The organism is Mammaliicoccus sp. A-M4, from assembly GCF_022386955.1.
Lineage (GTDB): Bacteria > Bacillota > Bacilli > Staphylococcales > Staphylococcaceae > Mammaliicoccus > Mammaliicoccus lentus.
Genome location: NZ_JAJNHH010000009.1, coordinates 57,672 through 115,342, shown reverse-complemented (window position 1 = coordinate 115,342; position 57,671 = coordinate 57,672). Strand labels below are relative to the sequence as shown.

Genomic DNA, 57,671 nt, shown 5'->3' with positions numbered 1-57,671 from the left:
CTTTAAAACTAAAATCGCAAATGAAGCGGATGAAGAAGTAAAAGTAGAAGTACTATCAGGTGGAAATGTTATAGCTCAAACAACTTTAACAGTAGAATAAATGAACATGATATTTTCTTGTTTATACACTTTACAAAAACTAAATATTCCAATCCATTTGGATTGGAATATTTAGTTTATTACTGGGTATTTAAATAATAAGATTAGCTATTTAACTTCGGAAGAATAATTTTATTATTAAATTCCGCACAATTTTATAGTTACTTATTTTTCTTTCTTGAAAAATTTATTATTTTATTTTAAAATGCTAATTAGTTGATGATAGCGGTTTCATCAATTAAAATAGAATTGTAACTACATTTAGGGAGGCGTTTTAATATGGCTTTTGAATATCCAACTGCAACAAATGCAAAGTATAAAGTAAAAGATAAATATCAGAATTTTATCGGTGGTAAATGGGTTGACCCCAAAAATGGTGAATTTTTCGACAATGGTTCACCGGTAACTGGGGAAGTATACGCAAAAATACCTCGTTCTACTAAAGAAGATGTTGATGAAGCAGTAAAAGCAGCGCATAAAGCTCAAGTAGAGTGGGCTAAAAAATCTCCTACAGAACATTCTCAATTATTATTAGATATCGCAGATCGAATAGAAGAAAATATAGAAGAACTTGCTGTAATCGAAACATTTGATAATGGTAAACCAATTAGAGAGTGTTTAGCAGCAGATTTACCTTTAGTGGTTGACCACTTCAGATATTTCGCTGGAGTTATAAGAGCAGAAGAAGGTGGCATCTCACAAATAGATAACGATACAGTAGCTTATCATTTTAAAGAACCGATTGGTGTTGTAGGTCAAATCATTCCTTGGAACTTCCCATTGTTAATGGCTACTTGGAAATTAGCGCCTGCAATCGTAACTGGTAACACTGTTGTATTAAAACCAGCAGAACAAACTCCGGTGTCTATTTTACACCTTATTGAAAAAATCCAAGACTTATTACCTGAAGGTTTAATTAACGTAGTAAACGGATTCGGTGCAGAAGCAGGACAAGCATTAGCTACACATGAAGATATTAATAAAGTAGCATTCACAGGTGAAACGACTACAGGACGTATCATCATGCAAAATGCAAGTCAAAACTTAATTCCAGTAACACTAGAATTAGGTGGTAAATCACCGAACATCTTCTTTAAAGATATAATGGATGAAGAAGATGATTTCTTAGACAAAGCTGTTGAAGGTTTAGTAATGTTCGCACTTAACCAAGGTGAAGTATGTACATGTCCTTCAAGAGCGTTAGTACATGAAGATATTTACGATAAATTTATCGAAAAATGTGTTAAACGTGTAAACGAAATTAAAACAGGTAACCCTCTTGATCCGGAAACAATGCTTGGTGCACAAACTTCTCAAGAGCAAGCTGAAAAAATTAAAAGTTATTTAGATATCGGTAAACAAGAAGGTGCTGAAATCTTAGTAGGCGGTAATGTACGTAAAGAATCTGGTGACTTAGAAAATGGTTATTACATCGAACCAACTATTTTCAAAGGAACACAAGATATGAGAATTTTCCAAGAAGAAATATTTGGACCTGTATTATCATTAGCAACATTTAAAGACGATGAAGAAGCTTTAGAAATGGCAAATGATACTTTATACGGTTTAGGTGCAGGTATTTGGACTAGAAACCAAAATAAAGCATATATATTCGGTAGAGGTATCCAAGCAGGTCGTGTATGGGTAAATAACTACCATACTTATCCAGCTCACGCAGCGTTTGGCGGATACAAAATGAGTGGTATTGGCCGTGAAAATCACAAAATGATGTTAGATCATTACCAACAAACTAAAAACTTACTTGTAAGTTATAGTGAGAAACCAGCGGGACTGTTCTAAATGAAAGAACAAGTTACTGCAACTGAAACAGCCAAATCACTCATTAGAGATTTAAAAAAGACACATGGTGAAAACTTGATTTTTCATCAATCAGGTGGATGTTGTGATGGTAGCTCTCCGATGCTTTTTGTTGAAGGCACACTAATCATTGGAGATGTTGATGTTAAACTAGGTGAAATCGAAGGCGTTCCATTCTATATGAATAAAAAACAATATGAATACTGGAAACATACTAATCTAGAATTAGATGTTGTTGATGGAAGAGGCGGTATGTTCAGTATTGAAGGCCCAACTGGAAAAAGATTTCACATTAGAAGTTCAGTAAGATCATAATTTGTAAGAGGATGTGCTAAAATAATAGTACATCCTTTTTTTATTATTATGAAGGTTGGGTGATTGAAATGAGTACATATATTGAAACAAAGCGCTTAATATTAAGAGATTGGGAAGAAAAAGATATCGAAATATTTCAGAGCATGAATGCAAGTCCTGAAGTGAGAAGATATTTTCCAGATATATTAAGCTATCAAGCAACAAAAAATATAGTTAACCAAATGCAAGAAGTTATCACAAAACAAAAAATTGGTTTGTTTGCTGTGGAATTAAAAGCTACTAATAGCTTTATAGGTATGGTAGGCATTAATTATATACCTGAAAATAGTGATCTCAATTTATCACAACTACCTTTTTATGAAATAGGTTGGAGATTAGATAAAACAGTTTGGGGCAATGGACTTGCAACTGAAGCAGCTGAAGCCGTGTTGGGTTATGCTAAAGAGCAAGGCATTGAAGAAGTTTATAGCTTTACATCAGAAATTAATAAGCCTTCTAGAAGAGTGATGGAAAAATTAGAAATGAATCATATTGAGAATTTTTTGCATCCTAAAGTTGTTGACGATGAAAAATTAGCAACACATGTTTTATATCATAAGATTTTATAAGGAGTGGATTTTATGATCGTGATCAGTGCATGTTTAGTTGGTGAAAAAGTAAGATATGATGGCAAACATAAGTTGGATTTATTTTATAAGCAATTAATAGATGAAGGAAAAGCGATTAGTGTTTGTCCAGAAATACTAGGTGGTTTACAAATACCGAGAGAACCAGCTGAAATTATTGATGGAGATGGTTTTGACATTTGGAATGATAAAGCTAAAGTTATAACGATATCTGGCCAAGATGTTACGCACCAATTTAAAGAAGGTGCTAAGAGAACGTTGTCTATTATTAGAGACTTAAAAGCCAATACTGTCATCTTAAAAAGTGACAGCCCTTCATGTGGAGCTTCGATTATATATGATGGAACATTTTCAGGTACAAAAAAAGAAGGCGTCGGTGTAACGACAGCCCTTCTAACATTAAATAATATTAAAGTTTTTGATGAAACAACCTTTTTATCTATTTCTGATAATCTCGAAGTTTAACAGGTTCGGCTACTTGCAAGGCATCAAATAATTCAGGAACTTCATCTTTGATAATAGCTAAATTTTTATAATTTTCGCTAACAAATCCTGTAGAAATTAAGTGCTCAATCATACTTTGCATTGGTTTGAAAAATTGTTTAGTATTTAAAGCACCAATAGGTTTGTGGTGTAAGCCAATTTGAGCCCATGTATATATTTCAAAGAATTCTTCTAAGGAACCAGCTCCGCCTGGTAACATGATAAATGCATCGGCCATATCAGACATCATTTGTTTTCTTTCGTGCATGGAATCTACAACATGATACTCTGTTAAGTTCTCATGTGCTATTTCACGCTCTCCGAGGAATTTAGGCATAACACCTATAGCAATACCATTATGGTCGATTACACCATTTGCTACAGCTCCCATCATCCCAATAGATCCAGCTCCATAAATTAATTCATAATGATTTTCTGCTAAATATTTACCTAATGCATAAGCTTGTTCTGTATAAATAGGGTCATTACCCTTACTAGCGCCACAAAAAACAGCTATTCTTTTCATAAGTTATTGCTCCTTTCAGCTATGTATTATAATTATAATAAAGCGTTTACTTTATTGACAAGGGAGGATTTAGAATGAATGTATTTCTAATGGTCGTTTTAATTGTACTAATTTCTACTGTTGCAAAAATTATTAAAGATCATGAATCTAAAAAAGTAAAACTAGAAAAAATTAAATCAGAACGTGTAAAAGATGAACTGGAACTAGAAAAAACGAAGCACGAAAATTATTTATTAGAAACTGAAAAAATGCGCATTGAACTTGAACAGATGAAAGAAAAAGATAAAGTTAATTTAGATAGATCTAAAAAGCAGTTATTAGATTAAGACAACGTCAAGTATCGGCGTTGTCACTATTTATTAAATCTATTAGAAAATCTGAAAATACTTTATGATCTTCTTGAGTTAACTTTTTTGGACCTTTTGTACGGCCACCTTGTTGTCTTATTTGGGCAGAAATATGTCTTTGCGTTAACAATTGTTCCATATTATTTGTAGTATATTCATAACCTTTATGATGAATAACATGTTTCGCTTTGTTCAAAATAAGGCTTGCTAGACCGTAGTCTTGAGTAACAACAATATCTTCAGAAGTCGTTAATTTAACAATTTTAAAATCAGCACTATCGACACCGTGATCAACATAAATTGTAGAAACATGTTCTGGGTAATCAGCTAGTGAAAAGTGATTTACACTTCTTATAATAAGAACAGAGATGCTTGTTGAGTCAGTTATACGGATTATATCATCCGTAACTGGGCAAGCATCTCCATCTATAATAATTCGATTAATCATTTTGAACGACGATTGCGTTTTTGATTTTTTAAATGTTCTTCACGGTGTTTATCGTATGGGAATTTACTAATGTGTTCTGACATTAATGATTTATGTTGATTGTATAATGCATGTTTAGGAGCTGGTTTTTTCTCTCCGCGAACACGTTCATCGATAAGTTCTTGAATGTTTTGTGTTGATTGGTTATTATATTTTTCCAGTTCATTAATACGTTTTTGTTGATTTTCTTTTTGTCGATCCATCTCTTCTTTCAAACGATAAGCTTTATTTCTTTCTAACTTTTCTTTTAGTGGAGCTATTTCGCTTTTTTGTTTATCTGCAATCTCAGAACCTTTTTCACGAATAGCAGTTTCTTCTTTTTGTTGTTTATCGTATTTTTTAATTTCTTTAATACGAGCTTTTTTATTCTCTACTTCTTTCTTTTCTTCTTCTTTCTCGCGAGACTCTATATTTTTTTGAAGTTTTTTGTCTAATTTTGAAACATCTTTTTCGTTTTCTTTTTCTAATTTCTCGCCTTTTTTAGCCATTTTTTCTTCTTCTTTTTGATAATGTTTAAGCTCTTCTATTCGCGCTTTTTGGTTTTCTTTTTGAGCTTTTTCTTCTTCTTTATGGCGATTTTCTATATTTTTTTGAAGTTTTTTATCTAGCTTATCAATCTCTTTTTGTAATTCCTTTTGTTCTTTTTCTTCCTCTTTAAAAGGTTGTTTCATTTGTTTGTTGTATTCATATAAACGTTTCTTTTGAACGACATATGATTTTACAGGTTCTGATTTTTCAGCGATTTTATCTTTTGTTTGGATAGATTTATCTTTCACTTTATGTGATACATCTAAAGTTTTTCCTGTGATATTTTTAACATCTGGATGTTCATTGAATTTTTTTCGCTCTGTTATAAGTGGTACGATTATTAACGGCAATGTATTAACAAGTAATTTTACTTTATCATTCATGTATAATTCCTCCATATCAATTCTAATTATATATCTTATTTAATTACCCTTTAATAGCTTATTCAAACTGTAAAAAGCGTTTATTATCCTATGTTTTGGCCAATTCCAAAACCGAAATATGCAATTGCTATAATTATAACAAGAATAATTCTATAAATGGCAAATGGTATTAATTTTACACGGTTTATTAATTTTAAGAATAACTTTATAGAAATAAAACCAAATATAAATGAAGCGATAAATCCTACAATATAAAAAGGTATTTGATCTAATGTTATATAATTTAAGTTTCCAAGTAATGCTTTACCGCTTGCTGCAAACATAATAGGTACTGCCATTATAAAAGTAAAATTAGATGCAGCTTTATGATCTAATTTTAAGAACACACCGGTTGAAATAGTTGAACCAGAACGACTGAAACCTGGCCATAGCGCGATAGCTTGTGACAAACCAATAACGAAAGCTTTTGGATAATTCATACCATCAACTGTATGTGGATTCATGACACGTTTTGAATAGATATCTGCGCCAATCATATAGACTGCTCCAAGTAACAATCCGATTAATACAGTAGGGACACTAAATAAATGTTTTTCAATAAAATCATCAAATAATAAGCCTAAAATACCTGCAGGAACGAGTCCGACTATTATATGAGAAAGTTTAAGATGATGTTTCTTTTTCTCATTTTGTTTAACGTGCAACATCTCAATATAACGGCTTCTAAAAATCCAAGCAGCAGCAAGGATAGAACCTAACTGTACTACAACTTTAAAAGTGAAAGCTGATTCGCTACCTAGGAATGCTTTTGATTTTAACCACATATCATCAATTAAAATTTGATGCCCTGTCGATGAAACAGGAGCAAATTCTGTTAAACCTTCTACAATACCTAGAATGATTGCTTTAATTAATTCGATTATAAACATGTTCGATCTCCTCTAGAAAACTTTATGATATGCAGTTGATATCACTTTAAGATTATTGTACCAAATAATGCTTTATAATATGCATATAAAGAATAATACATTTTGGTTTATTTTTTTAATAAAGGCGTTATAATGGAAAAAGGTGGTGACATTGTGAAAGAATTAACAAAGTATAGTGCTCAGTATAAACCGTTGCAAATATTGATGTTTTTAGCATCATTTTTACTCAGTTTATCAGTCGTATTTCAAAATATATATTTAGGTAAAATTATAAATCAAATGCTTGTTGTTAAAGAAGGTTACCAACAACTTTACCAATGGGTATTTATTTTATTAGCTGTACTGTTATTACGGGCTACTTTTAATTATTTAAATCAATTAACAGGGCAGAAACTCTCTTTTAATGTTAAAAAAGATGTTAGAAATCAATTAATTAATAAAGATACAAAGAGATCGAAATTAACGATATTAACAGAAGCAGTGGAGGGTATTCATCCTTTTTACGAATCTTATTTACCACAAGTCTTTAAATCAACCCTCATTCCTGTTGCAATCGTTATAACATTATTATTTATTCATTGGCCAGCTGCTCTCATTATGATGATAACAGCACCATTTATTCCGTTATTTTATATTGTTTTTGGACTAAGAACACGTGATAAAGCTAAAGATCAAATGCAATCTTTAGATCAATTTGCAAAAGAATTCATTGATTTAACGAAAGGTCTTGTTTCTTTAAAATTATTTAATAGAACAGATCAAACAGTGAACAAAATTCATAAATCTAGTACATCATTTAGAGATTTAACGATGGAAATATTAAAAAGCGCTTTTCTATCAGGTTTGATGCTAGAATTTATTTCTATGTTAGGGATTGGTATTGTTGCTTTAGAAGTTGGATTAAGATTAATTGTATTTCATGATGTTTCATTCTTAGTTGCAGTCATTACTTTATTATTAGCACCTGAATTTTACAATGCTATTAAAGATTTAGGACAAGCTTTCCATACAGGTAAGCAAAGTGAAGGCTATATTGAAATAATAGAAGATATAAATAAAGAAGAGAATGAAATCTATAAACCAATAACGATTAATCCAGATATGAGTCAAGAAGACATCATAACAATAAATGATGTTTATTTTTCATACCCTGAACGTGAAGATTTTGCGTTTAGCCATTTAAATTTAAACATTAAAGAAAATATGCATACTGCAATTGTAGGGCAGAGTGGTGCTGGTAAATCTACTTTAGTGAAATTAATCATGAATGAACTCTCTCCCATTAAAGGACAAGTTCAGTATAAAAAAGATATTAAAATTGGCTATCTATCCCAAAGACCTTACATTTTCAGTGCATCTTTAGAAGATAATGTCACAATGTTCCAAAATTACGATAAACAACAAATTGAAGATGTATTACAAAGAGTTGGTCTTATAGAGAAAGTTAGCCAGTTATCAAAAGGTATTGAAACGAAAATTGGTGACGGTTATGAAATGCTTTCAGGTGGGGAAATGAGACGTGTAGAATTAGCAAGATTACTATTATTAAATCCTGAAGTGGTTATATTTGATGAACCAACAACTGGATTAGATATTAAGACAGAACAAGTTATCGTTAACACTGTGAATCAATTTTCTAAAGAAAAAACAATCATTACGATTGCACATAGACAAGAAGTATTAAAATATGCCGACAATTTCATTAAAGTTAACAATGGAGATGTTCAAGTAACAAATAGCCCACTGAAAGGTGGTCAGTTCACATGAAAAAATTAACTATCAAATTTGATAAAGATTTTTATTTATCAATTATTATAGGTGTTTTAGGTATGCTCACTGCTTTAGGTATGTTTGCGTTGAGTGGTTATATGATTTCAAAAAGTGCTTTAGGAACACCGCTATACGCTTTGATGATTTTAATTGTTTCTATTAAATTATTTGGATTTGTAAGAGCTATTACGAGATATTTTGAAAGGTTATATTCTCATCGATCTACATTTACGATGTTAAGAAATATACGTGTTGAACTCTTCAATTATTTAATTCCAATTGTCCCTAATGTGTTTAGAAGATATCGTTCAAGTGACTTACTAACACAAATGGTAAATAATGTCGAAAGATTACAGAACATTCTATTACGCGTTTATTATCCCCCAATCGTAATTATATTAACGACTATCGCAACAATTTTAGTCATGATAAATTGGAGTGTTTATGTTGGTATTATTATTGGAATTTCAATGATGATGTCTGTTATCGTCATACCTTATTTATCTACAAAACGTGCAAACATTTTAGCAGAAGATGTTCAACGAAGTGAAGAAGAATATGTGGCAGAATACTATGATTTTGAAAATGGTAAAGCGGAATTAAATAGATTCCAACAATATAACAGTTTTAAAGATAAAGTTTTTAATCAACAAAATATTTACGAAAATAAAAAATATAAAGAGCAGAAATTTTTAAGTACGTATGATTTTATGCTCAATATATGCGCTATGATAAGTATTTGGTGTATTACTATCTTATGTATATGGCAAATTCAAGATGGCGCGTTAAATGCAGTGTTTTTTGCAAGTATACTCATGATTGTCATTACATTATTTGAGCAAGCTATTCCAATGACAAACGTAGCTTTTTACAAAGCAGATACTACTAGAAGTCTTAAAAATATCGAAGAAGTTATAAATCAAAATTTTGAAAATCGAGAAACATATGAAATAAGCAATAACGCTTTATACTATGCTGAAAAATTGAATTTTAAATACGATTTTCAAGAAAGAAAAACGTTAAAAAATGTTCAGTTTAAAATTAACGAAGGTGAGCATGTTGCTATTATAGGTCCATCAGGCTCAGGTAAGTCTACATTATTAAGTTTGTTAATGGGCTTATATAGTTCTAACGAAGGTTTATTGGCGTATAAAGGTAAAGCTTTGCCTCATGTTGAACATGAAAAATACGTAGACGAAATAAATACAATGTTACAACACAATCATTATTTTGAAGGAACGGTCAGAGAGAATTTATTAATAGAAGAAACTGATGAGAATATGAAAAATGCATTAATGAAAGTGAGATTAGAACATTTGAAATTAGATGACAATCTCACAGAAAATGCAGAAAATATATCAGGAGGAGAAAGACAACGTCTATCAATAGCTCGATTACTATTACGAAATGCGAACATTTGGCTTATGGATGAACCAACTGCTTCTCTTGATGAAGAAAATGAAAAAATCATTATGAACAATTTATTAAGTACTGACGATACAATAGTAATCGTGACACACAATTTGAAGTACCTTGAAGATTTCGACCATATAATAGTTATGAATGAAGGAGAAATTCTAGAACAAGGTGATTATCAAACATTGCTACAAGAGCAGGGCTATTTATATGACGTAGTGGACTTTAATAAAGCGTATTGATATGTTAAAAAAATGTCTGTTTAAGCTACTAGGTTACAATTACTTTATATAAACTATCTTAGTTAAAAGGGGGATAAGTATGATTGTATTACTAACTGGTTTAGGTACATTAGTTGCAAGTTTAGTTTTAAAGGTTTCTAATCCAAAGAATATTAATAAAACATATGGATACCGTACAAAAAGATCTATGAAAAATAAAACACAATGGAATTTTGCTCAAAAATATTCCGCCAAAATGTTAATGATCATAGGGACACTCAATATTTTGATAGGGATTGTCTTAATGTTTATAACTTATAGTAAAGAATATTATTTATTTTTTGAATTAGGTTGGGCAGTTCTGACTTATCTCCCAGTTTTTATACTAACTGAGAGGAAGCTAATACAACTTGAGCGTTCCTTAAATTAACGGTAAGGCATTCAGGTATTTAAGGCGAAATCACTCTTTTTGTATTGGCAGTAGCTGACTGTTATGAAAATGCGCTTATAACAAGCTTTTTCATACCTAGTCACCTTTGCCGGGGTGGGACAGAAATCTCTTTTTAATAAAATGAGATTTCTGTCCCGCTCCCTTTTTAACTAAATAAGATATCGAATGTTGCAAGACAAGGTGCACGTGCAACATAAAGTCCTCGAAAGTTGCAAGACGAGGTGCACGTGCAACATAAAGCCTCCTTGTTGCCAAGACTACTGAGAAAAGTCAATAAGACTACCGTTATTGACACGTTTGATAAGAAAAGACAATAAGGCTACCGTTATTGACACGTTTGATAAGAAAAGGCAATAAGGAACTCAAAATTTACAAGACAAGAGCCGCATGCGATATAAGTGTCCAGTCTATTACTACTAACACAAAAATGAGTTCGGGACATTAACTATTGTCCCGAACTCTTAATTATTATTTTTCTTGATTAATTTTATCTATGTTTTTAATCATTTTTTGTAAAAGTATGTTTAATTGTTCTGTTTCTTCATCAGTTAATTGAGATACGTCTTGTATTAAATGAGAAGCTTGGTATAACTTTTCTTTCATTTCTAGACTTTTATCTGTTAAGTGGACAAAAACTTCACGTTGATCTAAATCCGATCTTTTACGTTTAATTAAATGGAGGTTTTCCATTCTTTTTAATAAAGGAGATACTGTACCTGTATCAAGTGCTAGACCTGTTACAAGTTTTTTGACATTGACCGGTGCTGTTTCCCACAAAATTGTTAGTACTAAATACTGTGGGTATGTAATGTTATATTCTTTGAAAATTTTATTAGAATAATAACGATTGACTTGTCTTTGTGCATTATACAAATTAAAACACAATTGATTCTGGATATTTAAATTATCCGGCATAATCTTTCCCCCAAACTACAAATGAAATAGCTTTTTATTTCCGAACTTCTAATCTATTATATAATGAATAATTTTAGTTTGTAAATATTTTTAATAATGATTCCGATTATCTATAGAAATAATAATGTTGTTTACTTTAAAACGCTTAAGACTTTGTAGTTTATATTGGAATATCATATAATGACAGAAAGGTGGTAGAAACATGAGTAGTGGCAAAAATATAAAAGATAAAATGAATATTACAGTGCTGACGGGCTTTTTAGGAAGCGGAAAAACAACTTTACTACAAAGGTTAATAATAGAAGCGAAAGAAGCAGGTAAAAGAGTTGCAATTGTTATGAATGAATTTGGTTCTTTTGATGTTGATAGCCAGCTTTTAGGTGAAGGTATTTCAAGTAAAAGCTTATTAAACGGCTGTATATGCTGTTCTTTAAAAGATGATATGGAGGTTGTACTTCATAACTTATACCATAGTGAGAAACCAGATTTAGTTATTATAGAAGCTACTGGGATAGCGCACCCGGTAGAAATAGTTGATGCATGTCAAAATCCTACTATTGTAGATAAAGTACATATGCCTTTTATTATTGGTGTTATGGATGGTAAAAGATACATAGAAAGAGATCGCTATTCTAATCAAACTAAACATTTAATGGAAGAACAAATGGCAAATGCACATGTAATAGTAGTTAACAAATCTGATGAACTGTCTAATGAAGAAAAAGGAATGCTTGAGGATCATTTAAACGAAATAAAACATCAACCAGATGTCTATTTTACAAATTACTCTAAAATAGACCAAATAATTGAACGTGATGATGCAATAATTAATATAGAAGGTAAACATAGTCATCATCATGGTATTCAATCCATTAATTATACGTTTGATGGACCTATAAAGATGGAACTTTTAATTCGTTTCTTACAACAGTTACCTGATTCTATATTGAGAATAAAAGGATTTGTAAAATTCCAAGAAGAACCAGATCAGACTTATTTATTCCAGTATGCGTTCGGAGTGCCTCAGTATGAACCAGAAATGATGAACATGCCGTTAACAATTGTTATTATAGGGGAAACAATAGATAAAGCATATTTACGTAATAAATTAGACATGTTGAACTTTACTTAGGAGATGATGGGATGGAGCGTATTCGAATAAATAAACACGTCAGTTATTCTAGAATCATTCATGGATTTTGGAGATTAAATGAATGGGGTTATAGTAACCAACAATTAAATGATTATATGCACGATATAGTTGATCGCGGTATTACAACAATGGATCATGCAGATATATATGGCAATTACACATGTGAAAGTTTATTCGGTGATGCTTTAGCGCTTACGCCGAACTTAAGAGAAAAATTAGAAATTGTAACAAAATGCGGAATAATTCTACCTAATCAAAGTAACCCTGAATTTAATGGGCATCGCTATGACCAAAGTTATGAACATATCATTCAATCTGTTGATCGTTCGTTGACGAATTTAAGAACGGATTATATCGATACGTTGCTTATTCATAGACCATCTCCACTGATGGATCCTGATGAAGTGACTAAAGCTGTCATGCACCTTGTAGAACAAGGGAAAATAAAAGCTTTTGGTGTTTCGAATTTTAAATGTAACCAATATGAACTATTGAATGAAAGCCTCAAAAAAGAAATGTCACATATTTCGGTTAACCAAGTTGAAGTATCGCCATATGAATTAGAAAATATTGAAGATTGTACACTGAATAGAATGTTACAACATGACGTAAAAGTTATGGCTTGGAGTCCATTGGCTGGTGGAGCGATTTTTAATGAAGATGATCCAAAAGCAAAACGTATATTAGATACAATTCAGCCAATAGCTGCTAAATACAACGTTAGTATAAGCACGATTATATACAGTTGGTTATTACGTTTACCATCAAAAGTTATGCCTATTGTTGGTTCAAGTAAAATTGAAAGAGTAGACGAAGCGGTTAAAGCAACTAAAACATCGTTAACAGACCAAGAATGGTTTGATATATATGTAGCGTCGCGTGGAGAAGATATATTATAGAAAAAAGCACTAAATCGTTAATGAAATTCAACGGTTTAGTGCTTTTTTCTATGTCACATAGATGTCTTTATGATTCTAAATCAAGTCGATTTAGCACGATTTCTCCTAATGATTTACTTGCAACAGCCATGCAATCTTCATTCACTTCGAATTTAGGATGATGATTCATATAAGGTGTATCTGTATTTTCAGGTTTACTACCAACAATATAGAAAGTACCAGGAATCTTTTGTAAATAATAAGCAAAGTCTTCTGACCCTGATGCTTGTGGTATTTCTATCAAGTGATTGAAATAATCGCCTTTACTTTTCTCAAGAATATCTACCATTTTATCCGTTTGTTCTTCATGGTTATAGAGTACTGGATAGCCATAATGATAGTCTAAATTACATTCAACATCGAAACCTAAAGCGATACTATCTGATATTTTCTTGATCTCTTCGTACATTTTTTCTTCATAATCAGGATTTAAATATCTTGCTGTTCCTTTAATCGTGACACTATCTTGAATCACGTTATATCCACCTGGAGCTTCAAAGGCACCAATTGTAATAACGCCCATTTCAAGAGGATCAATTCTTCTTGATACAACTGTTTGGATTGTATTTACAAAGTTTGTGCCAGCTACTAAAGCATCGTGTGTTTTGTGTGGGCTTGCAGCATGTCCACCAAGTCCATTAATAGTTAATTTAAATGTTGAGCTACCTGAAAAAGCTTTTCCTTTATGATAGCCAATAAAGTCAGGGTTAGCTACAGGAACGATATGAATACCATAAATCTCATCAATATCATCTAAGGCTCCAGATTCAACGATAGCTTTAGCGCCACCTGGAGGTTTTTCTTCAGCGTGCTGGTGAATGATTTTAATTGTTCCTGGTAATTCTTCTTTTAATTCTATTAGTGCATCAGCTAGCCCCATTAGATAAGCAGTATGCACATCATGACCACATGCATGCATTACACCTTCATTTGTAGACTTAAATGGTACATCTGCTTCTTCTGTAATTGGTAATGCATCAAAATCAGCTCTTAATCCGATTGTGCGACCTTCTTTTCCACCGTTAATTTCTACAATAATTCCATGTTCATCTTTAACAGGTTGTGATATTTTAACATTTTTATCTTGATAAAATGATTTGATATACTCTGCTGTATTTTCTTCTTCAAATGATAATTCAGGATATTGATGTAGATGTCTTCTAATCTCTATCATTTCGTTTTCTCTTTCTTCAATCAATTTAAATAATTTTTCTTTTAAATCATTCATATTTTGCCTCCTTAAATATACTAAAAAAGTATAACAATAATCTTTTTTTTGCATGAAATATTTGCACTTATAAATACCAAAAAAATTTTATGATTGTTTTTGAATGTTTTTGGTTGAATGTGATTGACTTTTTAATGAAAACGTTTTATCATATCAATGAACAGGGGTGATGTGATGTTAACTGAAGAAAGGCATCAACTCATAATTGAGACGATTAAACAACGGGAAACAGTATCTTTACAAGATTTAATTCAATTAACGCAATCAAGTACTTCAACTATTAGAAGAGATTTATCGCTACTTGAACAAAATGGCTTTTTAAAAAGAGTACATGGTGGCGCGACGCAAATAACGAAACGACATGAAGAAAGAGATATGTCAGATAAAGAAACGCGTTATCAAAATGAAAAGAGAGAAATAGCGAAAGTTGCAGCTAGACAAATTTCAGAGGGCGATACGATTTATTTAGATGCAGGGACAACAACTTTAGAAATGATACCTTATATTAATCAGCAAGATATAGTTGTCGTAACTAACGGTTTAACGCATGTAAAACCATTATTAGAAAAAGGTATAAAAGTTTATATGACAGGCGGAGAAATTAAATCTACAACATTAGCGAATATAGGTGTAAATGCCGTTAAATCTTTACAGAAATATCGATTCGATAAAGCTTTTATGGGCATGAATAGTATAGATTTAAAGTATGGCTTAACTACACCTGATCCAGATGAATCAAAAATGAAAGAAACAGCAATTCATCTTGCTTCACACATTTATGTGCTATTAGATCATTCTAAGTTTAATGAAGTATCATTTGCAGAAGTGGAAATTGATAAAGGTTTTGAAATATTAACTTCTGAAAAAGCAATTAATGAAATAGAGAATATTACACTTTATAAAGAAAAGTATGAAATTAGTGGAGGTTTAAAATGATTTATACAGTAACATTTAATCCGTCTATAGACTATGTTATGTTTACAAATCAATTTGAAGTAGGTGGATTAAATAGAGCACATGAAACAAATAAGTTTCCTGGAGGAAAAGGTATTAACGTTTCAAGAGTGTTGAATACTTTAAAAGTTGAAAATACAGCAACAGGTTTTGTTGGAGGATTTCCTGGAGAATTTATTAAAGATAAATTAGAACAGTCCAATATTTTAACTGATTTTATTGAAGTAGAAGAAGATACAAGAATTAACGTGAAGTTAAAAACTGGTTCTGAGACTGAAATTAATGGTCCAGGTCCAAATATCGAACCACAACATTACGAATCATTTTTAAATAAAATGAAACAAACAACTTCGTCTGATACAGTCATAATCGCTGGAAGTGTACCAAGTACATTAAAGAAACCGGTATATAAAGAAGTTGCAGAAATATTAAAAGAAACCGGTGCTACGCTAATTGTTGATGCAGAGAAAGATTTAATGAAATCTATACTTTCTTTTGAACCGAAATTTGTGAAGCCAAATAAAACAGAATTAGAAGAAATTTTTGATAAAGAAATTAATACAGATCAAGAAGTAATTGATTGTGCTAAACAGTTAATAGAAGAAGGCGCTCAATCGGTCATCGTTTCACTAGGTGGTGAAGGTGCAATCTATGTGGATTCGAACATTCAACTTAAGGCAATTGTGCCTAACGGAGAAGTAGTTAACACTGTAGGTTCGGGTGACAGTACAGTGGCAGGTATGGTTGCTGGATTAACAACTGGTAAGGATATTGAAGAAGCATTCAAATTAGCTGTAAGTTGTGGAACAGCTACAGCTTTCAATGCAGATTTAGCTGAACATGAAGATATAGAAAGAATTCTATCTAAAGTAACGATTAAGCATTTGTAAAATAGGGAGGTTAATATTATGAGGATTACAGAACTCTTAACTAAGGAAACAATAGCAATGGATTTATCAGCAACGACTAAAGATCAAGTAATAGATGAACTTGTATCTCAATTAGATAAAGCTGGTAAATTAAGTGATGAAAAAACATTTAAAGAAGCAATTCATACAAGAGAGTCACAAAGCACAACTGGAATTGGTGAAGGTATTGCTATACCACATGCTAAAACAGATGCTGTTCAATCAGCAGCAATTGCATTTGGTAAATCGATTGAAGGCGTTGATTATCAATCGTTAGATATGCAACCAGCGCATTTATTCTTTATGATTGCTGCACCAGCTGGCGGAGCTCAAACTCACTTGGATGCGTTAGCTAAACTTTCGGGTATTTTAATGGATGAAGCAGTACGAGAAGAACTGTTACAAGCTAATAGTGAAGAAGAAATTTTAAACATTATTAACAAGCATGATGATGAAGCGACAGATGATGAGTCTAACGAGGAATCAGAAGCAACTCCGATTCAATCTGAAAACGTTGAAGAAGAAGGATTAATTTTAGCAGTTACAGCTTGTCCAACAGGTATCGCGCATACTTATATGGCAGCTGACTCATTGAAAAATCAGGCTAAAAAAATGGGTGTACCAATTAAAGTAGAAACAAATGGTTCAGGCGGAATTAAAAACCATCTAACTGATGAAGACATTGAAAAAGCAACAGGAATCATTGTCGCTGCAGACGTACATGTTGAAACTGATCGTTTCGATGGTAAAAATGTTGTGCAAGTACCTGTAGCAGATGGTATAAAAAGACCAGAAGAATTAATCAATATGGCTCAAGATACTAGTCGTAAACCATTTGTAGCTAAAGGTGGCAAACAAAGCTCATCAACTTCGAATGAAAAACAAAGTGTATCTAAAACAATTTATAAACATTTAATGAACGGTGTTTCAAATATGTTACCACTTGTTATATCTGGTGGTATCTTAATGGCAATCGTGTTCTTATTTGGAGAAAACTCATTTGATGCTAAAAGTTCACAATATAATGAATTTGCAGCAAACTTATGGCAGATTGGTAGTGAAAGTGCCTTTAAACTAATTGTACCAATCTTAGCTGGTTTCATTGCACGTAGTATTGCAGATAAACCAGGTTTCGCGTCTGGTCTTGTCGGTGGTATGTTAGCAGTGGCAGGTGGTTCAGGATTCCTAGGTGGTATTATAGCAGGTTTCTTAGCGGGTTATTTAACTGAAGGTATTAAATATGTTTCTAGAAACTTACCTCAAATGTTTGAAGGTTTGAAACCGACATTAATATATCCAATTCTCTCAGTTTCCATTACTGGTTTACTAATGGTTTATGTGATTAACCCACCTACAGCGTGGTTAAATAATTTATTATTAAATGGATTAAATGATTTATCAGGTTCGAATATTGTATTACTAGGTTTAGTAATCGGTGCTATGATGGCAATTGACATGGGTGGTCCATTCAATAAAGCTGCATATGTATTTGCTACAGCAGCATTAACAGAAGGTAACGCAGCAGCTATTACAGCAGCAATGGTCGGTGGTATGATACCTCCAATCGCAATTGCTACAGCAATGTTACTGTTCAAAAATAAATTTACAAAAACTCAAAAAGGTTCTATTTTACCAAACTATGTTATGGGACTTTCCTTTATAACAGAAGGTGCCATCCCGTTTGCAGCAGCGGATCCACTACGTGTCATTCCATCAATGATGGTAGGTTCAGGAATTGGTGGTGCGATAGCTTTAGGTTTAGGTTCTAGCATTCAAGCACCACATGGTGGTATATTTGTAATATTAGCTACAGACTTTGGCCATGTATTACAAACTTTATTAGCAGTAATAATAGGTGCTTTAGTAAGTGCTATTATATACGGATTGCTTAAACCTAAATTAACACAAGATCAAATTGATATAGCTGAAGAAATAGAATAAAAAATTAAAAATTTATATAAAAAAACCGACATTGTAAAATTACGTTGTCGGTTTTTTATTGAAATCATTGATAAAATTTTATATGATGAATAAAAATATTGTAAGATTTCACAATATGGAAATTAAGAGGAAAGATGTAAAACATGTTATATTATAAGACGATTATAAAATCTGAAGAAGCAGAATGGGTTACCTTGTTACACGGGGCTGGAGGTAGCTCTTCTATTTGGTTTAAACAAATGAGATATTATAGAAAGCACTTTAATGTTTTACTTGTTGATTTAAGAGGTCACGGCAAATCTGCAAATAAAGAATGGAAGAAAAATGATTCATTCGAACATTTAGCTAAAGAAGTCATAGACGTACTCGATCACTTAAAAATTAAAAAGACGCATATTATTGGGATGAGTTTAGGAACAATTGTTGGGCAAACAATGGCAGATTCGTATCCTGAAAGAATTACAACGTTAGTTTTAGGTGGCGCAATTATTAATGTTAATTTAAGAACTAAATTCTTATTAGCTATTGGTAGGACTATTATGAACTTTGTTCCTTATATGTTACTTTATAAATTATTTGCTTATATCATTATGCCTAGAAAAGAACATGAAGAGTCTCGATTGAGGTTTATAAACGAAGCTAAAAAAGTTTCACAAAAACAATTTATAAAATGGGTTAAGCTAACCAAATTAGTGAATCCATACTTAGCGCATTTGCAAGTGGCTACAAAGAATATCCCGACTTTATTTATTATGGGAGATGAAGATTATTTGTTTATGCCACCTGTAGAACGGTTAGTAAAAGACTATGAGAACTTTTATTTAGAAGTTATCGAACAAGCAGGGCATGTATGCAATATAGATAAGCCAGAAGAATTTAATAAAATTAGTTCACAGTTTATAATGAAACACAACGAACTATCTTTTTAATGGAAAATGTATGCGTAAAATAATATATGCATACATTTCTTCTTATTCATTTTAATTAGTAGTAAAATGTGTTAGACTTAACTCAATATGCTATAGTCGGGAGAGGTGACGCAAAATGGGGAGGATTTAGTTTTACACTTAAATTCAAGCATGTTTTCTTTAAAAATAGAACTAAAAAGGTGGCCCAAGCGTCACCGCAAAATATTTGGAGGTGAATCCCTAGAAATAGGGAACTAATTGGAAATTTCGACCATAATAAACTTTATTGTATTCTTTATATTAATTGCATTTACAATGGTATTCGTAGGTTCTGAATTCGCGCTTGTTAAAATACGTATGACGAGAATAGAACAACTTATATCTGAAGGAAGTAAGTCTGCTAAAATTGTATATAAAATGGTAAAAGAATTGGATTACTATTTATCTGCTTGTCAGCTTGGTATTACTGTGACTTCACTAGGATTAGGTTGGATTGGTGAACCAACATTTGAAGTTCTTATACATCCTGCATTAGACTTCTTTAATTTACCAGATGCACTTACTACTACATTTTCTATCGTTATCAGTTTTCTAATTGTTACATTTATTCACGTAGTAGTTGGTGAACTTGCACCTAAGACTGTTGCTATTCAACAAGCGGAAAAACTATCATTATTTTTTGCTAGACCGCTTTATTATTTCGGTATCGTTATGAAACCATTAATTTGGTCTATGAACGGAACAGCTAGAATACTTGTACGTACTATTGGTATTCAACCTACAAATGAAGAACAAGCAATGTCTGAAGAAGAATTAAAGCTTATCATGACTCAAAGCTATCAAAGTGGTGAAATTAACCATACAGAATTAGCTTATATGCAAAACATTTTCTCATTCGACGAAAGATTAGCAAAAGATATCATGGTACCTAGAACACAAATGGTTACATTAACTGAACCATTTAATATTGAAGAACTGCTCGAAATTATTAATGAACATCATTATACACGTTATCCAATTTCTGAAGACGGCGATAAAGACCACATAAAAGGCTTTATCAATGTAAAAGAATTTTTAACAGAGTATGCTTCAGGCAACAAAATTAAAATTAATGCCTACATTCATAATTTACCACTGATTCATGAAGTTACAAGAATCAGTGATGCATTAGTGAAAATGCAAAAAGATCATGTTCATATGGCATTAGTTATAGATGAATATGGTGGTACTGCTGGTATTATTACAATGGAAGATATACTAGAAGAGATTGTCGGAGAAATTAGAGATGAATTCGATGACGATGAAATAAATGATATTATCAAAACTGGTGAAGATACTTACCAAATAAATGGGCGTGTCACACTTTCTGAATTAGAAGACAAATTTGGAATTGATTTTGAAGATTCAGATGATATAGATACAATTGGTGGTTGGCTACAAGCTCACAATCCTGAAATAGAGAAAGATGACTATGTCGATACAGAATATGACAAATGGGTTGTCATAGATGTAGAAAATCATCAAATTAGAACTGTAGCACTCCATAAAGAATTTATAAAAGAAAGAAAAAATCTCTTTGACGAAGATGAAGAAGACGAGGATTAAGACGTGAATAAAACAACTTTAACATCACTTTTTAGATTTACAGGCTATTTAGAAGGCGGTTCGTTGTTATTATTAATATTAATAGCGATGCCAATTAAATATATGTTAGATATTCCAACTGTAGTCTCTGTTATAGGTATGTTACATGGCGTTTTATTTTCTTTATATCTCATTATGATTTTAATAATGACGACCATAGTGCGCATTCATATAAAATGGCCAATAGTAGCTTTAATTTCAGCATTTATTCCTTTTGGTACTTTTATATTTGATCGCTTCTTTATTAACAGTAAGACTTACGATAATATAATAAAATAATTTTTAAAAGAGTCTGGGACATAATTAACTGTTCCAGACTCTTTTTTGTATTCTATTTTCTTTAATCTTTTTCTTCGTGTAGAATAATAATATAAGATGGATTAAGAGAGGAACCATAGGTATGAGAATTAATAAATTTTTAAGTGAAGCTGGTGTCTGTTCACGTCGTGGAGCAGATAAATGGATAGATGATAAACGTGTAAAGATAAATGATGAGTTAGCAACTTTAGGCTCACAAGTGGAAGATTCTGATGTCGTAAAAGTTGATAATAAAGTTATAACGATTGATAAAGGTTATGTATATATTGCTTTGAATAAACCGAGAGGCATTACTTCAACTACAGAAAAGCATATTAAAGGCAATGTAGTAGATTATGTGAACCACCCAGAAAGAATATTTCATATCGGTAGATTAGATAAAGATTCAGAAGGCTTATTGTTACTTACCAGTGATGGCGATATTGTAAATGAAATATTGCGTAGTGAAAACCATCATGAAAAAGAATATGTCGTGACAGTTGATAAACCTATCACGAAAGAATTTATTAAAAATATGTCTAATGGTGTTGTTATATTAAATCAAAAGACATTGCCGGCGAAATTAGAACAACTCAATGATAAAACTTTTAAAATTATTTTAACGCAAGGTTTAAATCGTCAAATTAGAAGAATGTGTGAAACATTAGGCTATAACGTTAAGAAGTTAAAACGTATACGTATAATGAACATTAAGTTAGATGGTATCAAATATGGAGAGTGGCGAGATTTAACAGCTGAGGAATTTAATACACTTACTCAAACACTTTCATATGAGCCGAAAAGAGAGCGTATGAAATCTAAATAAAGGGGATTTTAAAATGGTCAAGTTAAATAACAATGTAGAGATTCCAGAATTAGGATTAGGCATTTACAAAATAGAAGATCAAGATGTTGAAAGGGTAGTTCAAACGGCAGTAGATGCAGGATACCGTGCAATAGATACAGCTTGGTTCTATAAGAATGAAAAAGCGTTAGGAAAAGCATTGAAAAATTTAAATGTACCACGTGAAGAATTATTTATTACAACAAAGCTGTGGAATGATTTTCAAGGATATGATAGAACAATAAAAGCATTTGAACAATCAATGGAAAGTTTAGATTTAACATATTTAGATATGTATTTAATTCATTGGCCATGTCCAGAAGATGAATTATTTATAGAAACTTATAAAGCATTAGAACAACTATATAAAGATGGCAAAATTAAAGCTATTGGTGTATGTAATTTTAAAGAACATCATTTAGATGCTTTATTAGCAGAAACAGAAATAGTGCCAGCTGTTAATCAAATTGAGTTTCATCCTTTATTCAATCAAGATGCATTGCAAGCTTATTGCGAAAGTAAAGGTATAAAAGTTATGGCTTGGAGTCCACTTATGAGAGGTGGAGAATGGTTAAACAATGAAACGCTGAAAAGTATTGCCCAACAGTACGATAAAACCGTTGCTCAAGTTATTATTAAATGGCATTTACAACAAGGTAGACTTGTTATACCAAAATCCCAAAATAATAATAGAATAAAAGAGAATTTTGATGTCTTTGATTTTGAATTAAATGCTCAAGACATTCAAAAAATAGACGATTTGAATATTAATGAAAGACAATTTAGAGATCCAGACGAAGTAAAAATAGGCGATATGTAATAAATTAACCTTCACAAATTTGTTTGAAATAAGATGTATTTTATATATATCTTTTAGTAGAATGAATATGTGGAGGTGTTTTTATGTTTAAATTTAAAAAACCTAATCAACACGGTGTGTGGTCAATGATTGTACTTCCAATTGCTTTTGGTATTGCTGTTGGAGGATTCTCGTTTTTACATTTACTACTATATTTAGGTGTTTTAGCAGTTTATTTTATGAGTGATCAAGTATTTTTCTATTTAAAAAAGAGGAAAAAGCAGAAAGGGTATTTGTATACTGCGGGCATTTTCTTTATTGTTGTACTTATTTCGTTTATTCCTATCGTGATTTTACGACCTGAAACTTTTTACATATTTTTACTTATGATACCATTGTCACTAGTTAATGCTTATTTTGCTAAAAAGAAAAACGAAAGAGCATTTACAAATGATTTAATAGCTGTAATAATATTTTGTCTATTTGGTATAATTAGTACGTTGTTAAATCAATCATTATTAGATGTAAACAAATGGTTTACTGTGTTTATTATTAGTTTTCTATATTTCTTTGGTACCATTTTATATGTTAAGACGATGATTAGAGAGAAAAAATCTCAAAAGTATAAATGGAGCTCATGGCTTTATCATGCGTTTATTGTATTAATTGGATTATTAATACATCCAATTATCATGGTTATGTATATACCAAGTTTAGTAAGAGCTATTGTTCTTTACGGACGCAAAATTAAAATTATGCAAGTGGGGATGATTGAAATAGCTAATTCAGTGTTTGTACTGATCATGGGATCTATATATTTACATTAAGATATATTGTGAGCATAAAATAAAAAATCACTGTGCCATTAGACAAATCTAATAGCACAGTGGTTTTTTACTTTTTTCTTTATTTCAGAATTTCAATTATTTTCTAACCGCTTTTAAGATAAATGATAATACTAAGATTAATAAGATAGAGCCAATAAGAGCTGGAATAATTGCTACGCCGCCCCATACTGGGCCTATTTCTCCTAAAATTTTACCACCGATAGCTGAACCAATTAGACCAGCTATGATGTTACCAATGATACCACCTGGGATATCTTTACCTAAAATTGCTCCGGCTAGCCAACCGATTAAACCGCCTACGATTAACATAACTATAAAACTCAACATAGTATGTGCTTCCTTATATGTTTCTTGTTTACTTTCTATATTTACCCATTAATTTTCAGCTGAAACATAGTTCGTTGTTTTGAATAGTTTTTGCCATAAAATAAAGAAAATATAAATAAGAAATACAGGAACGAGTAAAAACCAATGAGGCGTTAGAACTATCATACATATATATGAAACGATTGTAACGATTTCACCTACTAATCTTGGATGAATAAAGTATTTATATATACCTTTTTGGTAAGTCTTCGCAAGACGTCTTCCATTTAATTCAGTTGGTTCGGTGAATAACGAAAGATAAGCAATTATTTGACCGAAGATAAATAAACTCACGCCAAAGTAAGGTAGTGATTGATAAATTGATTCGTCACTGTCTAAAAATACAATATTTAAAGACATACTAAAAATAATAATTATTATATAAAGAACGAAAAATTGATTTTGAATATAATTTGGTACGTATCTAATCTGAATCCATGTATGTAAAAATGCCCATATAAGTAACATAGCTGTTACAGCAATCGTGATGAAATTGATTTCTTTAATGATTATAAAAGATACTAATCCATTCAAAGCAATTGTTATAGAAATAGCATAATGATCGATGTGCTGTTTCTTATTCATTACTACAAAGTTATATGACATTAAGACGATACAGAGAATGATATTAATCATAACTAGGATTGCCATGTCTGTCTCCTGCCTTAAAATAGTCTCATCTTCGAATTATATCAATTTCTATTCATTTAATCACGAAATATAGTATGACAATTAAAATTCAATTACGATTTGACAAAAATATGAAAATTATAATAAGATAAATTTACGCTACTTTGTAATACAAAATAGCTATAAAAGATTAGAGGTTATAAACATGTCAATTCGAACACAAATGAGAAAAGGTCTATTAGACGCATGTATATTATCAATCATCCAATCACAACCTGTGTATGGTTATGAATTATCTAAGAAATTGAATGATTTTCAATTCGCAGAAGTCTCTGAAGGAACGATTTATCCCATTCTTTTAAGGTTATTAAATAAGGAATTTATTTATAGTGAAGTTAAACCGAGCGAGCAAGGACCAAAGAGAAAATATTATTTCATTACAGAAAAAGGTAAAGAAGAACTAGAAATTGTTACAGGAGAATGGAATAAAATTAAAGGGCCAATCGATGAACTATTAACGAGGAGTGTAGATTATGACGCAAACAACAAAACAACTGATTGATTTGAACAATAAAAAGCGTGAACAATTAAATGAAGAAGATTTAGAAGTTTATGAAGATTTTTTATTATATGTGCGAACAGATTTAAGAGTAAGTGAACATGAGACAGAAGTAATATTAAATGATGTATTAGATCACTTACTAGAAGCGACATCTAACGGTAGATCAGCTATTGAATTCTTTGGTCATGACGTGAAAGGTCATGCAGATGAAATTTTAGAGGAATTACCTAATGAATCTAACAAAGCGATTATGAATATGGTTGTGATGGGAATGGTTTATTTCTATAGTATATACTTCATAACCTCAGGAATAGCGGGTATTTTTGCAGATTATAAAACATCACTATTATCGCTAATATCAATGTTAATAATAGTACCTATTGCGGGATTCTTTATCGTAAAAGCTTTATTTCGTATTATTCAAAAATATATTTTTGATAAATCTAAGTATAAAATGTTAAAAGAAAGCTTATATGGTGGAATTATAGTAGGGATAATACCAGCTATTATAATTATAGGACCAAATATAGCATTTGGAGATATGACTAAAGTATACATACCTTGGTGGTTATATATTATAGTGGGTGTCGCAATTTATGGGATTTATAAACTGATTGGATCTAATAAAAAAGAGGGGGTGGGACAGAAATCTCATTTTAATAAATAGATTTCGTAGTCCCACCCCGGCAAGGATGACTAGGGTTGGAGACTTCTGGCTATACGCCTTTTTTATTGCTCCATAGTAATGTATGCAATTGTGGCAATACATATATATCGTTTAGTGTATCGTTCATGACTTTATCTATAAGTTCTTCGTATTTACTTAGTAATTTCTCTGTGTGATTTGAAACACTATCATCTAAATAAGGGTTTCCAACTTGTAAATAAAACGGAATGTCTGGGTATCGAGCGTGAATATCTTTAGCAAATTTATAATCTTCATCATCGAATATGACAACTTTTAAAGATAAACTCTCTTTAGTACATTTTGAAATCACGTCATCCAAAATAGGTAGACTTGGTTTCATACCAGAGCTTGGTGGTTTAGGACTGATTGTTAAGTCGTCTATATCCACCATCCATTCTTGAAATTTAGAACCTTGTGTTTCTAGCGCAGTTTGAATCTTTCTTTCTTTAAATGCTTCAACAAGAGGGCCGATATTTTTAATTAAAGCTGGATTACCACCAGAAATAGTGACATGTTGATATTGATTAGGAGCAAGTTGATCTAGTTCTGAAAGGATTTGTTCAGGTTCTAGTAGTCGAATATCGTCTTTAGCAGAACCATCCCAAGTAAAGCTTGAATCACACCAACTACATCTATAATCACAACCACTTGTTCTAACAAACATGGTTTTTCTTCCAATAACCGAGCCTTCTCCTTGTATAGTCGGACCAAATATTTCAAGTACAGGAATTTTAGGCATTATTTTCACCCTGTTTCACAGGACGATAAACGACATAACTTGTTGGTGTCTCTCTAACAAAGACTTGTACACATTTAGGTTTATTATCACGATTATCTAATGATTCTTGTACAATATTATATATTGTTTGAGCAACTTGCTCTGTTGAAGGGCTGTTGTCTTTAAACTCTTCGAAATCATTTAATAAACGATGGTCATATCTCTTGTGTATAAGTGATTTTAATTCACTGAAATTCACTAAAAATCCCATTTTGTCCAATTCATCACCAGCGATTGTTAAATTAATGAAATATGTATGCCCATGAACATTATGGCATTTTCCAGATTCTTCATAAGGAATGTAATGTGCGCTTGAAAAATTAAAGTCTTTATTTAGTTCAAAAGCATATGGATGCTGAACGCTAGGGTATATTTGTTGTAACATTATAGACTTCCTTTCAATTCAAGGTACTGTGATAAACCTTGATTTCTTAATTTGCATGCAGGACATTCACCACATCCGTCAGCTATAACACCGTTATAACAAGTTAATGTACGTTCACGAACATAATCAAGTGCACCTAATTCATCACTCAACGCCCATGTTTCTTGTTTGTTAAGCCACATAAGAGGTGTATGTATAACAAAATCTTTGTCCATTGATAAATTAAGAGATAAGTTCATAGATTTAATAAAACTATCTCTACAATCTGGATAACCGCTAAAGTCTGTTTCACAAACGCCAGTGATGATATGTTTAGCACCGATTTGGTAAGCAAGTGCACCAGCAAATGATAAGAATAATAAATTTCTAGCTGGTACGAATGTGTTTGGTATACCATCTTCATTATTTTCGATTTCCATATTGTGATCTGTTAAAGCGTTTGGAGATAATTGTGAAAGTAGTGACATGTCCAGAATATGATGTTTCAAACCTTGTTCTTTAGCAATATTTTCTGCTACTTCTATTTCTAAATCATGTCTTTGTCCGTATTGAAAAGTAAGGAGTTCTACTTCTTTAAAATTTTCTTTCGCATAAAACATACATGTCGTACTGTCTTGACCACCGCTAAAAACGACAAGTGCTTTATCATTTTTTAATGTTTCTGACATAATCTTTCTCCTTTAAAAAGGCATAAAAAAAGCCTGCCTTCTATAAAAAAGGTAGACGAAGTGTCTAGTTTTTTATAGAGGGTATGAGCTAGGAACCTCTTAGTTTATTGAATATACAAATGATAATACAATCAAATTGTAAAAGCAAGTTTATGATATGGTATGATAGGTCTGAAAATAATAAACAAAGTGAAGGTATTTTTATGATTATTATGATAGACAACCATGATTCTTTTACATACAACATTATCGAATATTTAAAAATTATTACTATTAATGAAAAAATTAGAATTTATAAAAATGAAGATATCAATATAGATATGCTTAATAGTTTAAACCCTAAATCTGTTATTGTTTCACCAGGTCCGGGACACCCTAACGATTATCCAAAGCTGATGGAAAATTTGTATCAAATACATAAACACATACCTATTTTAGGTGTTTGCTTAGGGTTTCAGTTATTAATAGCTACGTTTAATGGAAAAATAGTAAACGGTCAAAAGCCTATTCATGGTCATGTTGCTGCTATTAAACATGATGGTAAAGGAATATACCAAAACTTACCGTCTTCATTTAATGTAACGAGGTATCATTCATTAATAGCAGATGATACTTGTATTCCAGATGAATTTATTATTTCAGCATGGACGGTTGAGGGGAATATTCCAATGGCAATAAGACACAAAAGCTTACCAATTGAAGCGGTTCAATATCATCCTGAATCTATTTTGAGCGAATTTGGCAAAGAGCAAATTGCAAATTTTCTTACGAAGGTAGGTGTTGAAGTTGAAAGCACATATACAATTTAAATATATCAATGATAAAGATAATATAGAAAAATTAAATTTAAAGTTTGAAAAACCTATTTATTATATGGTTGCTAATACTATCGAAGAGGTTGAAAAATTAATAAATAAAGCAGAGTATTATCAGAGTAGTGGTTATTATGTAGTCTTAAGTTTACCTTATGAAAGTGCGCCAGCTTTCGATAAAGCATTGCAAGTATATAATGATCAAGAAAACTACGGATCGTTACAAGTTTATAAAAGTCCTGTTAATCAATTTGAAAATGAGTCTGCTTATGAAACATCTTTAAAAAATATAAATTGGCACCCAGTTGATAGTGAAGAAACGATACAATCTAATATACATTTCATACATAATGAAATTATTAAAGGAAACACTTATCAAGTGAACTATACGACGCGTTTAATAGGAAACCGTATAAAAAAACCTTATCATTATTTTAAATTATTAACTTATGAATCAAATGGTGATTATCAAGCATATATCGAGAACGATAATGAAAGCATTATTTCGGTATCACCCGAACTATTCTTCCAAACTGGTCCATATCGTAATAAAAATAATTGCATTGTTACGAAACCAATGAAAGGTACAATTGCTAGAGGACAAAATAACGAAGAAGATAAAATTAATTTCGATGTTCTTAATCAATCTAATAAAGATAAAGCTGAGAATGTTATGATTGTGGATTTATTAAGAAATGATTTAAGTAAAATTTCTAAAACAGGTACAGTAAAAACAACCGATTTATTTATGATTGAGAAATATAAGACCGTATATCAAATGACGAGTACGATTTATAGCGAAATTTCCTCTAATCAAAGTCTATATCATATATTACAAGCTTTATTCCCGTGTGGATCGATAACTGGCGCTCCTAAAGAATCAACTATGAAAATTATTCATGAACTTGAAACATTACCGAGAGGTGTTTATTGTGGAACAATCGGTTTAATGTTACCTGATGGCAGAAATATTTTTAATGTTCCAATTCGTACAATACAAAACAAGAAAGATAAATCCATCTACGGTGTTGGGGCGGGTATAACAATTGATTCAAATCCTCACGCAGAAATAAAAGAATTTAAAATGAAAACAAAAATACTAGATAATCCAAATGTTCATTTAATAGAAACTATACGTATTGAAAATGGAAAAGTAAGCAGGCGTAAAGAACATACTCGAAGAATTGAAAAAAGCGCTGCTGAATTGAATATCCCTTTTAACCGTAATCAATGGGATGATGTACTGGATACCGCTTTAGAAAATCACTCAAATGGTACATATAAGTTAAGGATTGAATTGGACCGCTTAGGAGATTTTCAAGTGGAAATAAATGAATTGAGTAATACTAATAAACCATTTACAGCACAATTAATGCTTGCTAAAGAAGTTCCGACGTTATATACAATCAATAAGACTACTGCGCGAAAGCATTTTGAACACTCACATGAAACGAATGTTGTATTATATTATAATGAAGAAAATCAAATAACCGAGTTTGATATTGGAAATGTCGTTATTTTTGAAGATGGTGATTACTTCACACCACCATTTAGTAATCAAATTTTAAATGGATGTATGAGACAATCTTTACTAAGAGATGAAATAATAAAAGAACGAATTATAAATAAGGATATGTTATTAGATGGTATTAAAAATCGTAAAATTAAACTGTTTATGATTAATAGTTTGAGAGAATGGATAGAGATAGATTTAAAATTTTGATGGCAATCTATGATGACAAATAGTAAAATAGATACCATCTTATAAGGACGGGTGAAAATAAATGTTCTTAGCATTATTATATTTAATAATTATCATTTTAGTTGTTTTTTACATGAAGAATATTGTGTTAACACATTTGAGAAGAAACAATAATAAGAAGAGTTTTGCTTTTCTATATATAGGATTTGCGATATCAATATTATTTGTAGGTTTATTTGTTAATCAAATTACGTCTGTTTTTATAGACTTAACAGATGTGTTTTATCGCAAGTAATGGTACATGATATAGCGAAACAGAATGAGGTGTCTTTATATGCGCATATATCCTAAAGGTGATTCTGCTCTAACTGTTATGAGTGATAGAGAACCTTCTAGACAATTAACGCACGAAATAAATGAATTTAGAATGGACATACTAAACAAAAATATGCCATTTATCGATGAGGTTATACCAAGTGAAAATAGTTTAATGGTTGTTTATCACCCATATAATATGATGATGAATCATGATATTTCTCAACCTTTCAATTATATGCATGAATTAATAGAAGGTATAATTAAGAAAAAGAAAGAAGACTTAAAGGATAGAGAAGTTCGTAAGACTGCTGTTGAAATCGATGTGGTTGTAGGCGGGATATATGGGCCTGATTTTGACGGTCTAACTGATTTGTCAGATGAAGAACAAATACAAGTTTTAGAATCAAGAACATACTTTGTTTCTATGATTGGCCACACACCAGGCTGTCCATACTTATCGGGGTTAAGCCACAGATTGCATTCTAAAAATTCGGGTTATAAACAATTTATTCCTAAAGGATCTTTATGTATTGAAAGAGATAAGCTTTTTATTACGACTACAGATACAAATGGTAGTTGGCCAGTTATAGGTTGGACAGAAGTTGAAATGTTTGATAGAGAAGAAAGTAAATGTAAATTAAACTTTGGTGACGATGTTGTTTTAAATGTTGTAGATAGAGAAACAATTGAGAGTGGAGGGTATAAACCATGTCACTAATTATGAGAGAACCTGGTCTATACACTTCAATTCAAGATTTAGGTAGACAAAAATTCCAACATATTGGTATCGTGAAAAATGGTTCCATTGATCAACTTAATCATAGATTAGCAAATATGTTAGTAGGTAATGATGAAGATGAAGCATTGTTAGAAATGACTTTTAAAATGCCGAGTATACAATTTACAGAACCAACATTAATTGCAATTACCGGTGCACATTTTCCTGCATATCGTGATGACAAGAAAATATTACCGTATAAAATTCATTTAATGAATAAAGGAGAAGTACTCAGTTTTGAGGATGCTCATAAAGGTACTAGGGTATATCTTGCAATAGCAGGGGGAATAGTGGCTGATGAATGGTTAGGTTCAAAATCTACTAGTATTAGATTAGGAATGGGTGGACATAAAGGACGTTTATTGCAACAAGGCGATGAAATAGAGCTTTTTAGAAATTATTCACCATTACAAAAGAAACTATTCGCCAATTTAGAAGAAACTAAAACGGCAGATTGGGGTATAGACCAATATACACTTGCTTTAAATTATTTCACGGACATCTTCCATATTATTTCAGGAGAAGGTATGTCACATTTCAAACAAGATGAAATAAAAAATCTAGAAAATAGAGTGTATAAGATATCCAATCGTTTTAATAGAACAGGATTAACGTTAGAGGGAGAATCAATCGTTAATAGAGAAATTAACGATCAATCATTCTTAAGCGTTAAAAAAGGTACAGTTTTATTAAATGAAGAAAATCAACTCGTTATTATGTTGAATGATCATCAATCATTATCAAGCTACCCTCAACTAGGGACTATTGCCTCATATCACATAGATAAACTTGCACAGAAAAAACAAGGTTCCAAAATAATCTTTAGGACATTAAGTATTGAAGAAGCTGAAAAAAATATGAAAAAACATGCACAATTTGTAAAACAAATAAAGACAGGCATAAAATATAAATTACAAGAAGAAATGCAAAAACAATCGAAACATAAAATGTGACGGTTATATGTACTTTTACACATTTTTTGTGGTAGATATAGGTTTTTAGTTGAATTTTTTTGTAAAGTAGTATAAATTATAATACTGAACATCTATTAATATTACAAGAATATTACAACGGTCAATAATTTGTAATGAATTTATAAAGGAAATTGATGTGAGTTGAGATACGGAGGAAAGGTATGAAATCAAAAAATAGGAAGATAGGCGTCTTTACGTTCTTCTTGCTAACCGTTTTAGCGATTGCGTTGAAGACTTATTTTGCCTATTATGTGGACTTGTCACTTGGGGTAAAGGGACTAGTACAAAATTTAATACTATTAATGAACCCATATAGCTTAGTTGCATTAATATTAAGTGTGTTTTTATTCTTTAAAGGGCGTAAATCTTATTGGTTTATTTTCATAGGAGGATTTATACTAACATTCCTGTTATATGCGAATGTTGTGTACTTTAGATTCTTCTCTGACTTTTTAACATTTAGTACATTGAACCAAGTAAGTAACGTTGAATCTATGTCTGGTGCTGTATATAGTTCATTCTCATGGTACGACTTTATTTACTTCACTGATACGATTATATTCTTATTTGTTCTTGTATTTAAGAGCAAGTGGCTTAATACAAAAGCATTCCCTAAGAAGTTCGTTCCAGTAGTAATGGGCGTTGCGGTAGCATTAGCATTTTTAAATTTGGCTTTTGCTGAAGCTGATAGACCAGAATTACTTACTAGAACATTCGATCATAAATATTTAGTTAAATATTTAGGTCCATATAATTTCACAGTATATGATGGTGTTAAAACAGTTCAAAATAACTCTCAAAAAGCGTTAGCTAGTGAAGATGATCTAACTGAAGTTAAAAATTATGCTAAGCAAAAATATCAAAAACCTAGTAAAGAAACATTTGGTATAGCCAAAGATAAAAACGTCATTAAAATTCATTTAGAAAGTTTCCAATCATTCTTAATTGATTTTAAAGTTAATGGGGAAGAAGTTACACCATTCTTGAACTCACTTGCTAAAGGTGATAAAGGATATAAATATTATCCAAACTTTTTCCATCAAACTGGACAAGGTAAGACTGCCGATTCAGAGTTAACGATGGATAATAGTATTTACGGGCTTCCGCAAGGTTCAGCTTTCTCATTAAAAGGAGATAACACTTATCAATCTCTACCAGCGATTTTAAACCAGAAACAAGGTTATGAAACATCTGTGATGCACGGTGACTACAAAACATTCTGGAATAGAGATCAAGTGTATAAACATTTTGGTGTTGATAAGTTTTATGATGCAACGTATTACGACATGAAACAAGAGAATCAAGAAAACTTAGGTCTTAAAGATAAAGTGTTCTTCGACGAGTCGATTGCACATCTTAAAGAGCAGAAAGAACCATTCTACTCTCATTTAATTACGTTAACTAACCATTATCCATTTACATTAAGTAAAGAAGATGCAACGATTGAAAAACCAAACACAGGTAGTGCGACGCTTGATGGTTACGTTCAAACAGCGCGTTATTTAGATGAGTCGTTAGAAGAATTTGTGAATCAACTTAAAAAAGAAGGTCTTTATGATGACTCTGTTATAATGATTTACGGTGACCATTATGGTATCTCTGAGAACCATAACAAAGCCATGGCAAACCTATTAGGTGAAGATGAGATTACACCTGCTAAATTTATGGACTTAAATAGAACACCGTTCTTTATGAAAGTTCCTGGATTAGAAGGTGGAGTTGATGAAACTTATGGTGGTCAAGTAGACGTTATGCCTACATTACTAGATGTATTAGGCATTGACGCTAGTAACTACATCATGTTTGGTACAGACTTATTATCAAAAGGTCACGATGAAACAGTAGCATTTAGAAATGGTGACTTCATTACACCTGAGTATAAATCAATAGGTAGCGCAGTTTATGATAATAAGACTAACAAACCGATGAAGACTAAACCGCAAGACTTACAAGAAAATAAAAATAAAGTAGAAAAAGAACTTGAATTGTCAGATCAGTTATTACATGGTGACTTATTCAGATTCTATGACAATCCAGACTTCAAGAAAATAAAACCATCAAGCTATGAATATAAATCTGGCAATGGCTATCAAGAAGAATAAGAAAAATAGTTTGAGACATAAGTCTTAATTTAAAATAAATAAGCATATCACTTAACTAATATATTAGTTGAAAAGTGATATGCTTATTTTTATTGTTCAATTTGCTGTTTATCCTAATGCAACATCTAATATCATCATAATCGTAAATCCACCCATTAATCCTAATGTTGCTAAATCTGTATTATTTCCTGATTGTGATTCTGGTATTAATTCTTCAACGACAACAAATATCATCGCACCTGCTGCAAAAGCTAATGCATACGGTAATATAGGCGTGGCAAGAACTACTAATAATGCGCCTAACATTGCAAATACTGGTTCAACTAGCGCTGAAGCTTGTCCATAGTTAAATGCTTTCCACCTTGAAAGACCAGAGGCACGTATAGGCATAGATAATGCTGCGCCTTCAGGTATGTTTTGTATACCAATACCAATCGCTAAACCAAGTGCACCTAATAAAGTAGCACCTTCATTACCTGTAGCAACACCTCCAAAAGCTACACCTATTGCCATACCTTCAGGAATATTGTGCAGAGTGATGGCTAAGAATAATAATGTATTCTTTCCAAGTTTAGTGTCTGGTCCTTCAACTCTTTGGCTTTTATCAGGTGCATTTTGGTGCGCATGTGGAATGACAAAGTCTAATAATCTAATGAAAACCCCACCTAGTAAGAAACCAATTGCAGCTGGTAACCAAGGCATGGCTGAATCTGAACTTTGATCTATAGAAGGTTGTAATAAAGACCAAAAACTAGCAGCTATCATCACACCTGCTGCAAACCCTTGCATTGTATTTATAACTTTTGTATCTATGTTCTTAAATAAATAAACAAATGACGATCCAAAAGCTGTAAGTAGCCAAGTGATAATACCTGCTAATAATGCTTGTAAATATGGTGGAAGCGTTGTAAAAAACTCTTGCATTGTTTGTGCTCCTTCGTATCTTTTATTGTAAAAAGAGTGTATAATATATTAATTGAAAACTGAGAAAACTAAAGGATGTTAAAACATGGAAGCATATAAAATTGAACACCTTAATAAACAATATGGTGATAAAGTTATATTTAATGATTTGGATTTATCCGTTTCTTATAAAGAACGAATAGGACTTGTTGGCATTAACGGAACTGGTAAGAGTACTTTGCTAAAGGTCATCGCGAATATAGATGATGATTATGATGCAAAGACATCTTACCCTAATCAATATCAAATTGCATATGCTAGCCAAAAACCTGAATTAAATGGAACTTTATCTGTAATAGATGAAGTACTAAATAATGAAACAGAGATGACGAAGGTTATAGCAAATTATGAAAATGCATTGAATAAATATCAACAAACTGGTGAATCTAAAGACCTTGATTTAATGATGGAATATCAATCTCATATGGATAGATTGAACGCCTGGGATTACAGTGCAGAGGTCAAAACAATTTTATCAAAATTAGGTATAAATGACTACCACAAAAAAATATCTGAATTAAGTGGTGGTCAGAAGAAACGTGTAGCATTAGCTAAAGAATTAATACGTAAACCTGATTTGCTTTTATTAGATGAACCAACAAACCATTTAGATATAGAAGGTATAGAATGGCTTGTAAATTATATTAAACAATACCCACATACCATTATGTTCGTTACGCATGATCGTCACTTCTTAAATCAAGTTGCTTCACGTATCGTTGAGTTGTCTAATGGAAAACTGACAAGTTATCCTGGTAATTATGAAGCATATATTCAAGCAAGAGCAGAAAAAGAAGAAATAGAAGCTCAACAACATACAAAGAAAAAAGCGCTATATAGACAAGAATTACATTGGATGAGACAAGGCGCTAAAGCAAGATCTACTAAACAACAAGCGAGAATACAAAGATTTAATACTCTAGAAGAAGATTTATCTAATAAGAAAACTCAAGGTGAAGCAAGTCTTAACTTAGCTCATTCTCGATTAGGGAAACAAGTATTTGAGCTAGAAGACATTACAAAATCTATAGGTGATAAAACACTATTTGAAAACTTCACTACAATCATACAAAAAGGAGACCGAATAGGTATTGTCGGTGAAAATGGTGTGGGTAAAACGACTTTGCTTAACATTATTAGTGGGTTAGATCAGTCATATCAAGGCAACTTAATTACTGGTCAAACTGTTAAAATTGCTTATTTCAAACAACAAGATGATAGTTTGAGTTCTGATGAAAGAATGATTGATTACTTAAGAGCAGAAAGTGAAGTGGCAAAAGAAAAAGATGGTACTGTAGTATCTGTTACGCAGTTACTAGAACGTTTCTTATTCCCTAGTCAAACACATGGTACTCAAATTAATAAACTTTCAGGTGGAGAGCAAAAACGTTTATATTTATTAAAATTATTAGTCCATGAACCAAATGTTCTTATACTAGATGAACCGACTAATGATTTAGATACAGAAACACTTACAATTTTAGAAGCGTATATTACAGAATTTGGCGGAACTGTAATTACAGTTAGTCACGATAGATACTTCTTAAATAAAGTGGCTAATAAATATTGGTATATACATGATAAACAAGTAGAACCATTGTTAGGCACTTTTGAAGATTATTTAGCTTATAAACGTGAATTAGATAAAAAAGCTAATCAACAACATAAAGCTGAAGTTAAACAAGAAGAGAAACCAAAAGCGAACGCAAGGTTATCATTCAAAGAGAAAAGAGAACTAGAAGAATTAGAAAATAATATAGAATATATCGAAACAAGATTAGAAGAAATAGAACAAGAAATGATAGATAACGCTACAAACTATGAGAAATTAAACGAATTGACTCAAGAAAAGACATCGATTGAAACGCAATATGAAGAGGATTATATGCGTTGGTCATCCTTATCAGACAGATTATAAGCATATAGAGGTGTAATATAGATGCAAAATATTTTAAAAGAATACTTTGGGTATCAACAATTTAGAGATGGACAGAAAGAAATTATTGATAAAGTGATTGATCATCGACCAACATTAGGTGTTATGCCGACTGGCGGAGGTAAATCAATTTGTTATCAAGTACCAGGACTTTATTTAGATGGCGTAACAATTGTCATCAGTCCTTTAATCTCCTTAATGAAAGACCAAGTTGACAGCTTAAGGTCTATGGGGATTAAAGCTGAATTTTTAAATAGTACATTAACAAATAAAGAGAAGAATAGAGTAGAAAGAGAACTTGTTTCAGGACAAGTTAAATTCCTATATATTGCACCAGAGCGCTTTAATCAACCACAATTTGTACAATTAATAAATAAATGTAATATTCAACTTATAGCATTTGATGAAGCCCATTGTATATCTAAATGGGGACATGATTTTAGGCCGAGTTATCAAGAAGTGATAACTCATGTTATGAGTTTACCACATCATTTTAGATTAGTTGCATTAACTGCTACGGCTACTCAAGAAGTACAAGAAGATATTTCACAGAAACTAGGAATAGCAGAACAAGATATTGTTGAAACTTCTATTAAACGTGAAAATTTAACATTTAAAGTAAATAGTACGTACCAAAGATTGAACTTCGTCAAAGATTATGTAAAAAGTCATATTAATCAATCAGGCATCATTTATTGTTCAACAAGAAAACAAGTAGAACAACTTAGTGAGACTTTTGACGATTTAGATATAAAAAATGTTATGTATCACGCTGGTTTGCCGAAAGAAGAAAGAGAACGTGCACAAAGAAAATTTATAGATGATGATATAAAATTAGCAGTCGCTACCAATGCTTTCGGAATGGGAATAGATAAATCTAATGTGAGATTTGTGATTCATTATAATATGCCTCAAGACATCGAGTCTTATTATCAAGAAGCAGGTAGAGCAGGACGAGATCAATTAGACAGTGAATGTATATTGCTATTCTCTGATAGAGATATTGATTTACAAAAATTCTTTATTTCTTCTAGCCAAGCGGATGATGAATATAAAGAAAAACAAGGCGAGAAGTTAAGACAAATGATTCAATACACGAAGACAACGAAATGCCTTGAAGCGATGATGATTCATTATTTCAACCCTGATGAAAAACTTGAAGAGTGTGGAAGATGTTCAAGTTGTTTAGAAGCTAAAAAATCATACGATATGACTACTGAAGCACAGAAAATTTTAAGTTGCATTGCGAGATTAAAACAACAAGAAAAAAGGAATATGATTATACAAGTACTTAGAGGTGAGAAATCAACTCAGATAACATCTTTAGGGTATGAAGAGCTAAGTACTTATGGAATACTAAAAGATTATACTACAAACGAATGTCACCATTTATTAGACGAGTTAAGGTTTAAAGGATATTTAAATGAATATAAAGAAGTATTGAGTGTTGACCAATCAGCGATGGAAGTTTTAAGAGGTAATGTACAAATTATGACAACACCATTTAAATCTAAACCTAAAGAGATTGTAGATATACAAACAATAACAGATGTAGACCGCTCATTATTTAATCGTCTAGTTGAAGTTAGAAAAGACTTAAGTAAAGAGTTAGAAGTATCCCCGTTATCTATCTTTTCTGACCAAATTTTAGAACAATTTGCGAAACGCCTACCTGAATCTAAAAAAGAAATGATTATGATAGATGGAATAGGTAGTTATAAATTAAAACACTATTGTCCAATATTTATTGATACAATTAAAAAATATAAACAACCAATTTAAAAAACAATGAATTTTATTGTTTATTGAGGGTAAATGATTATAAAGATAAATCTAATTTTGAACAATAAAAGGAAATGTGGGGTATATTGGGATGATTAAATTTAAAAATGTTTCAAAATTATATGGTACTAAAAAAGCGGTTGATAACGTTAGTTTCAACGTAGATAAAGGGGAGTTTTTTGTATTAATCGGGCCGTCGGGGTGTGGGAAAACAACGACGCTTAAAATGATTAATCGCTTGATTCATTTATCAGATGGATATATTTATTTTAATGATAAACCAATTAGTGATTATGATGTTTCTGAAATGAGATGGGATATAGGTTATGTATTACAACAAATTGCTTTATTCCCACATATGACGATTAAAGAAAATATTTCACAAGTACCTGAAATGAAAAAGTGGAAAAAACAAGATATTGCAAAACGCGTTGATGAATTATTGAATATGGTAGGGTTAGACCCAGATACATTTAGAGATCGATACCCTAGTGAATTATCAGGTGGACAACAACAAAGAATCGGTGTTATAAGAGCCTTGGCTTCAGATCCGCCGGTAGTACTTATGGATGAACCATTCAGCGCTTTAGATCCAATTAGTCGTAAAAATTTACAAGATGATGTACTGAAGTTGCAATCTGAAATTAACAAGACAATTATCTTTGTCACACATGATATAGAAGAAGCGATGAAAATGGGAGACCGTATTTGCCTCTTAAATGAGGGACATGTTGAGCAAATTGGCACAACAGAAGATTTTATTCACCATCCTAAAAATGAATTTGTTAAATCATTTATTGGTAATATGGATGCTCATGTACTAAAACAAGTACAGTTAGGAGATATCGCGCAACCTATTTCAGAAGTTCATCCAACTTCTATAGATGTTTATCCTAAAGTAACACCAACACAAACCATTGATGATATATATGGATTGTTAGCTGAACATGAAGCAATTGTAATGGATAAAGGCGAAGAGGAACCAAGCCATATTGTAACTAGGCAGTATGTTTTTAGTTACTTAGCTGATAAGAATAGAGGTGTTTCATAATGAATGTATTATTCGAAACATTATCTAGTAGAAAAGGACAATTGCTAGAAACGTTACTGGAACATATTCAATTATCGTTTATTGCTTTACTTATTGCAGTTGTTATCGCTGTTCCATTAGGTATTTTACTTACGAAAACAGATAAAATTGCTGAAGTTGTAATTAACATTGCGGCAGTTCTCCAAACAATCCCTTCGCTAGCCTTGCTAGGGTTGATGATTCCATTGTTTGGTATTGGTCGTATTCCAGCTATAATTGCATTGGTTATTTACGCATTATTACCAATCTTAAGAAATACATATACAGGAATCAAAGAAGTAGATCCTTCCCTTATTGAAGCGGCTAGAGGTATAGGAATGAAAACAGGTAGAAGACTTTCTAAAGTCGAATTACCACTCGCTATGCCAGTAATGATGGCTGGTATTAGAACAGCTATGGTATTAATTATTGGTACTGCTACGTTAGCAGCTTTAATTGGTGCAGGAGGACTAGGGGATTTAATTTTACTCGGTATTGATCGTAATAATTCATCACTCATATTATTAGGTGCGATACCAGCTGCAATTCTTGCTATATTCTTCGACGTATTCTTAAGAATGTTAGAGAAAATTTCATACAAGAAATCGATTATTATTCTAGGCGCAATTTTACTTGTTTTCTTAATAACAATTATCGCTCCTTTATTTGGACAAAAAGGTGAAAAAATTACATTAGCAGGTAAATTAGGCTCTGAACCAGAAGTTATCACAAATATGTATAAAATTTTAATTGAAGATGAAACAGATAATACGGTAAATGTGAAGGCTGGAATGGGTAAGACTTCATTCTTATTTAATGCTTTAAAATCTAATGAGGTGGACGGATATCTTGAATTCACTGGTACTGTATTAGGAGAATTAACTAAAGAAACACCTAAATCAACAACAGAAAAAGATGTATATAATCAAGCAAATGATAGTTTAGAAAAGAAATTTGATATGCAATTGTTAGAACCTATGAAATACAACAACACGTATGCTTTAGCAGTTAAAGAAGAATATGCTAAAAAACATAATTTAAAAACTATTTCTGATTTGAAAAAAGTTGAAGGTGATATTAGACCAGGCTTTACGCTAGAATTTAACGACCGTGAAGATGGTTATAAAGGCATTCAAAATAAATACAACTTGAAATTCAATGATGTAAAAACAATGGAACCTAAATTACGTTATCAAGCGATTGAAAGTAATGATATTGACTTAATAGATGCATATTCAACAGATGCTGAATTAAAAGAATATGGCATGGTTGTATTAGAAGATGACAAAAAGTTATTCCCACCATATCAAGGCGCACCAATGATGAAAAAAGAAACTGTTGAAAAGCATCCTGATGTAGTGAAAGCAATGAACAAATTAAAAGGTAAAATTAGTGACGAAGAAATGCAAGAAATGAATTATCGTGTTACGGTAAAAGATGAAGATGCATATCAAGTTGCAGAAGAATATTTAAAGAAGAATAATCTAATTGACTAAAGCCATTGATTTATGAAAATGGTTAGGTCTATAATATTATTTAATTGAGGCTGAGACATAAACAAATGACTCAGCCTTAAATGTTATATTTGCAATGGATATCTGGTTTGAAAATGTCCTTGTATCAAGCCTTTCAATCTAGTTATCTTTAACGGAGTGACACATAGAAATTTTATGAGAACGAATAGATTTCTATGTCACACTTATTTTTAAATATGGAGGTCATAGGATATGAAGCAACAATTAAAAGAGTTACAGGCTTATCAGCCTGGTTTATCACCAAGGCAACTAAAAGAAAAGTACGGCATTGAAGGGGATATGGTAAAGCTTGCTTCAAATGAAAATTTGTACGGCCCTTCTCCGAAAGTTAAAGATGCAATACAAGAAAGTCTAGATGAGTTATTTTATTATCCAGAAGTGAAACAATTTGATGTAAAAGATACTTTGAGTCAGTTTTTAAACGTGAAGAAAGAACAAATATTTTTTGGATCTGGTTTAGATGAAGTTATCATGATTATTTCTAGAGCAGTATTAGAAGCAGATGATGAAATATTAACGAGTGATATGACGTTTGGACAATATAAACATCATGCTGTCATTGAACGTGCACAAGTTAAGACGACGCCACTTAATAATGGTTATTTTGATTTAGATGCAATGTACGAAGAAATTACTGATAAGACGAAATTAATATGGATTTGTAATCCTAACAATCCATCTGGAACATATTTACCACACGAGGAACTAGAATCGTTTATTAAAAAAGTTCCAGATAATATTATCGTGTTAATTGATGAAGCATACATAGAGTTCGCTGTTGCTGAAGATATGCCTAGAAGTTTAGAATTATTAGATAAATATAAACAAGTTGTTGTATTAAGAACATTTTCTAAAGCATATGGCTTAGCATCACAACGAATTGGATATGCGATTGCCGATGAATCATTACTCAACCAACTTGATATTGTTCGTCTACCTTTCAATGTAACGTCACTATCCGCAGTTGCAGCTAACGTAGCGTTACAAGATCAAGAATATTTAAAAGATATTACTAACAAGAATAGAACTGAAATTGAAAAATTCTTAAATTCTTCATTTAAAGAACATTTATACGACAGTCAAACAAACTTTGTATTCGTAAACACAGATAAACCTCAAGAACTATACGATCAATTATTAAAAGAAGGTTTTATCACAAGGCCGTTTCCTAATGGAGTTCGTATTACAGTTGGTTTTAGTGAGCATAATGATAAAATGATTAAAGTATTAGAAACCTTTTTCGAAAAAGTGAATTCATAAAAAAGGAAAGTGAATAAGTTCTTTGTTATAATAGTATACATGAGATATAAAAGGAGAAGGTATAATGGCGAAACAAACAATCGGTATTGATATGGATGAAGTGTTAGTTGATACAATTAAAAAATTATTAATGCGTTATAATCAAGAAACTTCTTCAAACGTTACTATGGAAGAACTAAAAGGTAGTAAAATTAGAAATATGATGCCTGAACACCAAGGTATTTTAACTGATATTCTTAGGGAAGATGGATTTTTCAGAGATTTAGAAGTATTTGATGATGCTGTAGATGTTGTAAGAAAATTAAACGAATATTATGATGTTTTTATCGTTACAGCTGCAATGGACGTACCTACATCATTTGCTGATAAATATGCTTGGTTAAGAGAACACTTACCATTTATTGATCCACAACATTTTGTATTTTGCGGTGATAAAGGAATTGTAAATACAGATTACTTAATCGATGACAATCCTAGACAATTAGAAAGCTTTAATAATCATTCAATTATGTATGCAGCAGCACATAATATTGATTATGATAAGTGGCCAAAAGTATACAATTGGAAAGAAGTAGAAGAATACTTCTTAGGTGAAAATGGAGAATACAATAAACAGAAAAACTTATCCGAATCTATAAAGTAATTGTGGTATTTCATTATTTAATATCACAAGAATTAAGCTAACAAACTCAATATAAATGATAAAAGAAGCCCAATCTATTGATTGGGCTTCTTTTAATGTATACCTTGCATAAGTTTTTTGATTTTTGGTGTCATAGCAAGCACAATTAATGCTACAACAATTGCGATTGCACCAATAAGACCGAAGTAATTTTGGTGTCCTAATGGTTTTATTAATTTTACAAGTTGTCCGTTGATTCCTTGTGCAGTTGCGTTAGTTAAGAACCATAAGCTTAGCATTTGTGCAGAGAATGCTCTTGGTGCAAGTTTCACAGAAACACTTGATCCTGTAGGAGATAAACATAGCTCTCCAATTACACATAAGAAGAAACTTAAAATTAGCCATATAGGATTCATTAACTCAGTTTGTTGTATAGACATCGCAATCATCATCGCAATGAATGACACACCTGCAAAAGTAAGACCAATTACAAATTTAAGAGGTGTAGAAGGGTTATATTTACCTAATTTTTGCCATAGCATTGAAATAATTGGTGCAAATATTACGATGAAAAATGGGTTGATTGATTGGAACCAACCAGCTGGAATTTCGAAGTTAATACCATACACAGATAAATCTAATTGTGTTTTCTCTTGAGCAAATACACCTAGAACGTTTGAACCTTGTTCTTGTATACTCCAGAAAAGTACTGAAGCTAAGAATAGTGGTACATAAGCTAACAATCGAGATTTCTCGGTACTATCAATATCTGGACTTCGGTACATAATAGACCAGTAAATAAATGGTACTACTATTCCGACTATTAAGACAATTAAACTTATAGAATTAAATGTAAGTTGATCAACTAAGTATAAAATACCTAATAATATAAGAATACCTATCGTACTATATGTAAATATTTTAGAGTATTTAATTTTTTCTTTATGATTTAAAGGGTTTGAAGGGAAGTTCTCTACTTCACCAAGACTTTTTCTTTGGAATAGTACGTATGCTATTAAAGCTAAGAACATACCAAATGCTGCAATAGAGAAACCTTGGTGGAAACCAACATTCAAACGTACTTTGTCAATAATAAGAGGTGATAATAAAGCCCCCATATTAACTGACATATAGAAAATAACAAATCCCGCATCTAATCTATTATCATTTTTGTGATATAGGCCACCTACAACATTAGAAATGTTTGGCTTCATTAAGCCTGACCCGACAATAATAAGAATCATAGAGATTAAAAATGCGCCCAATCCAAATGGTAAAGATAATACAACGTGACCGAACATAATCAATATAGAACCTAAGAGTAAGGATCTTCTCGAACCAAGTAATCTATCTGCAACCCAACCACCTAGAATACCTGTCATAAATATCAGTGAGCCGTACATTGCCATAATTTGCTGAGCAGTAATTTTATCTAATCCTAGTCCGCCTTGACTTACGGAGAAGTATAAATAGTACAGCAAAATAGCACGCATACCGTAATAACTGAAACGTTCCCAAAATTCAACAAAAAACAGTATGCCTAAGCCGCGTGGATGCCCAAAAAATCCATGTTGAGGAACAGTTTCAACCATTTCCTCGCGCGTCATTTTGACCATAAAAATCGCTTCCTTTCTAAACTCTCCCCCAATTTTTAGGTAAGTTTAAAGAATAGTTTAAACCTCTAAAATAAAAAATTCAATAAAATTTGTATAAGTTATAATATTATGAATATTCAAAAAATATAATATATAAAGAAGACCGAAACATAAATTTGTCTCGGTCTTCTTTATATTATTTAACACCAGCCATAAGTGTTTTGATTTTAGGACTTGCAACCATTAATAATGCTGCAATTACGATTGCCACTATACCAGAGTATAGGAAGTAATCGTTCGTACTTATGCTTGTATATAATTTAACCATTTGCGCGTTAATACCTTGAGCCATCGCGTTTGATAAGAACCAAACACTCATCATTTGAGCAGTGAAAGCTTTAGGTGCCAATTTAGTTGTAGTTGACAGTGCAATAGGTGAAAGACAAAGCTCACCTATAGTAACTAATAAGAAACTACCGAATAACCAAATTGGGTGAATGATTGAAGAATCACTTGATAATGGGATGACCATAATAATATATGATAATCCTGCGAATAGGACACCAATTGCGAATTTATAAACAGTTGGTGGATTAAATTTACCAAGTTTTACCCATAATACTGAGAATACAGGTGCAAGTAAAATAATGAAAAATGGATTAAGTGATTGGAACCATGCTGCTGGAATATTGAAATCAATAGCACCACCAGTTAGTTTCGCCATGCTTAATTCAGTTTTTGTATCAGCAAATTGAGCTAACACTGTAGATCCTTGTTCTTGAATCATCCAGAATGCAACAGCTGCAATAAATAACGGTATATAAGCATACACTCTTGAACGCTCATAGTCTTCAGTTTTCTTACTTGTTGTAATTTTAATAAAGTAATAAATAGGTAATAATACACCTAATACTGAAATGAAGTTTGCAAAGTTAGGTAAAGTTAATTGGTCGAATAAACTTAAAATGAGACAAACAATTGCGGCAATAATCACAACTATCGCTACGATTTTAGTTATTCTAGCTTTCTCTTCTTTATTAAGTGGATCTGGTACTTCAATACCAGCTAAACCTAAATATTTTTTATTCGTAATAAAGTAAATAACTAAACCAACGAACATACCTACAGCTGCCACTGCAAAGCCTGCGTGGAATCCGACATTTACTTGTAACCATCCAATGATTAATGGTGAAATTAATGCACCTAAGTTAATAGACATATAGAAAATTGTGAACGCTGAATCCAATCTTGGGTCATTTTTCTCATACAACAGACCAACTGTTGATGAAATATTCGGTTTTAATAAACCTGTACCAATGATTAAGAATAAAAGCGCGACAAGTAATAAAGTAAAGTTATTTGGTAATGATAGTAAGATGTGACCTATCATGATTAGAATACCACCATAGAATAAGGCATGACGAGTACCTGTAATTCTATCAGCGATCCAACCACCGATAACACCACTCATGTATACTAGTGCTCCGTAAATTGAGACAATTTGTAGTGCTAAACCTTGGTCTATACCAAATCCGCCTTTAGCTACTGAATAGTATATGTAGTAAGCAAGGATGGCTTTCATTCCATAATAACTGAATCTTTCCCAGAACTCAGTAAGGAACAAAGTTGATAAACCTTTAGGATGACCGAAAAAACCAGTACGTGGCGTACTTTGAATGATTTCCTCTTTTGAATAATGTTTGTTATCCATTTTTTAATTCCCCTCATTATAAACTATATTAAATTGTGTTGTACTTAAAAATAGCACATATTAAATTGTAATCGTTTGCTAATAAAAATACAAGATAAATATTGATAATATTCATACAATAATGACTATTTAAAATAATTAAACCCTTTCATTTCAGGCTTTATAAAGAAAGGGAAAAAGTTAAAAATATTGTAAGCGTTTTCTTTATAACGTCTAAAAATATGCTGAATTGCATAGAAAGGTGAAAAAAGTGCATATTCATACTTGAGAGGCTATAGAAGCGCTTATATTAAGCAATGGCTATAAATTAAAATATAACAAACGCCTAATCCGTATTTAACTAGCGGATTGGGCGTTTGTTTTTGAGAAATTGAGGCTAATGTCTCAATTTCTACTATATATTGGAATTATGGTCTGTTATCTATTATCGATGTTTTCAGGATATAAGTCATGATTCATCATACGATATTCAGCCATTTCTTCATACTTTGTACCTGGGCGACCATAATTAGTATATGGGTCAATTGAAATACCGCCTCTTGGTGTGAATTTACCTAAAACTTCTATATAATGTGGATCCATTAATTCAATCAAGTCATTCATGATAACATTCATACAATCTTCATGGAAATCCCCATGATTTCTAAAACTAAATAAGTAGAGTTTTAAAGATTTAGATTCTACCATTTTTACATTTGGTATATATGAGATATAAATTGCAGCAAAATCAGGTTGTCCTGTAATAGGGCACAATGATGTGAACTCAGGACAGTTAAATTTAACAAAATAATCTCTGCCTTGGTGTTTATTATCAAACACTTCTAGAACTTCTGGATTATATTGGTCATAATATTGATTGTTTTGGTTTCCTAATAATGTTATATCTTTTAAATCTTCTTTTTTTCTGCCTTCTGACATTGTTTATGATACTCCTTTTTCTATTGATTCTTCCGGTTTTGGATTTCTTTGAGCTTTTTTGAACATATAATACCCAGCAAGGAATATAATGATATAGCCAAGGTAACTTAATAAGTCAGGTGACTCTTTGAAAATTATAAAACCTAGTAATGCACTAAATACAACTGACGCGTATACAAAGATTGAAATATCTTTAGCAGCAGCGTAACTATAAGCTATCGTTATTCCGAACTGACCAACAGTAGCAAAAACACCAGATAACAATAATATGATTACTTGTGTTATGCTCATTGGTTCATACGTGAAAATAACAAAAGGTATAAGTACTACTGTAGAGAAAAATGAAAAATAGAATACAGTTGTATAAGCTTTTTCACGTTTACCTAGAGGTCTCAGACAAGAATAGGCACCTGCAGCAAATAATCCTGATAATAGACCAATAATCGCTGGTGTCATATCTGAATTAAATGATGGCTTGATAATGAAAATTGCACCTGCTATTGCGACAATCATTGCAATAACTTGGTATTTTCTAGCGCGTTCATTTAGAAATAGTGCACATAGAATAATAGTCCAAAATGGATTTAATTTCATTAACATGTCTGCGTCACTTAGTACCATATGGTCTATGGCATAAATATTTAGCAAAACACCAATGAGTCCTAAAGAGGATCTTAAAATTAACAATGGTTGGTTTTCTAATTTGCCGAAAAATGATACTCGTGCTTTATAAGCAATATATATTGGAACAAGCATGGCTACTAGATTTCTGAATAATGATTTTTGGAAAACCGGTAAATCCCCAGACAATCTGAAGAAAACAGCCATTAAGCTAAATCCAATAGAAGATATAAGTATAGCAAGAATACCTTTTATTGTAGAATTCATTTTATACACCTTCCATTTTTTATCAATGAACATATATTATCATAACTCACTTTACAAAGTATATGGAATTCTAATTTTTAAAATTTATGAAAGTAAAATAAAGAAATTTTCAAATGTTGATATAACAACACTTGTGTGACATATCGATAAAGTCAACCCTATTTTTTATAAAAATTTAAGGTATTATGAGTGTTATGGCTCGTCGTTAATGTTATAATAAATCACATAATATAGTATGTACTAACAAAAGTTAACACTATATCTTGTGTTTTGCGCATTTAGAATAAAAAGTTATAAACTATGTAAAAATTTATGTTTTTAATTTATAAAAATTCGTAAACACAAAGTATATACATATGGCAGGTGATAGTGTATGAAGATAATTTATTTTTCTTTAACAGGTAATGTTAGACGATTTATTCAAAGAGCAGGATTATCGAATACGATGGCTCTCACTGAAGCAAACAAGACAGAAGAAATAAATGAACCATTTATAATTGTCACAGGTACAATTGGGTTTGGCCAAGTACCTGACCCCGTCCAAGCATTTTTAGATATAAATCATAAAAATCTTAAAGCGGTAGCTGGCAGTGGAAATAGAAACTGGGGCAATAATTTTGCAAAAGCGAGTGAGGAAATTGCGAATAATTATAATGTCCCTTTATTAATGAAGTTTGAACTTCATGGTAATCAGGAAATAGCAGATGAATTTAGAGAAAAGGTGGTTAATCTTTATGAAAATGATAAACAAACAGAATTATAATCATATCGAATTAAATAATAAAGTGACTAAGCGTAGAGAAGATGGTTTCTTTGATATTGAGAAAGACCAAGAAGCATTAGAAGTTTATTTAGAAGAAGTAAAAGAAAAAACAATTCAATTTGGTACTCCAATTGAACGTTTACATGCTTTGGTTGATCAAGATTTCTATTATGATTTATTCAAAGAGTATAGTGAAGCGGATTTAGAAGAAATAAATGAATTTGCAGATTCTATTCCTTTTCAGTTTGCAAGTTACATGTCAGCAAGTAAATTCTTTAAAGATTATGCCTTAAAGACTAATGATAAATCTCAGTATTTAGAAACATATAAAGAACACGTTATTATTGTTTCATTGTATTTAGCTAAAGGAAACGTAGAACAAGCGAAACAATTTATTGAAGGAATGATTGAACAACGAATTCAACCAGCAACACCTACTTTCTTAAACGCGGGTAGAGCAAGACGTGGTGAATTAGTGAGTTGTTTCCTATTAGAAGTAGATGATAGCTTAAACTCTATTAACTTTATTGATTCAACAGCGAAACAATTAAGTAAAATTGGCGGAGGAGTTGCAATCAACTTATCGAAACTTCGTGCACGTGGCGAAGCGATTAAAGGTATTAAAGGTGTAGCTAAAGGCGTACTACCAGTTGCTAAATCATTAGAAGGTGGATTTAGTTATGCAGATCAACTTGGTCAAAGACCTGGCGCAGGCGCAGTATATTTAAACATTTTCCACTATGATGTTCTTGAATTCTTAGATACTAAAAAAGTAAACGCAGACGAAGATATTAGACTTTCAACTATCTCAACTGGATTGATTGTTCCTTCTAAATTCTTCGATTTAGCAAAAGAAGGTAAAGACTTTTACATGTTTGCACCACACACGGTTGAACGTGAGTACGGTAAAACATTAGATGATATTAACTTAGACGAGTATTACGATGAGCTAGTAGCAAACCCTAACATCATCAAGAAAGCTAAAGATGCACGTGAAATGTTAAATACAATTGCACAAACACAATTACAATCAGGTTATCCTTATTTAATGTTTAAAGACAATGCAAACAAAGTTCATCCGAACTCTGATATTGGCCAAATTAAAATGAGTAACCTATGTACTGAAATCTTCCAACTGCAAGAAACTTCAGTTATTAATGACTATGGAACAGAAGATGAAATTAAACGTGATATTTCTTGTAACTTAGGTTCATTGAATATTGTAAATGTTATGGAATCTAAAAAATTCAGAGATTCTGTTCATACAGGTATGGATGCATTAACAGTTGTGTCAGATGACACTGAAATCAAAAATGCTCCGGGTGTTAGAAAAGCAAATAATGAATTACACTCAGTAGGTTTAGGCGTAATGAACTTACATGGATATTTAGCAAAAAATAAAATCGGCTATGAATCAGAACAAGCTAAAGACTTTGCAAATGTATTCTTTATGATGATGAACTATTATTCTATAGAGCGTTCAATGGAAATAGCGAAAGAAAGACAAGAAACTTACGTTGATTTTGATAAATCGGATTACGCTTCAGGAAAATATTTCGAGAAGTATACACAAGAAGATATTAAACCGCAATTTGATAATGTAGCAGATTTATTTGAAGGATTAGATATTCCAACTGCAGAAGATTGGAAAGCTTTAGCTGAAAAAGTTAAAGAAAACGGTCTTTACCATGCATACAGACTTGCTATAGCACCAACACAAAGTATTTCTTATGTTCAAAATGCTACAAGTTCTGTTATGCCAATCGTTGACCAAATTGAAAGAAGAACATATGGTAACTCAGAAACATTTTACCCTATGCCATTCTTATCACCAGAAACAATGTGGTATTACAAATCAGCATTTAACATAGATCAAATGAAATTAATTGATTTAATTGCGACGATTCAACAACACGTAGACCAAGGTATTTCAACAATCTTATATGTAAATTCTGAAATTTCAACACGTGAACTTTCAAGACTATATGTATATGCACATCATAAAGGATTAAAATCACTTTATTATACTCGTAACAAATTATTAAGCGTTGAAGAATGTACAAGTTGTTCAATTTAATCATTTTAATAAGATAGGAGATCTAACATGAAGGCAGTAAATTGGAATACACAAGAAGATATGACAAACATGTTTTGGCGTCAAAACATTTCCCAAATGTGGGTAGAAACAGAATTTAAAGTTTCTAAAGATATTGCAAGTTGGGAAACTTTAACAGAACCTGAAAAGAATGCATTTAAGAAAGCATTGGCTGGATTAACAGGCTTAGATACACATCAAGCTGACGACGGCATGCCGCTCATTATGATGCACACTAAAGATTTACGTAAAAAAGCAGTTTACTCATTTATGGGTATGATGGAGCAAATTCATGCGAAAAGTTATTCTCATATTTTCACAACATTATTACCATCCAGTGAAACGAATGAATTACTAGATAAGTGGGTAGTAGAAGAACCACATTTAAAATATAAATCAGATATCATTTTGAGCAATTATCATAAATTATGGTCTAAAGACGCGTCAGTATATGATCAATATATGGCTCGCGTAGCGAGTGTGTTCCTTGAGACTTTCTTATTCTACTCAGGATTCTATTATCCATTATATTTAGCAGGACAAGGTCGCATGACAACTTCTGGAGAAATTATTCGTAAAATATTACTTGATGAATCTATTCATGGTGTATTTACTGGTTTAGATGCACAAAGTTTAAGAAATGAATTAACTGAAGATGAGAAATTAAAGGCAGATACAGAAATGTACCGCATGCTAGAGCTATTGTTCAAAAATGAGTATGAATATACAAAAATGCTTTATGATGAAATTGGGTTAACAGAGGACGTTATGAATTACGTTGCATATAATGCGAATAAAGCGTTAGCTAACTTAGGTTTCGAACCGTATTATGAAGAAAAATCATTCAACCCTATTATCGAAAATGCTTTAGATACAAGCACTAAGAACCATGACTTTTTCAGCGTTAAAGGTGATGGATATGTATTAGCACTAAATGTTGAACCTTTAACAGATGAAGATTTTATTTTCGATGAAAACTAAAAACAATAATTAAATAAAAGTAATTATTACTTTCTTAAAACTGTCGCAAAGTGCAAAACTTTAGTGGCAGTTTTTTGTATCCTATACTTTATAAGACCTTTTTATTTAAGGTGAAAACATATAAAATGAAAGTATATAAAAGTGTTATTTTAGCTTTTGAATAGAAAAGTTAACATATTTTTCAATATTTGAGCATTTTACATTTACTTAATTAGATATAATGAGAATAGAATTTAAAAAAGGTGGGTTACATATGAAAAGAGTTTTACTGGGTCTTTTATCATTGTTAATTATTTCTGTATTAGCTGCTTGTGGTAATGATAATAAAGAAAAAGAAGAAAATCATTCAGAACATAAGCAGTCAGATCATGATTCATCTGATAAACCTCAAGCTTTAGAAGTTAAGCTAGATGTACCAGAAGAAGCGAAAAAAGGGGAAGAAGTAGATTTATCTGCTGAAGTTACATTAGGGAAAGAAAAAGTAAAAGACGCTGATGAAGTAATGTTTGAAATCATAAAAGATGGCGACAAAAAGAATTCTGAAATGAAAAAAGTGAAAGAAAATAAAGACGGGAAATATACTTTAAAGTATAAATTCGATGAAGAAGGTACTTATAATATCACAAGTCATGTCACAGCACGTGATCAACATACAATGCCGAATAAAGATATTAATATAAAATAATTATAAAAGAGTAATGAAATTTAATTTCATTACTCTTTTTTTAAATAGCATTGCATTTTAACTGAATATTCATTACAATAAAGATAATGATAATCGTTATCAACTAAGAGAAGTAGGGTGTATCATGGGAAAGTTTTTAATGCGTTTAGATGTATTGATTGTATTATTAGTTATCGCAACATTCTTCTCAATATTTATTGGTGTTTCAGAAGTGAGACCTTTACAAATATTAAGTCTTACAGATGAACAGAAAAATATACTAGTATCTAGTAGAATTCCTAGAACGGTTAGTATTATTATTTCAGGAAGTTGTTTAGCAATATGCGGTCTGATTATGCAACAGTTAACGAGAAATAAATTTGTTTCTCCAACAACAGCAGGCACGATGGATTGGGCAAAGTTAGGTGTTTTAATTTCACTGATACTATTTCCAGACACGAATATATTATTTAAACTTTTATTCGCAACATTACTAAGTTTATTTGGAACAATGTTATTCATGCAAATCCTACAAAGAATTCAATTCAAAGATGTTATTTTTATACCACTTGTAGGGATAATGCTTGGTAACATTGTTTCTAGTTTTTCAACCTTTGTTGCTTTAAGAACAAACGCTGTTCAAAGCATAGGGAACTTTATGCAAGGTAACTTTTCTATCATTACTAGTGGGAGATACGAAATTTTATACATAAGTATTCCTTTATTGATAATTGCGTATATTTTTGCCAACAAATTTACGATTGCAGGTATGGGAAAGGACTTCAGTGTCAACTTAGGATTAAATTACCATAGAATAGTTAATATTGGTTTAATCATTGCATCTATCATTACAGCACTAGTTGTGGTAACAGTAGGAATGATGCCTTTCTTAGGGTTAATTATACCGAACTTAATTTCAATATTCAGAGGTGATCATCTTAAAAATGCTTTACCGCACACTGCAATCTTAGGCGCGTTGTTTGTTATGATATGCGACATTTTAGGAAGACTGATTATATTCCCATACGAAATTACAATTGGTTTAACAATCGGTGTAATTGGTAGCTTTATTTTCATAGTTTTATTGATGAAAGGACGTTCGAAAAATGCTTAAGAAATTAACACCAGTACAGAAACTCAACCTTTTATCCATTATAACTATTTTAATAGCAGCGTTGTATTTGTTCTATAACATCAATCCAAAGATTTTAGAATACCAATTAACAAGTCGTGTAAGAAAGACAATCGCGATGTTATTAGTTGGCGCAAGTATTGCAGTATCAACAGTTATTTTCCAAACAATTACAAACAATAGAATTTTGACACCTTCTATTATTGGTTTAGATGCTGTTTATATGTTTATAAAAACTTCATTAATATTTTTCTTTGGTTCTACTTCAACAATTGTTTTGAATAACCATTTAAATTTCTTAGTGACTTTAGTCGGTATGATTATATTCAGTTTATTCTTATTCCAAATATTATTTAGGTCTAAAGATCAAAATGTGTTTTTCATTTTATTATTAGGTATTGTATTTGGGACATTCTTCTCAAGTTTATCCAGTTTTATAGAGATGATGATAGATCCAGAAGAGTTCTTATCTATTCAAAGTGCAATGTTCGCAAGTTTTAATGCAATTAATGAAGGCATACTTTTAATATCCGGCGTTGTATTAATCATAATGATTATCATTGCGTTCTTTATTAAACCATATTTAGATGTACTTTCATTAGGTAGAGACCAAGCAATCAACCTAGGGGTCAATTATACACAAGTTACAAGATGGTTGATGGTAATGGTAGCATTACTTGTTACAGTTTCTACAGCATTAGTCGGACCTATTACATTTTTAGGTTTACTTGTAGTGAACTTGGCTCATGAATTTATAAAAAGGTTTGAACATAAATATATACTACCAACAGCTATTTTAATTAGTTGGATTAGTTTATTTTTAGGCCAATGGGTAGTTGAACATTTATTTGAAGGCAACACTGAAATTAGCATTATGATCAACTTTATAGGCGGCATTTACTTTATATTCTTAATATTAAAGGAGCGTAATGTAACATGATAAAAGTAGAAGGATTAACGAAAGCTTATCAAAACAATAAAGTCGTAGACGAAGTGGACATCGAAATAGAAACAGGAAAAATCACATCATTTATAGGACCTAATGGTGCAGGTAAAAGTACTGTATTAGCAATGGTTAGTAGATTAATTGAAAAAGATAACGGAAGTATAAAAATAGATAACCATGATATATCTTCAATGAAAAGTAATGATTTGGCGAAAAAACTATCTATTTTAAAACAAACAAACCATACAGAGTTGAAAATCACAGTTAGACAATTAGTAAGTTTCGGGCGTTTCCCATATTCAAAAGGAAAATTGAAAAAAGAAGATCATAAAATGATTGATAAAGCTTTAGAGTATTTAGGTTTAACAGAAATACAAGGCAAATATTTAGGTGAATTATCAGGCGGGCAAAGACAACGTGCTTATATTGCAATGACAATCGCTCAAGATACTGATTACATTTTACTTGATGAACCATTAAATAACCTAGATATGAAACATTCCGTTCAAATTATGAAGATATTAAGAAGACTTGTAAAAGAAATGAATAAAACGATTGTACTCGTGATTCACGATATCAATTTCGCTTCTTGTTATTCAGATAGAATCATTGCCATAAAAGAAGGTAAAGTAGAAATAGCAGGATCTAAAGATGATGTAATAGAAGAACCTGTTCTAAGTGGTATATATGATTTAGATATTAAAATCGAAGAGATCAATGGACAACGCATTTGTGTTTACTTTGATAATGAATATATTGAAGCAGAAGAAATTCAAACTTTAGCAATATAGTCTTTTTACATTGAAAGGAGTGATGCTTGATATTTGCAAGTAAGTAATTATTTATTTATGCACTGTTTTTACATCATTATATATAAGAAGGAGAGTTTAGTTCATGAAGAAAGTATTTAGTTTTATGTTAATAGCAGTATTATCAATCGTATTAGTAGCATGCGGTAATGATTCAAGTAGTAAAGAGGAAAAGTCATCAAAAGACGATACTAAGAGTGATTCTAAAACAGTAGAAATCGAATCTAAATATCAAGTTCGTGGTAAAGAGAAAGATGGCAGTGATGCTAAGACAGTAGAAGAGAAAGTGAAAGTTCCAGTTAATCCTAAGAAGGTTGTTGTATTAGATTATGGTACTTTAGATACAGTTGAAGCATTAGGTGCAAAAGACGCAGTTAAAGGTGTACCTAAAGGTGAAGGCGGCGCTTCATTACCTGAATTCTTAGACACATTCAAAGGTGACGAATTTGTAAACACTGGCTCAGTTAAAGAAGTAAACTACGATAAAATTGCAGAAATTGACCCAGACTTAATTCTATTCTCTGGTCGTACTGCAGGAACTGAAGTACAAGATGAATTGAAAAAAGCAGCTCCAGACGCAGCAAGATTATACGTAGGTGCAGATGATAAAAATTACTTGAACTCAGTTGAAGAAAATACGAATAATTTAGGTGAAATTTTCGATAAAGAAGATAAAGCAAAAGAATTAAACAAGAGCTTAGAGAAGAAAATTAAAGATGTTAAAGCAAAAGCTGATAAATCAGATAAAAAAGCAATGTACTTATTAGCTAACGAAGGTGAGTTATCTACATATGGTCCAGGTGCAAGATTTGGTAGCTTAATCTTTGACGTATTGGATGTAAAACCAGTCGATAAAGACTTAAAAGCAAGCACACATGGCCAACCAGTAAGCTTCGAATATATTTCTGAAAAGAATCCTGACATCATCTATGCCATGGACAGAGGTAAAGCGATTGGCGGAAAAGAAAGTGCTAACAAAGCATTATCAAACGACGTTATCAAAGATGTTACAGCAATTAAAGAAGACAAAGTTGTAAACGTTGATCCACAATTATGGTACTTAGCTTCAGGTGGCGTAAGAACTACTGAAAAACAAGTAGACGAAGTTGCTAAAGGTTTAGAATAAGAAATAAGGCTGAGATATTTTAATGCCCCAGCTTAAAAAGAATACTCCTAATCCTAAGTTTATTTAACTAAGGATTAGGAGTATTTATATATCTGAAAAAGCAGCCAACAAGACAATATTTTGTCTTGTTGGCTGCTTATACGTTTCACTGAAGTGTTTGTTTTAATTTGTTAATTGATCTGTTGGTTCTCCAATAATGCGTACTTCACGTTTCAGCTCTATGTCAAACTTTTCTTTAACGACTTTTTGAACATGTTCAATAATCATTTCGTAATCAGTAGCTGTTCCGTTATCTACATTTACTATAAAACCAGCATGTTTAGTTGATACTTCTACA

Annotated in this window: 57 protein-coding genes and 1 pseudogene (2 of these 58 cut by a window edge); 41 read left to right on the top strand and 17 right to left on the bottom strand. The window is 31.4% G+C overall.

Annotation, left to right across the window (positions count from 1 at the left end; all coding sequences use genetic code 11):
* The 5 genes from LQ682_RS09195 to LQ682_RS09175 all read left to right on the top strand — a co-directional run.
* A protein-coding gene (locus LQ682_RS09195) for a DNA-binding protein (RefSeq protein WP_218729411.1) crosses the window boundary here: on the top strand, positions 1 to 100 show its end. 1,451 nt of this gene lie to the left of the window's left edge; the window shows 100 of its 1,551 coding nt (coding positions 1,452-1,551); its start codon lies off the left edge, out of view; its stop codon occupies positions 98 to 100.
* A gap of 278 nt (positions 101 to 378) precedes the next feature.
* Positions 379 to 1,899, top strand: a complete 1,521-nt coding sequence (exaC, locus tag LQ682_RS09190; protein ID WP_218729412.1) for an acetaldehyde dehydrogenase ExaC — start codon at positions 379 to 381, stop codon at positions 1,897 to 1,899.
* Positions 1,900 to 2,232 (top strand): DUF779 domain-containing protein, encoded by a 333-nt coding sequence (locus LQ682_RS09185; RefSeq protein ID WP_017001167.1) that lies wholly within the window; start codon positions 1,900 to 1,902, stop codon positions 2,230 to 2,232.
* A 68-nt stretch (positions 2,233 to 2,300) separates the two neighbouring features.
* The gene (locus LQ682_RS09180; protein WP_017001168.1) at positions 2,301 to 2,840 is read left to right on the top strand and encodes a GNAT family N-acetyltransferase; all 540 of its coding nucleotides are present in this window, start codon (positions 2,301 to 2,303) and stop codon (positions 2,838 to 2,840) included.
* Between the two features lie 12 nt (positions 2,841 to 2,852).
* Positions 2,853 to 3,323, top strand: a complete 471-nt coding sequence (locus LQ682_RS09175; RefSeq protein WP_218729413.1) for a 2-thiouracil desulfurase family protein — start codon at positions 2,853 to 2,855, stop codon at positions 3,321 to 3,323.
* On the opposite strand, the gene LQ682_RS09170 is transcribed toward LQ682_RS09175, so the two are convergent.
* On the bottom strand, positions 3,298 to 3,867 hold the full coding sequence (locus LQ682_RS09170; protein WP_064210846.1) for an LOG family protein: 570 nt from the start codon (positions 3,865 to 3,867) through the stop codon (positions 3,298 to 3,300). The genes LQ682_RS09175 and LQ682_RS09170 overlap by 26 nt on opposite strands.
* A gap of 74 nt (positions 3,868 to 3,941) precedes the next feature.
* Between LQ682_RS09170 and LQ682_RS09165 the strand changes: the two genes are divergently transcribed.
* Positions 3,942 to 4,193 carry a hypothetical protein gene (locus tag LQ682_RS09165; RefSeq protein ID WP_147641099.1) on the top strand — a complete coding sequence of 84 codons (252 nt, stop codon included), beginning with the start codon at positions 3,942 to 3,944 and terminating at the stop codon, positions 4,191 to 4,193.
* 7 nt (positions 4,194 to 4,200) lie between these two features.
* Here LQ682_RS09165 and LQ682_RS09160 read toward each other — a convergent pair whose 3' ends face one another.
* The 3 genes and pseudogenes from LQ682_RS09160 to LQ682_RS09150 all read right to left on the bottom strand — a co-directional run bounded on the left by LQ682_RS09160 (position 4,201) and on the right by LQ682_RS09150 (position 6,541).
* Positions 4,201 to 4,659 carry a YaiI/YqxD family protein gene (locus tag LQ682_RS09160; protein ID WP_239706094.1) on the bottom strand — a complete coding sequence of 153 codons (459 nt, stop codon included), beginning with the start codon at positions 4,657 to 4,659 and terminating at the stop codon, positions 4,201 to 4,203.
* 329 nt (positions 4,660 to 4,988) lie between these two features.
* Positions 4,989 to 5,612 (bottom strand): annotated as a pseudogene (locus LQ682_RS09155) (hypothetical protein); the annotation flags it as partial.
* An 83-nt stretch (positions 5,613 to 5,695) separates the two neighbouring features.
* Complete coding sequence (locus tag LQ682_RS09150; protein ID WP_218729415.1) at positions 5,696 to 6,541, bottom strand: undecaprenyl-diphosphate phosphatase; 846 nt, start codon at positions 6,539 to 6,541, stop codon at positions 5,696 to 5,698.
* A gap of 153 nt (positions 6,542 to 6,694) precedes the next feature.
* Here LQ682_RS09150 and LQ682_RS09145 point away from each other — a divergent pair, with 153 nt between their 5' ends.
* The 3 genes from LQ682_RS09145 (at position 6,695) to LQ682_RS09135 (ending at position 10,378) form a co-directional block, all read left to right on the top strand.
* Positions 6,695 to 8,308: an ABC transporter ATP-binding protein/permease gene (locus tag LQ682_RS09145; protein WP_239724137.1), complete on the top strand. Its 1,614-nt coding sequence runs from the start codon at positions 6,695 to 6,697 to the stop codon at positions 8,306 to 8,308.
* Complete coding sequence (gene cydC, locus LQ682_RS09140) at positions 8,305 to 9,969, top strand: thiol reductant ABC exporter subunit CydC (RefSeq protein WP_239724134.1); 1,665 nt, start codon at positions 8,305 to 8,307, stop codon at positions 9,967 to 9,969. The genes LQ682_RS09145 and cydC overlap by 4 nt, the downstream gene beginning before the upstream one ends.
* 79 nt (positions 9,970 to 10,048) lie before the next feature.
* Positions 10,049 to 10,378 carry an SdpI family protein gene (locus LQ682_RS09135; protein ID WP_147641095.1) on the top strand — a complete coding sequence of 110 codons (330 nt, stop codon included), beginning with the start codon at positions 10,049 to 10,051 and terminating at the stop codon, positions 10,376 to 10,378.
* A 489-nt stretch (positions 10,379 to 10,867) separates the two neighbouring features.
* Here the strand turns inward: LQ682_RS09135 and LQ682_RS09130 are convergent, their stop codons facing one another.
* A complete protein-coding gene (locus tag LQ682_RS09130; RefSeq protein ID WP_017000978.1) occupies positions 10,868 to 11,314 on the bottom strand; it encodes a MarR family winged helix-turn-helix transcriptional regulator in 447 nt (148 codons plus the stop codon).
* Between the two features lie 202 nt (positions 11,315 to 11,516).
* Here LQ682_RS09130 and LQ682_RS09125 point away from each other — a divergent pair, with 202 nt between their 5' ends.
* The gene (locus LQ682_RS09125) at positions 11,517 to 12,446 is read left to right on the top strand and encodes a CobW family GTP-binding protein (RefSeq protein ID WP_103268643.1); all 930 of its coding nucleotides are present in this window, start codon (positions 11,517 to 11,519) and stop codon (positions 12,444 to 12,446) included.
* A gap of 11 nt (positions 12,447 to 12,457) precedes the next feature.
* On the top strand, positions 12,458 to 13,366 hold the full coding sequence (locus LQ682_RS09120) for an aldo/keto reductase (protein ID WP_017000976.1): 909 nt from the start codon (positions 12,458 to 12,460) through the stop codon (positions 13,364 to 13,366).
* Positions 13,367 to 13,433: 67 nt separating this feature from the next.
* Here the strand turns inward: LQ682_RS09120 and LQ682_RS09115 are convergent, their stop codons facing one another.
* Positions 13,434 to 14,633, bottom strand: coding sequence for a M20 metallopeptidase family protein (locus LQ682_RS09115; protein WP_103268642.1), 1,200 nt, complete (start codon positions 14,631 to 14,633; stop codon positions 13,434 to 13,436).
* A gap of 174 nt (positions 14,634 to 14,807) precedes the next feature.
* Here LQ682_RS09115 and LQ682_RS09110 point away from each other — a divergent pair, with 174 nt between their 5' ends.
* From LQ682_RS09110 to LQ682_RS09070, 9 genes are all read left to right on the top strand, one after another.
* Positions 14,808 to 15,569: a DeoR/GlpR family DNA-binding transcription regulator gene (locus LQ682_RS09110; protein WP_064204681.1), complete on the top strand. Its 762-nt coding sequence runs from the start codon at positions 14,808 to 14,810 to the stop codon at positions 15,567 to 15,569.
* The gene (gene pfkB, locus LQ682_RS09105) at positions 15,566 to 16,477 is read left to right on the top strand and encodes a 1-phosphofructokinase (RefSeq protein ID WP_103268640.1); all 912 of its coding nucleotides are present in this window, start codon (positions 15,566 to 15,568) and stop codon (positions 16,475 to 16,477) included. The genes LQ682_RS09110 and pfkB overlap by 4 nt, the downstream gene beginning before the upstream one ends.
* 18 nt (positions 16,478 to 16,495) lie before the next feature.
* Positions 16,496 to 18,436 (top strand): PTS fructose transporter subunit IIABC, encoded by a 1,941-nt coding sequence (locus LQ682_RS09100; RefSeq protein ID WP_017000972.1) that lies wholly within the window; start codon positions 16,496 to 16,498, stop codon positions 18,434 to 18,436.
* Positions 18,437 to 18,579: 143 nt separating this feature from the next.
* The gene (locus LQ682_RS09095) at positions 18,580 to 19,365 is read left to right on the top strand and encodes an alpha/beta fold hydrolase (protein WP_017000971.1); all 786 of its coding nucleotides are present in this window, start codon (positions 18,580 to 18,582) and stop codon (positions 19,363 to 19,365) included.
* A 237-nt stretch (positions 19,366 to 19,602) separates the two neighbouring features.
* The gene (locus LQ682_RS09090; RefSeq protein WP_017000969.1) at positions 19,603 to 20,949 is read left to right on the top strand and encodes a hemolysin family protein; all 1,347 of its coding nucleotides are present in this window, start codon (positions 19,603 to 19,605) and stop codon (positions 20,947 to 20,949) included.
* 3 nt (positions 20,950 to 20,952) lie between these two features.
* Entirely contained in the window at positions 20,953 to 21,267 is a 315-nt protein-coding gene (locus tag LQ682_RS09085) for a DUF3817 domain-containing protein (protein WP_017000968.1), read from the top strand.
* A gap of 121 nt (positions 21,268 to 21,388) precedes the next feature.
* A complete protein-coding gene (locus LQ682_RS09080; RefSeq protein WP_064204683.1) occupies positions 21,389 to 22,111 on the top strand; it encodes a pseudouridine synthase in 723 nt (240 codons plus the stop codon).
* 13 nt (positions 22,112 to 22,124) lie between these two features.
* The gene (locus LQ682_RS09075) at positions 22,125 to 22,949 is read left to right on the top strand and encodes an aldo/keto reductase (RefSeq protein WP_103268639.1); all 825 of its coding nucleotides are present in this window, start codon (positions 22,125 to 22,127) and stop codon (positions 22,947 to 22,949) included.
* Between the two features lie 83 nt (positions 22,950 to 23,032).
* The gene (locus LQ682_RS09070) at positions 23,033 to 23,755 is read left to right on the top strand and encodes a YwiC-like family protein (RefSeq protein WP_064210855.1); all 723 of its coding nucleotides are present in this window, start codon (positions 23,033 to 23,035) and stop codon (positions 23,753 to 23,755) included.
* A gap of 96 nt (positions 23,756 to 23,851) precedes the next feature.
* Here the strand turns inward: LQ682_RS09070 and LQ682_RS09065 are convergent, their stop codons facing one another.
* Both LQ682_RS09065 and LQ682_RS09060 read right to left on the bottom strand, forming a co-directional pair.
* Positions 23,852 to 24,100, bottom strand: a complete 249-nt coding sequence (locus LQ682_RS09065) for a GlsB/YeaQ/YmgE family stress response membrane protein (RefSeq protein ID WP_026023751.1) — start codon at positions 24,098 to 24,100, stop codon at positions 23,852 to 23,854.
* A gap of 51 nt (positions 24,101 to 24,151) precedes the next feature.
* A complete protein-coding gene (locus LQ682_RS09060) occupies positions 24,152 to 24,793 on the bottom strand; it encodes a hypothetical protein (RefSeq protein WP_017001200.1) in 642 nt (213 codons plus the stop codon).
* Between the two features lie 184 nt (positions 24,794 to 24,977).
* Here LQ682_RS09060 and LQ682_RS09055 point away from each other — a divergent pair, with 184 nt between their 5' ends.
* Positions 24,978 to 25,334 (top strand): PadR family transcriptional regulator, encoded by a 357-nt coding sequence (locus tag LQ682_RS09055; RefSeq protein ID WP_064204687.1) that lies wholly within the window; start codon positions 24,978 to 24,980, stop codon positions 25,332 to 25,334.
* Positions 25,306 to 26,001, top strand: a complete 696-nt coding sequence (locus LQ682_RS09050) for a DUF1129 family protein (protein WP_147641093.1) — start codon at positions 25,306 to 25,308, stop codon at positions 25,999 to 26,001. Before LQ682_RS09055 ends, LQ682_RS09050 begins: the two co-directional genes overlap by 29 nt.
* 49 nt (positions 26,002 to 26,050) lie before the next feature.
* On the opposite strand, the gene queE is transcribed toward LQ682_RS09050, so the two are convergent.
* The 3 genes from queE to queC are packed head-to-tail and all read right to left on the bottom strand — an operon-like array spanning position 26,051 to position 27,853.
* Positions 26,051 to 26,761 carry a 7-carboxy-7-deazaguanine synthase QueE gene (gene queE, locus LQ682_RS09045; RefSeq protein WP_103268636.1) on the bottom strand — a complete coding sequence of 237 codons (711 nt, stop codon included), beginning with the start codon at positions 26,759 to 26,761 and terminating at the stop codon, positions 26,051 to 26,053.
* Positions 26,754 to 27,185, bottom strand: a complete 432-nt coding sequence (gene queD / locus LQ682_RS09040; protein ID WP_103268635.1) for a 6-carboxytetrahydropterin synthase QueD — start codon at positions 27,183 to 27,185, stop codon at positions 26,754 to 26,756. Before queD ends, queE begins: the two co-directional genes overlap by 8 nt.
* Positions 27,185 to 27,853 (bottom strand): 7-cyano-7-deazaguanine synthase QueC, encoded by a 669-nt coding sequence (gene queC, locus LQ682_RS09035; protein ID WP_103268634.1) that lies wholly within the window; start codon positions 27,851 to 27,853, stop codon positions 27,185 to 27,187. Before queC ends, queD begins: the two co-directional genes overlap by 1 nt.
* A gap of 203 nt (positions 27,854 to 28,056) precedes the next feature.
* Here queC and LQ682_RS09030 point away from each other — a divergent pair, with 203 nt between their 5' ends.
* The 5 genes from LQ682_RS09030 (at position 28,057) to ltaS (ending at position 34,539) form a co-directional block, all read left to right on the top strand.
* Positions 28,057 to 28,662, top strand: a complete 606-nt coding sequence (locus tag LQ682_RS09030; protein ID WP_167543713.1) for an anthranilate synthase component II — start codon at positions 28,057 to 28,059, stop codon at positions 28,660 to 28,662.
* On the top strand, positions 28,634 to 30,388 hold the full coding sequence (locus LQ682_RS09025) for a bifunctional chorismate-binding protein/class IV aminotransferase (protein ID WP_239724133.1): 1,755 nt from the start codon (positions 28,634 to 28,636) through the stop codon (positions 30,386 to 30,388). The genes LQ682_RS09030 and LQ682_RS09025 overlap by 29 nt, the downstream gene beginning before the upstream one ends.
* 313 nt (positions 30,389 to 30,701) lie before the next feature.
* Entirely contained in the window at positions 30,702 to 31,403 is a 702-nt protein-coding gene (locus LQ682_RS09020; RefSeq protein ID WP_017000379.1) for a carboxyltransferase domain-containing protein, read from the top strand.
* Positions 31,394 to 32,416 (top strand): 5-oxoprolinase subunit C family protein, encoded by a 1,023-nt coding sequence (locus LQ682_RS09015; protein WP_239724131.1) that lies wholly within the window; start codon positions 31,394 to 31,396, stop codon positions 32,414 to 32,416. The genes LQ682_RS09020 and LQ682_RS09015 overlap by 10 nt, the downstream gene beginning before the upstream one ends.
* A 182-nt stretch (positions 32,417 to 32,598) precedes the next feature.
* A complete protein-coding gene (gene ltaS, locus LQ682_RS09010; protein WP_017000377.1) occupies positions 32,599 to 34,539 on the top strand; it encodes a polyglycerol-phosphate lipoteichoic acid synthase LtaS in 1,941 nt (646 codons plus the stop codon).
* Between the two features lie 108 nt (positions 34,540 to 34,647).
* On the opposite strand, the gene LQ682_RS09005 is transcribed toward ltaS, so the two are convergent.
* The gene (locus tag LQ682_RS09005; protein ID WP_017000376.1) at positions 34,648 to 35,463 is read right to left on the bottom strand and encodes a ZIP family metal transporter; all 816 of its coding nucleotides are present in this window, start codon (positions 35,461 to 35,463) and stop codon (positions 34,648 to 34,650) included.
* 85 nt (positions 35,464 to 35,548) lie between these two features.
* Between LQ682_RS09005 and LQ682_RS09000 the strand changes: the two genes are divergently transcribed.
* From LQ682_RS09000 to LQ682_RS08975, 6 genes are all read left to right on the top strand, one after another.
* Positions 35,549 to 37,420 carry an ABC-F family ATP-binding cassette domain-containing protein gene (locus tag LQ682_RS09000; protein ID WP_239724129.1) on the top strand — a complete coding sequence of 624 codons (1,872 nt, stop codon included), beginning with the start codon at positions 35,549 to 35,551 and terminating at the stop codon, positions 37,418 to 37,420.
* A 21-nt stretch (positions 37,421 to 37,441) separates the two neighbouring features.
* Positions 37,442 to 39,220 (top strand): DNA helicase RecQ, encoded by a 1,779-nt coding sequence (recQ, locus tag LQ682_RS08995; protein ID WP_017000374.1) that lies wholly within the window; start codon positions 37,442 to 37,444, stop codon positions 39,218 to 39,220.
* A 91-nt stretch (positions 39,221 to 39,311) separates the two neighbouring features.
* Positions 39,312 to 40,271 (top strand): ABC transporter ATP-binding protein, encoded by a 960-nt coding sequence (locus LQ682_RS08990; RefSeq protein WP_017000373.1) that lies wholly within the window; start codon positions 39,312 to 39,314, stop codon positions 40,269 to 40,271.
* Positions 40,271 to 41,785 (top strand): ABC transporter permease/substrate-binding protein, encoded by a 1,515-nt coding sequence (locus tag LQ682_RS08985; protein ID WP_147641089.1) that lies wholly within the window; start codon positions 40,271 to 40,273, stop codon positions 41,783 to 41,785. The genes LQ682_RS08990 and LQ682_RS08985 overlap by 1 nt, the downstream gene beginning before the upstream one ends.
* 231 nt (positions 41,786 to 42,016) lie before the next feature.
* Positions 42,017 to 43,084 (top strand): histidinol-phosphate transaminase, encoded by a 1,068-nt coding sequence (hisC, locus tag LQ682_RS08980; RefSeq protein WP_147641088.1) that lies wholly within the window; start codon positions 42,017 to 42,019, stop codon positions 43,082 to 43,084.
* 64 nt (positions 43,085 to 43,148) lie between these two features.
* Complete coding sequence (locus LQ682_RS08975) at positions 43,149 to 43,727, top strand: 5' nucleotidase, NT5C type (RefSeq protein WP_017000371.1); 579 nt, start codon at positions 43,149 to 43,151, stop codon at positions 43,725 to 43,727.
* Positions 43,728 to 43,819: 92 nt separating this feature from the next.
* Here the strand turns inward: LQ682_RS08975 and LQ682_RS08970 are convergent, their stop codons facing one another.
* The 4 genes from LQ682_RS08970 to LQ682_RS08955 all read right to left on the bottom strand — a co-directional run bounded on the left by LQ682_RS08970 (position 43,820) and on the right by LQ682_RS08955 (position 48,818).
* Positions 43,820 to 45,322: a peptide MFS transporter gene (locus tag LQ682_RS08970; RefSeq protein WP_239724128.1), complete on the bottom strand. Its 1,503-nt coding sequence runs from the start codon at positions 45,320 to 45,322 to the stop codon at positions 43,820 to 43,822.
* 175 nt (positions 45,323 to 45,497) lie between these two features.
* Positions 45,498 to 47,012 carry a peptide MFS transporter gene (locus LQ682_RS08965; protein WP_017000369.1) on the bottom strand — a complete coding sequence of 505 codons (1,515 nt, stop codon included), beginning with the start codon at positions 47,010 to 47,012 and terminating at the stop codon, positions 45,498 to 45,500.
* A 417-nt stretch (positions 47,013 to 47,429) separates the two neighbouring features.
* Complete coding sequence (queF, locus tag LQ682_RS08960; RefSeq protein WP_017000368.1) at positions 47,430 to 47,930, bottom strand: preQ(1) synthase; 501 nt, start codon at positions 47,928 to 47,930, stop codon at positions 47,430 to 47,432.
* Positions 47,931 to 47,933: 3 nt separating this feature from the next.
* Positions 47,934 to 48,818: a DMT family transporter gene (locus LQ682_RS08955; protein ID WP_239724126.1), complete on the bottom strand. Its 885-nt coding sequence runs from the start codon at positions 48,816 to 48,818 to the stop codon at positions 47,934 to 47,936.
* A 373-nt stretch (positions 48,819 to 49,191) separates the two neighbouring features.
* Between LQ682_RS08955 and nrdI the strand changes: the two genes are divergently transcribed.
* From nrdI to LQ682_RS08915, 8 genes are all read left to right on the top strand, one after another.
* Positions 49,192 to 49,581 carry a class Ib ribonucleoside-diphosphate reductase assembly flavoprotein NrdI gene (gene nrdI / locus LQ682_RS08950; RefSeq protein ID WP_103268625.1) on the top strand — a complete coding sequence of 130 codons (390 nt, stop codon included), beginning with the start codon at positions 49,192 to 49,194 and terminating at the stop codon, positions 49,579 to 49,581.
* Positions 49,553 to 51,658, top strand: coding sequence for a class 1b ribonucleoside-diphosphate reductase subunit alpha (gene nrdE, locus LQ682_RS08945; RefSeq protein WP_239724124.1), 2,106 nt, complete (start codon positions 49,553 to 49,555; stop codon positions 51,656 to 51,658). Before nrdI ends, nrdE begins: the two co-directional genes overlap by 29 nt.
* A gap of 27 nt (positions 51,659 to 51,685) precedes the next feature.
* The gene (nrdF, locus tag LQ682_RS08940; RefSeq protein WP_064204699.1) at positions 51,686 to 52,657 is read left to right on the top strand and encodes a class 1b ribonucleoside-diphosphate reductase subunit beta; all 972 of its coding nucleotides are present in this window, start codon (positions 51,686 to 51,688) and stop codon (positions 52,655 to 52,657) included.
* 253 nt (positions 52,658 to 52,910) lie between these two features.
* Positions 52,911 to 53,342 (top strand): FixH family protein, encoded by a 432-nt coding sequence (locus LQ682_RS08935; protein ID WP_103268623.1) that lies wholly within the window; start codon positions 52,911 to 52,913, stop codon positions 53,340 to 53,342.
* 124 nt (positions 53,343 to 53,466) lie between these two features.
* Positions 53,467 to 54,435, top strand: a complete 969-nt coding sequence (locus LQ682_RS08930) for an ABC transporter permease (RefSeq protein ID WP_017000362.1) — start codon at positions 53,467 to 53,469, stop codon at positions 54,433 to 54,435.
* Positions 54,428 to 55,393 (top strand): iron chelate uptake ABC transporter family permease subunit, encoded by a 966-nt coding sequence (locus LQ682_RS08925; RefSeq protein WP_135021474.1) that lies wholly within the window; start codon positions 54,428 to 54,430, stop codon positions 55,391 to 55,393. The genes LQ682_RS08930 and LQ682_RS08925 overlap by 8 nt, the downstream gene beginning before the upstream one ends.
* A complete protein-coding gene (locus tag LQ682_RS08920; protein ID WP_064210867.1) occupies positions 55,390 to 56,190 on the top strand; it encodes an iron ABC transporter ATP-binding protein in 801 nt (266 codons plus the stop codon). Before LQ682_RS08925 ends, LQ682_RS08920 begins: the two co-directional genes overlap by 4 nt.
* A gap of 103 nt (positions 56,191 to 56,293) precedes the next feature.
* Positions 56,294 to 57,334 (top strand): ferrated catecholamine ABC transporter substrate-binding lipoprotein SstD, encoded by a 1,041-nt coding sequence (locus LQ682_RS08915; protein WP_135021471.1) that lies wholly within the window; start codon positions 56,294 to 56,296, stop codon positions 57,332 to 57,334.
* Positions 57,335 to 57,496: 162 nt separating this feature from the next.
* Here LQ682_RS08915 and murB read toward each other — a convergent pair whose 3' ends face one another.
* Positions 57,497 to 57,671 carry the end of a UDP-N-acetylmuramate dehydrogenase gene (murB, locus tag LQ682_RS08910; RefSeq protein ID WP_239724120.1) on the bottom strand. 755 nt of this gene lie beyond the right edge of the window, so only the last 175 of its 930 coding nucleotides appear in the window; the start codon falls outside the window, past its right edge — the gene reads right to left on this strand; it ends in the stop codon at positions 57,497 to 57,499.

Excerpts from the sequence above, each read along its gene's own strand:
- exaC (WP_218729412.1), top strand. The coding sequence starts at position 379 with ATGGCTTTTGAATATCCAACTGCAACAAATGCAAAGTATAAAGTAAAA.
- LQ682_RS09185 (WP_017001167.1), top strand. The coding sequence starts at position 1,900 with ATGAAAGAACAAGTTACTGCAACTGAAACAGCCAAATCACTCATTAGA.
- LQ682_RS09180 (WP_017001168.1), top strand. The coding sequence starts at position 2,301 with ATGAGTACATATATTGAAACAAAGCGCTTAATATTAAGAGATTGGGAA.
- LQ682_RS09175 (WP_218729413.1), top strand. The coding sequence starts at position 2,853 with ATGATCGTGATCAGTGCATGTTTAGTTGGTGAAAAAGTAAGATATGAT.
- LQ682_RS09170 (WP_064210846.1), bottom strand. The coding sequence starts at position 3,867 with ATGAAAAGAATAGCTGTTTTTTGTGGCGCTAGTAAGGGTAATGACCCT.
- LQ682_RS09165 (WP_147641099.1), top strand. The coding sequence starts at position 3,942 with ATGAATGTATTTCTAATGGTCGTTTTAATTGTACTAATTTCTACTGTT.
- LQ682_RS09150 (WP_218729415.1), bottom strand. The coding sequence starts at position 6,541 with ATGTTTATAATCGAATTAATTAAAGCAATCATTCTAGGTATTGTAGAA.
- cydC (WP_239724134.1), top strand. The coding sequence starts at position 8,305 with ATGAAAAAATTAACTATCAAATTTGATAAAGATTTTTATTTATCAATT.
- LQ682_RS09135 (WP_147641095.1), top strand. The coding sequence starts at position 10,049 with ATGATTGTATTACTAACTGGTTTAGGTACATTAGTTGCAAGTTTAGTT.
- LQ682_RS09130 (WP_017000978.1), bottom strand. The coding sequence starts at position 11,314 with ATGCCGGATAATTTAAATATCCAGAATCAATTGTGTTTTAATTTGTAT.
- LQ682_RS09125 (WP_103268643.1), top strand. The coding sequence starts at position 11,517 with ATGAGTAGTGGCAAAAATATAAAAGATAAAATGAATATTACAGTGCTG.
- LQ682_RS09120 (WP_017000976.1), top strand. The coding sequence starts at position 12,458 with ATGGAGCGTATTCGAATAAATAAACACGTCAGTTATTCTAGAATCATT.
- LQ682_RS09115 (WP_103268642.1), bottom strand. The coding sequence starts at position 14,633 with ATGAATGATTTAAAAGAAAAATTATTTAAATTGATTGAAGAAAGAGAA.
- LQ682_RS09110 (WP_064204681.1), top strand. The coding sequence starts at position 14,808 with ATGTTAACTGAAGAAAGGCATCAACTCATAATTGAGACGATTAAACAA.
- pfkB (WP_103268640.1), top strand. The coding sequence starts at position 15,566 with ATGATTTATACAGTAACATTTAATCCGTCTATAGACTATGTTATGTTT.
- LQ682_RS09100 (WP_017000972.1), top strand. The coding sequence starts at position 16,496 with ATGAGGATTACAGAACTCTTAACTAAGGAAACAATAGCAATGGATTTA.
- LQ682_RS09095 (WP_017000971.1), top strand. The coding sequence starts at position 18,580 with ATGTTATATTATAAGACGATTATAAAATCTGAAGAAGCAGAATGGGTT.
- LQ682_RS09080 (WP_064204683.1), top strand. The coding sequence starts at position 21,389 with ATGAGAATTAATAAATTTTTAAGTGAAGCTGGTGTCTGTTCACGTCGT.
- LQ682_RS09075 (WP_103268639.1), top strand. The coding sequence starts at position 22,125 with ATGGTCAAGTTAAATAACAATGTAGAGATTCCAGAATTAGGATTAGGC.
- LQ682_RS09070 (WP_064210855.1), top strand. The coding sequence starts at position 23,033 with ATGTTTAAATTTAAAAAACCTAATCAACACGGTGTGTGGTCAATGATT.
- LQ682_RS09060 (WP_017001200.1), bottom strand. The coding sequence starts at position 24,793 with ATGGCAATCCTAGTTATGATTAATATCATTCTCTGTATCGTCTTAATG.
- LQ682_RS09055 (WP_064204687.1), top strand. The coding sequence starts at position 24,978 with ATGTCAATTCGAACACAAATGAGAAAAGGTCTATTAGACGCATGTATA.
- LQ682_RS09050 (WP_147641093.1), top strand. The coding sequence starts at position 25,306 with ATGACGCAAACAACAAAACAACTGATTGATTTGAACAATAAAAAGCGT.
- queE (WP_103268636.1), bottom strand. The coding sequence starts at position 26,761 with ATGCCTAAAATTCCTGTACTTGAAATATTTGGTCCGACTATACAAGGA.
- queD (WP_103268635.1), bottom strand. The coding sequence starts at position 27,185 with ATGTTACAACAAATATACCCTAGCGTTCAGCATCCATATGCTTTTGAA.
- queC (WP_103268634.1), bottom strand. The coding sequence starts at position 27,853 with ATGTCAGAAACATTAAAAAATGATAAAGCACTTGTCGTTTTTAGCGGT.
- LQ682_RS09030 (WP_167543713.1), top strand. The coding sequence starts at position 28,057 with ATGATTATTATGATAGACAACCATGATTCTTTTACATACAACATTATC.
- LQ682_RS09020 (WP_017000379.1), top strand. The coding sequence starts at position 30,702 with ATGCGCATATATCCTAAAGGTGATTCTGCTCTAACTGTTATGAGTGAT.
- LQ682_RS09015 (WP_239724131.1), top strand. The coding sequence starts at position 31,394 with ATGTCACTAATTATGAGAGAACCTGGTCTATACACTTCAATTCAAGAT.
- ltaS (WP_017000377.1), top strand. The coding sequence starts at position 32,599 with ATGAAATCAAAAAATAGGAAGATAGGCGTCTTTACGTTCTTCTTGCTA.
- LQ682_RS09005 (WP_017000376.1), bottom strand. The coding sequence starts at position 35,463 with ATGCAAGAGTTTTTTACAACGCTTCCACCATATTTACAAGCATTATTA.
- LQ682_RS09000 (WP_239724129.1), top strand. The coding sequence starts at position 35,549 with ATGGAAGCATATAAAATTGAACACCTTAATAAACAATATGGTGATAAA.
- recQ (WP_017000374.1), top strand. The coding sequence starts at position 37,442 with ATGCAAAATATTTTAAAAGAATACTTTGGGTATCAACAATTTAGAGAT.
- LQ682_RS08990 (WP_017000373.1), top strand. The coding sequence starts at position 39,312 with ATGATTAAATTTAAAAATGTTTCAAAATTATATGGTACTAAAAAAGCG.
- LQ682_RS08985 (WP_147641089.1), top strand. The coding sequence starts at position 40,271 with ATGAATGTATTATTCGAAACATTATCTAGTAGAAAAGGACAATTGCTA.
- hisC (WP_147641088.1), top strand. The coding sequence starts at position 42,017 with ATGAAGCAACAATTAAAAGAGTTACAGGCTTATCAGCCTGGTTTATCA.
- LQ682_RS08975 (WP_017000371.1), top strand. The coding sequence starts at position 43,149 with ATGGCGAAACAAACAATCGGTATTGATATGGATGAAGTGTTAGTTGAT.
- LQ682_RS08970 (WP_239724128.1), bottom strand. The coding sequence starts at position 45,322 with ATGGTCAAAATGACGCGCGAGGAAATGGTTGAAACTGTTCCTCAACAT.
- LQ682_RS08965 (WP_017000369.1), bottom strand. The coding sequence starts at position 47,012 with ATGGATAACAAACATTATTCAAAAGAGGAAATCATTCAAAGTACGCCA.
- queF (WP_017000368.1), bottom strand. The coding sequence starts at position 47,930 with ATGTCAGAAGGCAGAAAAAAAGAAGATTTAAAAGATATAACATTATTA.
- LQ682_RS08955 (WP_239724126.1), bottom strand. The coding sequence starts at position 48,818 with ATGAATTCTACAATAAAAGGTATTCTTGCTATACTTATATCTTCTATT.
- nrdI (WP_103268625.1), top strand. The coding sequence starts at position 49,192 with ATGAAGATAATTTATTTTTCTTTAACAGGTAATGTTAGACGATTTATT.
- nrdE (WP_239724124.1), top strand. The coding sequence starts at position 49,553 with ATGAAAATGATAAACAAACAGAATTATAATCATATCGAATTAAATAAT.
- nrdF (WP_064204699.1), top strand. The coding sequence starts at position 51,686 with ATGAAGGCAGTAAATTGGAATACACAAGAAGATATGACAAACATGTTT.
- LQ682_RS08935 (WP_103268623.1), top strand. The coding sequence starts at position 52,911 with ATGAAAAGAGTTTTACTGGGTCTTTTATCATTGTTAATTATTTCTGTA.
- LQ682_RS08930 (WP_017000362.1), top strand. The coding sequence starts at position 53,467 with ATGGGAAAGTTTTTAATGCGTTTAGATGTATTGATTGTATTATTAGTT.
- LQ682_RS08925 (WP_135021474.1), top strand. The coding sequence starts at position 54,428 with ATGCTTAAGAAATTAACACCAGTACAGAAACTCAACCTTTTATCCATT.
- LQ682_RS08920 (WP_064210867.1), top strand. The coding sequence starts at position 55,390 with ATGATAAAAGTAGAAGGATTAACGAAAGCTTATCAAAACAATAAAGTC.
- LQ682_RS08915 (WP_135021471.1), top strand. The coding sequence starts at position 56,294 with ATGAAGAAAGTATTTAGTTTTATGTTAATAGCAGTATTATCAATCGTA.